Source organism: Pseudomonas sp. BF-RE-25 (assembly GCF_019956105.1).
GTDB classification, from domain to species: Bacteria; Pseudomonadota; Gammaproteobacteria; order Pseudomonadales; family Pseudomonadaceae; genus Aquipseudomonas; species Aquipseudomonas migulae.
Map to the genome: position 1 here is coordinate 1 of NZ_JAHBDB010000004.1, position 57,671 is coordinate 57,671.

At 60.1% G+C, this 57,671-nt stretch carries 50 protein-coding genes and 1 pseudogene (1 of these 51 running past the window's edge); 29 read left to right on the plus strand and 22 right to left on the minus strand.

Annotated elements, in window-relative coordinates; all coding sequences use genetic code 11:
• Positions 1-29 precede the first annotated feature (29 nt).
• The 5 genes from KGB24_RS01885 to KGB24_RS01905 all read right to left on the minus strand — a co-directional run bounded on the left by KGB24_RS01885 (position 30) and on the right by KGB24_RS01905 (position 3,513).
• Positions 30-521, minus strand: a complete 492-nt coding sequence (locus KGB24_RS01885; RefSeq protein ID WP_223416223.1) for a GNAT family N-acetyltransferase — start codon at positions 519-521, stop codon at positions 30-32.
• Between the two features lie 132 nt (positions 522-653).
• A complete protein-coding gene (locus KGB24_RS01890; RefSeq protein WP_008029928.1) occupies positions 654-1,235 on the minus strand; it encodes a DinB family protein in 582 nt (193 codons plus the stop codon).
• An 18-nt stretch (positions 1,236-1,253) separates the two neighbouring features.
• Positions 1,254-2,372, minus strand: coding sequence for a cell division protein ZapE (gene zapE / locus KGB24_RS01895; RefSeq protein ID WP_223416224.1), 1,119 nt, complete (start codon positions 2,370-2,372; stop codon positions 1,254-1,256).
• A gap of 30 nt (positions 2,373-2,402) precedes the next feature.
• Positions 2,403-2,744 (minus strand): nuclear transport factor 2 family protein, encoded by a 342-nt coding sequence (locus KGB24_RS01900; RefSeq protein WP_008029932.1) that lies wholly within the window; start codon positions 2,742-2,744, stop codon positions 2,403-2,405.
• A gap of 52 nt (positions 2,745-2,796) precedes the next feature.
• A complete protein-coding gene (locus KGB24_RS01905) occupies positions 2,797-3,513 on the minus strand; it encodes a helix-turn-helix transcriptional regulator (protein ID WP_008029933.1) in 717 nt (238 codons plus the stop codon).
• Between the two features lie 191 nt (positions 3,514-3,704).
• Between KGB24_RS01905 and KGB24_RS01910 the strand changes: the two genes are divergently transcribed.
• Positions 3,705-4,757: an aldo/keto reductase gene (locus KGB24_RS01910; protein ID WP_223416225.1), complete on the plus strand. Its 1,053-nt coding sequence runs from the start codon at positions 3,705-3,707 to the stop codon at positions 4,755-4,757.
• Between the two features lie 114 nt (positions 4,758-4,871).
• Here the strand turns inward: KGB24_RS01910 and speB are convergent, their stop codons facing one another.
• Together speB and KGB24_RS01920 are read right to left on the minus strand one after the other, a co-directional pair.
• Entirely contained in the window at positions 4,872-5,831 is a 960-nt protein-coding gene (speB, locus tag KGB24_RS01915; protein WP_223416226.1) for an agmatinase, read from the minus strand.
• 21 nt (positions 5,832-5,852) lie between these two features.
• Complete coding sequence (locus tag KGB24_RS01920) at positions 5,853-6,944, minus strand: polyamine ABC transporter substrate-binding protein (RefSeq protein ID WP_223416227.1); 1,092 nt, start codon at positions 6,942-6,944, stop codon at positions 5,853-5,855.
• Positions 6,945-7,045: 101 nt separating this feature from the next.
• On the opposite strand from KGB24_RS01920, the gene KGB24_RS01925 reads away from it, so the two are divergent.
• Both KGB24_RS01925 and KGB24_RS01930 read left to right on the plus strand, forming a co-directional pair.
• Positions 7,046-7,939, plus strand: coding sequence for a LysR family transcriptional regulator (locus tag KGB24_RS01925; protein WP_223416228.1), 894 nt, complete (start codon positions 7,046-7,048; stop codon positions 7,937-7,939).
• 207 nt (positions 7,940-8,146) lie between these two features.
• A complete protein-coding gene (locus KGB24_RS01930; protein ID WP_223416229.1) occupies positions 8,147-9,580 on the plus strand; it encodes a nucleobase:cation symporter-2 family protein in 1,434 nt (477 codons plus the stop codon).
• A gap of 102 nt (positions 9,581-9,682) precedes the next feature.
• Here the strand turns inward: KGB24_RS01930 and KGB24_RS01935 are convergent, their stop codons facing one another.
• Positions 9,683-10,603: a carbon-nitrogen hydrolase family protein gene (locus tag KGB24_RS01935; protein ID WP_223416230.1), complete on the minus strand. Its 921-nt coding sequence runs from the start codon at positions 10,601-10,603 to the stop codon at positions 9,683-9,685.
• A gap of 84 nt (positions 10,604-10,687) precedes the next feature.
• Between KGB24_RS01935 and KGB24_RS01940 the strand changes: the two genes are divergently transcribed.
• A complete protein-coding gene (locus KGB24_RS01940) occupies positions 10,688-11,596 on the plus strand; it encodes a LysR family transcriptional regulator (protein ID WP_223416231.1) in 909 nt (302 codons plus the stop codon).
• Positions 11,597-11,604: 8 nt separating this feature from the next.
• Here the strand turns inward: KGB24_RS01940 and KGB24_RS01945 are convergent, their stop codons facing one another.
• Positions 11,605-11,856 carry a hypothetical protein gene (locus KGB24_RS01945; RefSeq protein WP_007937833.1) on the minus strand — a complete coding sequence of 84 codons (252 nt, stop codon included), beginning with the start codon at positions 11,854-11,856 and terminating at the stop codon, positions 11,605-11,607.
• 165 nt (positions 11,857-12,021) lie between these two features.
• Here KGB24_RS01945 and KGB24_RS01950 point away from each other — a divergent pair, with 165 nt between their 5' ends.
• Positions 12,022-12,339, plus strand: coding sequence for a YqjD family protein (locus KGB24_RS01950; RefSeq protein ID WP_008029950.1), 318 nt, complete (start codon positions 12,022-12,024; stop codon positions 12,337-12,339).
• Positions 12,340-12,478: 139 nt separating this feature from the next.
• Here KGB24_RS01950 and KGB24_RS01955 read toward each other — a convergent pair whose 3' ends face one another.
• On the minus strand, positions 12,479-13,519 hold the full coding sequence (locus KGB24_RS01955; protein WP_192416258.1) for an Ldh family oxidoreductase: 1,041 nt from the start codon (positions 13,517-13,519) through the stop codon (positions 12,479-12,481).
• 183 nt (positions 13,520-13,702) lie between these two features.
• Here KGB24_RS01955 and KGB24_RS01960 point away from each other — a divergent pair, with 183 nt between their 5' ends.
• Positions 13,703-18,559 carry a dermonecrotic toxin domain-containing protein gene (locus tag KGB24_RS01960; RefSeq protein ID WP_223416232.1) on the plus strand — a complete coding sequence of 1,619 codons (4,857 nt, stop codon included), beginning with the start codon at positions 13,703-13,705 and terminating at the stop codon, positions 18,557-18,559.
• Positions 18,560-18,656: 97 nt separating this feature from the next.
• Positions 18,657-19,658: a FecR family protein gene (locus tag KGB24_RS01965; protein ID WP_223416233.1), complete on the plus strand. Its 1,002-nt coding sequence runs from the start codon at positions 18,657-18,659 to the stop codon at positions 19,656-19,658.
• A gap of 55 nt (positions 19,659-19,713) precedes the next feature.
• Here the strand turns inward: KGB24_RS01965 and KGB24_RS01970 are convergent, their stop codons facing one another.
• Positions 19,714-22,062 (minus strand): acylase, encoded by a 2,349-nt coding sequence (locus KGB24_RS01970; RefSeq protein WP_223416234.1) that lies wholly within the window; start codon positions 22,060-22,062, stop codon positions 19,714-19,716.
• 199 nt (positions 22,063-22,261) lie between these two features.
• Here KGB24_RS01970 and KGB24_RS01975 point away from each other — a divergent pair, with 199 nt between their 5' ends.
• The gene (locus KGB24_RS01975; RefSeq protein ID WP_192227081.1) at positions 22,262-22,633 is read left to right on the plus strand and encodes a fe2+ zn2+ uptake regulation protein; all 372 of its coding nucleotides are present in this window, start codon (positions 22,262-22,264) and stop codon (positions 22,631-22,633) included.
• Positions 22,634-22,652: 19 nt separating this feature from the next.
• Here the strand turns inward: KGB24_RS01975 and KGB24_RS01980 are convergent, their stop codons facing one another.
• Complete coding sequence (locus KGB24_RS01980; protein WP_008024801.1) at positions 22,653-22,841, minus strand: hypothetical protein; 189 nt, start codon at positions 22,839-22,841, stop codon at positions 22,653-22,655.
• Between the two features lie 182 nt (positions 22,842-23,023).
• On the opposite strand from KGB24_RS01980, the gene KGB24_RS01985 reads away from it, so the two are divergent.
• Positions 23,024-23,164: a hypothetical protein gene (locus KGB24_RS01985; protein WP_008024803.1), complete on the plus strand. Its 141-nt coding sequence runs from the start codon at positions 23,024-23,026 to the stop codon at positions 23,162-23,164.
• 6 nt (positions 23,165-23,170) lie between these two features.
• Here KGB24_RS01985 and KGB24_RS01990 read toward each other — a convergent pair whose 3' ends face one another.
• Positions 23,171-24,097: a LysR family transcriptional regulator gene (locus tag KGB24_RS01990; protein WP_223416235.1), complete on the minus strand. Its 927-nt coding sequence runs from the start codon at positions 24,095-24,097 to the stop codon at positions 23,171-23,173.
• A 118-nt stretch (positions 24,098-24,215) separates the two neighbouring features.
• Here KGB24_RS01990 and KGB24_RS01995 point away from each other — a divergent pair, with 118 nt between their 5' ends.
• The 6 genes from KGB24_RS01995 (at position 24,216) to KGB24_RS02020 (ending at position 31,376) form a co-directional block, all read left to right on the plus strand.
• Positions 24,216-25,211 carry an aldo/keto reductase gene (locus KGB24_RS01995; RefSeq protein WP_223416236.1) on the plus strand — a complete coding sequence of 332 codons (996 nt, stop codon included), beginning with the start codon at positions 24,216-24,218 and terminating at the stop codon, positions 25,209-25,211.
• Positions 25,212-25,390: 179 nt separating this feature from the next.
• Positions 25,391-27,382 (plus strand): methyl-accepting chemotaxis protein, encoded by a 1,992-nt coding sequence (locus tag KGB24_RS02000; RefSeq protein WP_223416237.1) that lies wholly within the window; start codon positions 25,391-25,393, stop codon positions 27,380-27,382.
• 1,036 nt (positions 27,383-28,418) lie between these two features.
• Positions 28,419-28,868, plus strand: coding sequence for a DUF411 domain-containing protein (locus tag KGB24_RS02005; RefSeq protein ID WP_008031144.1), 450 nt, complete (start codon positions 28,419-28,421; stop codon positions 28,866-28,868).
• Positions 28,868-29,302 carry a YqaA family protein gene (locus KGB24_RS02010; RefSeq protein WP_223416057.1) on the plus strand — a complete coding sequence of 145 codons (435 nt, stop codon included), beginning with the start codon at positions 28,868-28,870 and terminating at the stop codon, positions 29,300-29,302. Before KGB24_RS02005 ends, KGB24_RS02010 begins: the two co-directional genes overlap by 1 nt.
• A gap of 84 nt (positions 29,303-29,386) precedes the next feature.
• The gene (locus tag KGB24_RS02015; protein ID WP_223416058.1) at positions 29,387-30,409 is read left to right on the plus strand and encodes an alpha/beta fold hydrolase; all 1,023 of its coding nucleotides are present in this window, start codon (positions 29,387-29,389) and stop codon (positions 30,407-30,409) included.
• Between the two features lie 13 nt (positions 30,410-30,422).
• Entirely contained in the window at positions 30,423-31,376 is a 954-nt protein-coding gene (locus tag KGB24_RS02020; RefSeq protein WP_223416059.1) for a D-2-hydroxyacid dehydrogenase family protein, read from the plus strand.
• 51 nt (positions 31,377-31,427) lie between these two features.
• Here the strand turns inward: KGB24_RS02020 and KGB24_RS02025 are convergent.
• Positions 31,428-31,583 (minus strand): annotated as a pseudogene (locus KGB24_RS02025) (SAM-dependent methyltransferase); the annotation flags it as partial.
• Between the two features lie 187 nt (positions 31,584-31,770).
• Between KGB24_RS02025 and KGB24_RS02030 the strand changes: the two are divergent.
• From KGB24_RS02030 to KGB24_RS02040, 3 genes are read left to right on the plus strand one after another with little or no spacing between them, the layout of a single operon-like run.
• The gene (locus KGB24_RS02030) at positions 31,771-32,301 is read left to right on the plus strand and encodes a tetratricopeptide repeat protein (RefSeq protein WP_192227075.1); all 531 of its coding nucleotides are present in this window, start codon (positions 31,771-31,773) and stop codon (positions 32,299-32,301) included.
• 46 nt (positions 32,302-32,347) lie between these two features.
• Positions 32,348-32,845, plus strand: a complete 498-nt coding sequence (locus KGB24_RS02035) for an RNA polymerase sigma factor (protein WP_202949142.1) — start codon at positions 32,348-32,350, stop codon at positions 32,843-32,845.
• The gene (locus KGB24_RS02040) at positions 32,842-33,609 is read left to right on the plus strand and encodes an anti-sigma factor family protein (protein WP_223416060.1); all 768 of its coding nucleotides are present in this window, start codon (positions 32,842-32,844) and stop codon (positions 33,607-33,609) included. The genes KGB24_RS02035 and KGB24_RS02040 overlap by 4 nt, the downstream gene beginning before the upstream one ends.
• Before the next feature lie 104 nt (positions 33,610-33,713).
• Here KGB24_RS02040 and KGB24_RS02045 read toward each other — a convergent pair whose 3' ends face one another.
• Both KGB24_RS02045 and KGB24_RS02050 read right to left on the minus strand, forming a co-directional pair.
• On the minus strand, positions 33,714-35,015 hold the full coding sequence (locus tag KGB24_RS02045; protein ID WP_008031131.1) for an ATP-binding protein: 1,302 nt from the start codon (positions 35,013-35,015) through the stop codon (positions 33,714-33,716).
• Positions 35,016-35,019: 4 nt separating this feature from the next.
• Positions 35,020-35,721, minus strand: coding sequence for a response regulator transcription factor (locus tag KGB24_RS02050; RefSeq protein WP_008031130.1), 702 nt, complete (start codon positions 35,719-35,721; stop codon positions 35,020-35,022).
• A 309-nt stretch (positions 35,722-36,030) separates the two neighbouring features.
• Here KGB24_RS02050 and KGB24_RS02055 point away from each other — a divergent pair, with 309 nt between their 5' ends.
• The 3 genes from KGB24_RS02055 (at position 36,031) to KGB24_RS02065 (ending at position 41,120) form a co-directional block, all read left to right on the plus strand.
• The gene (locus KGB24_RS02055; RefSeq protein ID WP_223416061.1) at positions 36,031-37,188 is read left to right on the plus strand and encodes an efflux RND transporter periplasmic adaptor subunit; all 1,158 of its coding nucleotides are present in this window, start codon (positions 36,031-36,033) and stop codon (positions 37,186-37,188) included.
• 15 nt (positions 37,189-37,203) lie between these two features.
• Positions 37,204-40,302: an efflux RND transporter permease subunit gene (locus KGB24_RS02060; RefSeq protein WP_223416062.1), complete on the plus strand. Its 3,099-nt coding sequence runs from the start codon at positions 37,204-37,206 to the stop codon at positions 40,300-40,302.
• Between the two features lie 176 nt (positions 40,303-40,478).
• On the plus strand, positions 40,479-41,120 hold the full coding sequence (locus KGB24_RS02065) for a DUF1345 domain-containing protein (protein ID WP_223416063.1): 642 nt from the start codon (positions 40,479-40,481) through the stop codon (positions 41,118-41,120).
• Positions 41,121-41,157: 37 nt separating this feature from the next.
• On the opposite strand, the gene KGB24_RS02070 is transcribed toward KGB24_RS02065, so the two are convergent.
• Positions 41,158-43,092: a fibronectin type III domain-containing protein gene (locus tag KGB24_RS02070; RefSeq protein WP_223416064.1), complete on the minus strand. Its 1,935-nt coding sequence runs from the start codon at positions 43,090-43,092 to the stop codon at positions 41,158-41,160.
• A gap of 212 nt (positions 43,093-43,304) precedes the next feature.
• On the opposite strand from KGB24_RS02070, the gene KGB24_RS02075 reads away from it, so the two are divergent.
• The 7 genes from KGB24_RS02075 (at position 43,305) to KGB24_RS02105 (ending at position 50,285) form a co-directional block, all read left to right on the plus strand.
• Positions 43,305-44,144, plus strand: a complete 840-nt coding sequence (locus tag KGB24_RS02075) for an AraC family transcriptional regulator (RefSeq protein WP_223416065.1) — start codon at positions 43,305-43,307, stop codon at positions 44,142-44,144.
• Between the two features lie 52 nt (positions 44,145-44,196).
• Positions 44,197-44,805 (plus strand): LysE family translocator, encoded by a 609-nt coding sequence (locus KGB24_RS02080; RefSeq protein ID WP_223416066.1) that lies wholly within the window; start codon positions 44,197-44,199, stop codon positions 44,803-44,805.
• Positions 44,806-44,943: 138 nt separating this feature from the next.
• Positions 44,944-45,969, plus strand: a complete 1,026-nt coding sequence (locus tag KGB24_RS02085) for a LacI family DNA-binding transcriptional regulator (RefSeq protein WP_310650436.1) — start codon at positions 44,944-44,946, stop codon at positions 45,967-45,969.
• A gap of 154 nt (positions 45,970-46,123) precedes the next feature.
• Positions 46,124-46,906 (plus strand): sugar phosphate isomerase/epimerase family protein, encoded by a 783-nt coding sequence (locus KGB24_RS02090; RefSeq protein ID WP_223416067.1) that lies wholly within the window; start codon positions 46,124-46,126, stop codon positions 46,904-46,906.
• Complete coding sequence (locus tag KGB24_RS02095) at positions 46,899-47,873, plus strand: sugar kinase (protein ID WP_223416068.1); 975 nt, start codon at positions 46,899-46,901, stop codon at positions 47,871-47,873. Before KGB24_RS02090 ends, KGB24_RS02095 begins: the two co-directional genes overlap by 8 nt.
• A gap of 114 nt (positions 47,874-47,987) precedes the next feature.
• Entirely contained in the window at positions 47,988-49,286 is a 1,299-nt protein-coding gene (locus KGB24_RS02100; RefSeq protein WP_223416069.1) for an MFS transporter, read from the plus strand.
• Between the two features lie 21 nt (positions 49,287-49,307).
• A complete protein-coding gene (locus tag KGB24_RS02105) occupies positions 49,308-50,285 on the plus strand; it encodes an NAD(P)-dependent oxidoreductase (protein WP_223416109.1) in 978 nt (325 codons plus the stop codon).
• 99 nt (positions 50,286-50,384) lie between these two features.
• Here KGB24_RS02105 and KGB24_RS02110 read toward each other — a convergent pair whose 3' ends face one another.
• Positions 50,385-51,572, minus strand: coding sequence for a pyridoxal phosphate-dependent aminotransferase (locus KGB24_RS02110; RefSeq protein ID WP_223416070.1), 1,188 nt, complete (start codon positions 51,570-51,572; stop codon positions 50,385-50,387).
• Positions 51,573-51,897: 325 nt separating this feature from the next.
• Here KGB24_RS02110 and KGB24_RS29260 point away from each other — a divergent pair, with 325 nt between their 5' ends.
• Positions 51,898-52,155 (plus strand): LuxR C-terminal-related transcriptional regulator, encoded by a 258-nt coding sequence (locus KGB24_RS29260; protein ID WP_274517650.1) that lies wholly within the window; start codon positions 51,898-51,900, stop codon positions 52,153-52,155.
• Here KGB24_RS29260 and KGB24_RS02120 read toward each other — a convergent pair.
• The 4 genes from KGB24_RS02120 to KGB24_RS02135 all read right to left on the minus strand — a co-directional run.
• Complete coding sequence (locus KGB24_RS02120) at positions 52,107-52,481, minus strand: hypothetical protein (RefSeq protein WP_223416071.1); 375 nt, start codon at positions 52,479-52,481, stop codon at positions 52,107-52,109. The two genes, KGB24_RS29260 and KGB24_RS02120, sit on opposite strands and share 49 nt — an antisense overlap.
• A 137-nt stretch (positions 52,482-52,618) precedes the next feature.
• Entirely contained in the window at positions 52,619-54,820 is a 2,202-nt protein-coding gene (locus KGB24_RS02125) for an autotransporter outer membrane beta-barrel domain-containing protein (protein WP_223416072.1), read from the minus strand.
• Between the two features lie 176 nt (positions 54,821-54,996).
• Positions 54,997-56,949, minus strand: a complete 1,953-nt coding sequence (locus KGB24_RS02130) for a hypothetical protein (protein WP_223416073.1) — start codon at positions 56,947-56,949, stop codon at positions 54,997-54,999.
• Positions 56,950-57,163: 214 nt separating this feature from the next.
• Positions 57,164-57,671, minus strand: the final stretch of a protein-coding gene (locus tag KGB24_RS02135; RefSeq protein ID WP_223416074.1) for a methyl-accepting chemotaxis protein. 1,118 nt of this gene lie beyond the right edge of the window; only the last 508 of its 1,626 coding nucleotides appear in the window; its start codon lies off the right edge, out of view; its stop codon occupies positions 57,164-57,166.

Below are 57,671 nucleotides of genomic sequence, written 5' to 3' on the forward strand. Positions count from 1 at the left end.
GGCTCCTACAGTGCGCGGTGCATAGAGGGTTAAAGGGGTTTGGTCCAGAACAGCATCCGGCCATGCTCCGGATCGAACATGCCGGCGCTGAAGCCGAATTTAGCGTAGGACGACTGCGCCACGGCATTGCCTTCCAGCACTTCCAGCGTGATTTTGCAGCAGCCGCGCTGACGGGCGATATCCTCGACCTTTTGCAGCATCTTCTGGCTCAGGCCCAATCCGCGAAACTGTTTCACCACCACCACGTCATGCACGTTGACCAATGGCCGACAGGCAAACGTCGAAAAACCTTCAAAGCAATTGACCAGCCCTGCCGGTTCGCCCCCGACGAAAGCCAGCACGCTGAACGCATGGGGACGCTTGGCGAGTTCCCTCGGAAGGTGCTCCAGCACCTCGGCCGGCAAAGAATGACCGATACCCATCGGGTCCTCGGCGTAATGATTCAACACCTGACCTATCGCCTCGGCATGCACCGGATTGGTGTAACTGGCCTGAAGCACTAGAATTTCTGCGGATTCCATTTCCATCCTCGATTGTGGGAGCGTGACCGACTTGCCGGCGATGAGCCTGAGAGCGCCGCGTTTAAAAAGCAAGCCCGCGTTATCGTTGACATCCATCGCGAGCAGGCTCGCTCCCACAGGGAAAATCCGCTTTCAATACCCCCAGATCAATGCTTCGGTCCACCCCAGTTCGGCGAAATCCGCCGCCCTCAGGCCCGACTCCCCGGCGCAGAAAAACTCGTCCAGTTGTGGTGGCGCAACCGACGTGCCGCTGAGCATGGCGTGTACCTGCCCGCGATGATGGATCTGATGCTCGAACAGATGAGACAGCAGGCGCAAACGACTGTCGAATTGCGGCGTGTCTCGGGCGATTGTCACGATCTTGCCCAGGTCGGCGTCGCGCATTTGCTCGCAATAGGCGATCAAGCGGCGGTCAACCTGGGCCTGTTCGCGCTGCAGGTCAGCGGCAGCGGTGAACGGCTCGTCTTTGTTGAAGAACACCGTGCATTCAGGATGCGGAACATCGCCCCGCAACTCCCGTTCCAGCGCATCCATGTAAAACCAGTCGCAGGTCAGGATGTGGTTGAGGGTCGCACGCAGGCTGGGGAAGAAACTGACGCGCGGCGCCGCCAGCTCCTCTGCGCTCAACTGGCTCCAGGCCTTGGCCAGTCGATGATTGGCCCAGGCGTTCTGATAAGCCATGGTCAGCAAATGGTGGGACAAGGGCTGATTCATGTTCGCGGCTCCTTGGGTTCAAGCGTCGGCGAAACGTTGCAGCTGCATTTCCTGTAGGCGACTGAGTGTGCGGCGGAACGGGAATTCCAGATAGCCTTCGGTGTAGAGCGATTCCATCGGCACCTGGGCTTCGAGGTACAGCGGCACTTTGCGGTCATAGCATTCGTCCACCAACGCGATGAAGCGCCGCACACCGTCGTCGTGCACCGACAATTGCGGCAACTCGCGATCACCCGCCACCACCCGCTCGACCCCGTCTTCGGTGCCACGGGCGATGCGGCCGGCGCGTTTTTGCGCGCTGAGGTTGGGCACGTCACTCAACAGAATAGCCCTGAAGGTGTCGCACAGGGCCATGAAATCCATGGCGGCAAAGGGTTGCTCACAAAGGTCTGCGTAACGGCTCCAGAGCACGGTTTCACTGACCTGCACCACATTCAGCGAACGGTAACCGACCTTGATCGGTTCGCTGGAGACTGACTGGCCGGCGGTCAGCGCCTTGAACACATCCTCCAACGCGCCGGGTTGCCCGGGCGCGGCGACCCAATAGCGTTGCAAACCAGCGCCGGGATGCAGGCGATGATCTTCGCCGCCATCCACCGCGATCACCTGCATGTGCTGCTTGATCGCCTCGATCGCGGGCACGAAGCGGTCGCGGTTGAAGCCATCGGCGTACAGCATGTCCGGCGGCTGATTGGACGTGCAAACCACCACCACGCCCTCCTCGAACATCACCTGAAACAAGCGCCCGAGAATGATTGCGTCGCCAATGTCGTTGACGAACAGCTCATCGAAACACAGCACGCGGACTTCTTCGCTCAGCTCGCGAGCCAGGGCCTTGAGCGGATCGGCGGTGCCGGTCAGCTGAAACGAGCGTTGATGCACCCACCCCATAAAATGGTGAAAGTGCTGGCGCCGGGCCGGGACCTGCAGGCTTTGGTAAAACTGATCCATCAGCCAGGTCTTGCCACGCCCGACGGGGCCCCACAGGTATACGCCCGTGACCGGCGTCTGACCTTCATGCAACGCTTCATGGCATTTTTGCAACGCCCAGACGGCATGCTCCTGGGCTTCGTCCTGGACGAAGCCCTTCTGTTCGATGGCGTGTTGCCAGGCGCTTAACGGGGAGTCGGCATTCATGCGCGGCAGTATGCCATCGTGACGCGACATCTACAGTGAAATGTCCAGCCGGGCGATCTTGCCCTGCTCGTTCAGGCGAAACATGTAGCGCAGCTCCAGCGGACTGCCGGGAAACGTGCCGGAGATCAGGTTGTGCACCAACACCTTGCCGGTGCGCTGTTGCACGTCGAGCACTTCGACCCTTGGCTGGTAACGCCGGGCGGTGTCTTGCATCCATTGGGCGATGGCCTGGGTGCCAATCCGGTGTTGACCTTCATCGAACACATTGGCGTCCTCAGCGAAAAAACTGGCGACCGTCGAGGTGTCGCGGGCATTGGCGGCAGCAATGTAAGCGGCGATGGCGGGCGCCAGTGCAGAGGCAGGATGGGACATGGTGACAGCTCCTTGTTGGTTGATTCTGACGCCATGCTAGAACACGCCTGTGTCAGTTCTTGTCAGGAGTGAAACGCCCCGCTTCATCCAGTTGCATCTGCTTGCGCCAGGTGCGCAGCAGGTCGCTGCGCCGCCCCGGATAACGCTCGCCCTGCTCGCTCGCCGCCGAAATCCGGTCGGTACGAAAAGTCCGATAGGCGCCGCGCAACTCACACCAGGCGACGATGATCCGCACTTCATTGAGAAACCCCAGCGCCAGCGGCCAGATCAGCCGCTGACTCGGCACTTGCTGTGCGTCCGCATAGTCGATGTGCAGCTTGGCCTGTTCGCGAATCGCCTGGCGAAACGCATTCAGCGGCACGGCATTTGGCGCGAAGCCATAACCGGGCGGGCCCGGCATTACCGTCGGGTTGCGCAGCGCGTCCAGCGCTTCGGGCGCCAGTACCGCAGCAATCTTGGCCAGCGCATCGGCCGCCGCTTTGCTCAACACCTCATCGCCGCGCTGATCCACGTAACGCAGCCCCAGCACGATGGCTTCGGTTTCATCGGCATTGAGCATCAACGGCGGCAGGAACAAACCGCTGCGCAACACGTAACCGATCCCCGCCTCACCGTAGATCGGCGCGCCCAGTGCGGTGAGTTCCGCGATGTCGCGATAGAGCGTACGCTCGGAAATCTCAAGCTCGCTGGCGAGTGTCGCCGCCGTGACCGGACGACTTTTACCGCGCAGCACTTGCAACAGGGTCAGTAAACGCGTGGTGCGAGACACGATCGGCAGGCTCTTTTCGGAAAGGATGTCGCAGATTAGCAGAGCCCCCTGTCAGAAAGTGGCAGTAACCACGGGCCCGTTTTGCCACTCATGAAAAAGCACCTTGACTGAATACATGACCGGCATCATCTTAAATACATGTCTTGCGACATCTATATTAATCCGCAGCGTCTTCCTTCAGGAGTCATCCCATGCATTACAAAGTGTTCGGCCGAAAAACCGGCTTGCGCGTTGCGGAACTGGCGCTGGGTGCCGGTAACTTTGGTACCGGTTGGGGTCATGGTGCCGAGCGCGATGAAGCCAAGCGCATCTTTGATGGCTACCTGGAGGCCGGCGGTAATTTCATCGACACCGCCAATGGCTATCAGGGTGGTCAGTCGGAAGCCATGCTCAGCGAGTTTATCGCCACAGAGCGCGATCGCCTGGTCATCGCCACCAAATACACGTTGGGGACTACACCGGCCGCAGGCATTTCCCACACCGGCAACAACCGCAAGAACATGGTCCGCGCCGTGGAAGAAAGCCTGACACGGCTCAAGACCGACCACATCGACCTGTTCTGGGCGCACATGAGCGACGGTGTCACGCCCACGGAAGAAATCCTCCGTGGTTTTGATGATCTGGTGCGCGCCGGCAAGATTCATTATGCCGGGCTGTCGAACTTCCCGGCCTGGCGTATCGCCCGTGCCGATCTGCTGGCTGAAGTTCACGGTTTTGCGCCGATTGCCGCCATTCAGGTCGAGTACAGCCTCGCCGAGCGCACCGCTGAACGTGAACAACTGCCGATGGCCGAAGCGTTGGGGCTGGCCGCGACCTTATGGTCGCCGCTGGGTGGCGGGTTCCTGACCGGCAAATACCGCTCCAGTGACGAGAACAGCCGAGCCGCCAAACTGGGCATGCTGGTACACGCCGAGAAAAGTGCCCGCGAAACCGCCCTGCTCGACACCTTGCTCGCGGTCGCGGCGGAGCTGGACGCCAGCCCGACGCACGTGGCCATTGCCTGGCTGCGGGAAAAAGCCAAACGCTCGACCACGGCGCTGATTCCGATTCTGGGTTCGCGTACGCGTGAGCAGCTGGACGCGACATTGGGCGCGTTGGATGTGCAGTTGAGTGCCGATCAGTTGTCGCGGCTGGATGGCATCAGCGAAGTGGCGAAAGGTGTGCCGCATGAGTCCATTGCCGGTTCTTTTGCACGGTTCAGCGGGGGCGAAACCCTGGATCAGCCAATAATCCCGGTTGCCTGACACCGATAAAATTGTGGGAGCGAGCCTGCTCGCGATGGGGCCCAGTCAGTCAACATAAATGTTGAATGTCAGTCCGCTATCGCGAGCAGGCTCGCTCCCACATTGGCCCGCGTACTACCGATCGACCTTATGCTTCGCCGCATAAAGACACAGCATCTCCATCGCCAATGTCGCCGCCGCCAGTGAGGTAATGTCCGCACTGTCGTAGGCCGGCGCCACTTCCACCACGTCCATTCCCACCAGATTGATCCCGCGCAAGCCGCCGAGGATTTCCAGCGCCTGCACCGTGCTCAAACCGCCACACACCGGTGTGCCGGTGCCGGGTGCGAAGGCCGGGTCGAGGCAATCGATGTCGAACGTCAGGTACACCGGGTTGTCGCCGACCCGTGCGCGAATCGCTTCAACAATCGCGTCCACCCCACGCCGATGCACTTGCCGCGCGTCCAGCACCTGAAAGCCCTGAGGATCGTCATTGGTGGTACGCAAACCGATCTGCACCGAGCGCGACGGGTCCACCAGACCTTCCTTGGCCGCGTGCCAGAACATCGTGCCGTGATCGACGCGCTTGCCCTCTTCATCCGGCCAGGTGTCGCTGTGCGCGTCGAAGTGAATCAACGACAGCGGCCCATGTTTACGGGCATGCGCCTTGAGCAATGGATAACTGATGAAGTGATCGCCGCCGAACGTCAGCATCGCGCAACCGGCATTCAGAATGTGCTCGGCGTGGGCTTCAATGCTTTCCGGCACCGAATGCGGCGAGCCGTAATCGAAGTCGCAATCACCGTAGTCGATCACCGCCAGATGATCGAACGGGTCGAACGTCCATGGCCAATGGCGCTCCCAGGCGATCCCGGTGGACGCCGCACGAATGCCGCGCGGTCCGAAACGCGCGCCGGGACGGTTGCTGGTGGCGGTATCGAACGGCACGCCGCTGACGGCCACGTCGACACCGCGCAAGTCGCGGCTGTACCGGCGACGCATGAAACTGGTGATACCGGCGTAGGTACTTTCGGCGGCAGTCCCGTACAGACTGTCGCGGGTCATGGCCTGATCGTTTTGCACTGGGACGTCCATCAGGTGCTCCTTCTTGTTTATTTATTGGCGGCTACGGAAAGTGGTCCACAAGCGGGTGCGCTGACGCATGTCCTTGAGGCTCATGCTGCGGTCGGCGTACAACCGTTCGCGCACATCGGCGAGGGGGTAAATGTCGGGATCGCTGCGTACCGCCTCATCCACCAGCGGTGTGGCGGCCTGATTGGCGGTGGCAAAGAACAGCGTGTTGGTCAGCGCCGCCACGGATTCGGGACGCAACATGAACTCGATGAAGACGCGGGCGGCTTCGGGGTGCGGCGCGTCCTTCGGGATGGCCAGGTTGTCCTGCCACACCAGCGTGCCTTCCTTGGGAATCCGGTACGCCACTTCATACGGTTTGTTGGCCTTGCGCGCCTGATCGGCGGCCATGCTCGCGTCACCGTTGTAAGTCAACGCCAGGCAGACGCTGCCGTTGGCCAGGTCGTTGATTTGCCGACCACTGGCGACGTACAGCACATTCGGCTGCAACTGATGCAATAACGCCTCGGCGGCTGACAGATCGGACTTGTCGGTGCTGTAGGGATCTTTACCGAGGTAGTGCAGCGCCAGGCCGATCACTTCCTGCGGCGAATCGATGATCGCCACGCCGCAATCTTTCAGCTTGCTGGCGTATTCGGGTTTGAACAGCAAGTCGAGGCTGTTGAGCGGCACATCCGGCAAGCGCTTTTTCACCGCCTCCACATTCATCCCGAGTCCGAGCGTGCCCCAGGTATAAGGCACTCCGTAGCGGTTGCCGGGATCGACCGCGGCGAGTTTTTCCAGCAAGTCCGGATCGAGGTTGGCGTAGCCCTTGAGGCCTTCGTGGGGAATCGCCTTCAAGGCACCCGCCGCCAATCCGCGCGCCAGCACGCTGGACGACGGCACGACCACGTCATAGCCGCTGCCGCCGGTGAGCAACTTGGTTTCCAGGACTTCCGAGGAATCGAACGTGTCGTAGCGCACGTGAATGCCGGTTTCCTGCTCGAAGCGCTGCAAGGTTTCCGGGGCCACGTAATCGGCCCAACTGTAAAGATTGACGACCTTCTCCTCGGCATGGGCCGACACAGAGGCGGCAAGGAACAGCGCGGGTAAACACAGCTTGAATAGAGGAGCCATGACGAACACCTGACCAGAGGAAGTGGCCCCAGCATGCGTCGTCGGATACATTGGAAAAATACCAAGTCAGTTACCCTGACTTTATTGCGGAGTAATGTTTGATGCTCGGCCAGCTTCACGATGTGGATCTGCAATTGCTGCGCCTGTTCGTCAGCGTGGTGGAATGCGGCGGTTTCAGCGCAGCCCAGGGTGAATTGGGCCTGAGCCAGTCGAGCATCAGCCAGCAAATGGCCAGGCTTGAAACCCGGCTCGGCTATCGGCTGTGCAGTCGCGGCAAGGGCGGATTCAGGATCACCCCCAAAGGCGAACAACTGTTGACCGCGACCCGCGGACTGTTCGAATCCATTGAAGCGTTCCGTCATCAATCCAATGGCGTGGCCGGCCGGTTGATCGGCGAGGTGCGCCTGGGGCTATCCGAAGCCGTGGATCAATCGGTGCTGCAACGGGTGGCCGAGGCGATCCGGCGCTTTCGCGAACGCGATGAGTCGGTGCGCATCGAGTTGATCAGCGCCATGCCCGGCGAGATGGAGCGCTTGCTGCTGCAACAACGGCTGGACCTGGCGATCGGCTATTTCTCACAGGTACAAAGCGCGTTTGACTACCGCGAACTGTTCAGCGAAACCCAGCACTTGTATTGCGCCGCCGGCCATCCGCTGTTCACCGACGAGGCACCGGACGATCAAGCGTTGCAGGCGTGCGACCGGGTGGATCACCCTTACCGCTTTTTGCGCAGCGACGAGCCCTTTCAGGGCAAAGGGTGCTCGGCGCGCTCGGAACAGGTCGAAGGCACCCTCGCCTTTATTTTGTCCGGCAAGCATGTCGGTTACCTGCCCAGCCACTTTGCCCGCAGCTGGGAAGACAAAGGATTGCTCAGGGCCGTGCGCCGCAGCGATATGAGTTTCGACGTGGCGTTCCATCTGGCCCGCCACCGTGCGCAGGTGCCGGGGGATGCGCAGAAAGCCTTTGAAGAAGACCTGCTCGCAGCATTCGCCTGAACTACACCACAAATCCCCTGTGGGAGCGGGCTTGCTCGCGAAGGCGGAGTGTCAGTCGATGTAAATGTCGCCTGACACTCCGCCTTCGCGAGCAAGTCGAATCGTCGCACCGCCGCTCCCACAAGGGTTTTGTGTAAGTCGATGAATTTTCTGGCATCCTGCGCCTCCATTTTCTGACCCGGCCCGCCTTTCGGCACGCAAACCACCATGACCGCCTCTGAAAAAGCCCCTGCCCCGCGCCACAACGACCTGATCTACGGCCTCGACGACCGCCCTCATTTGACCGCCACCGTCTTCGCCGCCCTGCAACACGTACTCGCCAGTTTCGTCGGCATCATCACCCCGACCCTGATCATGGGCAGCGCCCTCGGTCTGCAAAGCGAAATCCCCTATCTGATCAGCATGGCGCTGTTTGTTTCGGGGCTGGGCACCTTCGTCCAGGCGCGGAAGTTCGGCCCGATCGGTTCCGGTTTGCTGTGTCTGCAAGGCACCAGTTTCTCGTTCATCAGCGTGATCCTCAGCGCCGGTTTCATGGTCAAGGCTCGCGGTGGTGGCACTGATGAGATCCTTTCGACAATCTTTGGCGTGTGCTTTTTCGCCGCGTTCATCGAAGTGGTGTTGAGCCAGTTCATCGGCAAACTGCGGATGCTGATCACGCCGGTGGTAACCGGGACGATCATCACGCTGATGGGGTTGTCGTTGATCAAAGTCGCCATGACCGACATCGCCGGCGGCTTCGGCGCGACGGATCTCGGCGCCGCCAGTCACCTCGCGTTGGCTGCGTTGGTGCTGGGCACCATCGTTGTGCTGAACCGTGTTGATGTGCCGTTCCTGCGCCTCGGCGCCATCGTGATCGGCCTGACCCTCGGTTACCTCGTGGCGTGGCTCATGGGCCACGTGGATTTCGGCAGCATGCCCGACGTACCGCTGATGAGCGTGCCGGTGCCGTTCAAGTACGGTTTCAACTTCGACTGGGTGGCGTTCGTGCCGGTGGCGGTGATTTTCCTCGTGTCGCCGCTGGAGGCGGCCGGTGACCTGACGGCCAACTCGATGATTTCCCGGCAGCCGGTCAGAGGCCCGATCTACATTCGCCGGATCAAATCCGGCCTGCTCGCCGACGGCCTCAATTCGGCCATGGCGGCGGTGTTCAACAGCATGCCGATGGTGACCTTCGCGCAGAACAACGGCGTGATTCAACTGACCGGCGTGGCCAGCCGCTACGTGGCGTTTTTCATTGCCGGCCTGCTGGTGGTGCTGGGGCTGTTCCCGATGATCGGCGCGGTGCTGCAACTGATGCCGAAACCGGTGCTCGGCGGCGCTGAACTGGTGATGTTCGGCACCGTTGCAGTGGCCGGGATCAAGATCCTCGCCGAAGCCGGCCTGCATCGTCGCAACATGCTGATCGTGGCGATTTCCCTCGGCATGGGCCTGGGTGTGGCGGCCGTACCGGAGGTGTTGCGCGAGTTGCCCAAGGCGCTGCATAACATCTTCGAATCGCCGATTACCGTCGGCGCGTTGTGCGCTATCGTGCTGAACATCTTCCTGCCCGAGGAATTCATCGAGCTGGAAGAAGACGATTTCGATCCGGAAGCCTCGATCCTCCAGGTCATGGAAAACCCGGATGTTCCGGTCAAAGGCTAACTCGCCGTTCTGTAGGAGCCGGCTTGCTGGCGAAAGCGGCCTAATAATCAACGCAAGTCTCAAGGCCGCCATCGCCAGCAAGCCGGCTCCTACAGGGGGGTGTCAGAGGAATCTGACGCCCGGTTTGGCCCGTTCATCCACGGTCAACTCAAACACATCCGGGCGCGCGTAGTGGCCGACGACGTCGTAGTCGTAACGCGCGCGGATCAGGTCGTCGGTGTCGATTTCGGCGGTGAGCAGTCCGCGCTCGCCGCGCAGCGGCCCGGCCAGAATGTCGCCCATCGGCCCGACGATCACACTGCCGCCGGCAATCAACGGCCGGTCCGCCGGCCAGTTGGCGATCTCTACGCCCAGGGCTTGCGGCGAGTCCTGAACCTGACAGGCACTGACCACAAAGCAGCGCCCTTCATGGGCGATGTGGCGCATGCTCACCTGCCACATCTCCCGCTCGTCCACCGTGGGTGCGCACCACACCTCCACACCTTTGGCGTACATGGCGGTGCGCAGCAGCGGCATCATGTTTTCCCAGCACACCACCGCGCCGATCCGCCCGACCTGGCTGTCGATCACCGGTAACGTCGAGCCATCGCCCTTGCCCCAGATGAGCCGTTCGGTGCCCGTGGGCATCAGTTTTCGGTGTTTGGCGACCAGTCCGGCCTGCGGATCGAAATACAACGCGGTGCAATACAAGGTGCTGCCGGCGCGTTCGATGACGCCAATCACCAGATTGGCCCCGGTGCGCGCCGACAACCCGGCCAGCGCTTCGGTTTCTACGCCTGGCACGTCGATGGCATTGGCGAAATACCGGGCAAATGCTTCTCGACCCTCCGACAGGCGATAACCCAGTTGCGTGCCGAACCCCTCGCCTTTCGGATAACCACCGAGCAACGCTTCGGGCATAACCACCAGCGCCGCGCCGGCTTCAAGGATGGCGTTTTCGTACGAGAGAATTTGTTCCAGGGTCTCGGCCTTGCCGCCGGGCAGTGCACCGATTTGCAGTGCAGCAACGATTGACTTGGGCATTGCAGTAACTCCATTGGAATCGGGTGTTGCTCATTCTCAGGCGCTACCGGATCATGAATAAAGCCCCGTTCGCTGCTGAATGATATGAACACTATGAATATCGCCACCGTCGATCTCAACCTGCTCAAAGTCTTCGAAGCCTTGCATGAAGAGTCCAGCGCCAGCCGTGCAGCGCTGCGTCTGGGCGTCACGCAGTCGGCGGTCAGCGCGGCGTTGCGTCGACTGCGCGAGGTGTATGGCGATCAATTGTTTGTGCGCACCGGCCGAGGCCTGGCGCCGACGCTCAAGGCCAATCAGTTGAAACCGGTGGTCAGCGACGCGCTGAACAAATGCCGACAAAGCCTGGCGATGGTCGATCCGGCCGCCCATCACTACGAAGGCCGTTCGGTCACGGTGGGCATGTCGGATGATTTCGAAATTGCCTACGGCCGCCGCTTGATCGAAGAGATCGCCCGTTGCGCGCCGAAGTTACGGCTGATCTTTCGCCAGACCCACAGCCAGATCGTCGCCCACGCGTTGATGGAACGCAGCATCGACCTGGCGATCACGGCCGGCGGGTTTGCCGAACGGTTGCTGAGTCGTCAGGTATTGGGGGAAGGCGATTATCTGTGTCTGGTTGACCCGACGAGTCTGGCCGCGGGACAGCAAACCATCGACCTTGAGGAGTTCGTCACCCGTGAACATATTCTGGTGTCATCGGGTGGTTTTATCGGGATCACCGACGAAGGGTTGGCCGCGCTGGGCCTGAGCCGGCGGGTATGCGCTTCGACCACGCATTTCGCAGCGTTGCCGCATCTGCTCAAGGGCAGTCAGGCGGTGGCGACCATCCCGGCACATGCCGCCCGAAGCATCGCCGCACTCAGCGGGTTGACGCTGCTGCCCTGCCCGTTGGCATTGCCGCGTTACCCGATCGAGCTGGGCTGGCGTACCAGCACGCAGCTCGATCCGGTGGTGTTGAAAGTACGTGAGGCGATTGTCGCGATTTTTGCGTGAAGCCGGCCTTATTTGGCCGCCATCAACCGATTGACTTCACTGCGCACCATGTTGGCGAATTCCGGAGGCGACATGCCGTCGAGTTCGGAACGGACCCACTCGGCCCATTTGCCTTTGCGCTTGGCGCGTTCGCCAAACAAGCGTGCGGCCTCGCCTTTGGCTTTGCCCAGGTTGTTCTGCCAGAGTTCGAACAGACGGGATTTCTCGTCTTCAAGCGCTGCGCGCTCGGCAAGGGGTTTGTCGGCCAGATTGAAGCTCATGGGGAGTTACCTGCTGCGTAAATAGGCGACATCTTACACTGTAGGAAGAAATGTCCTGCGCAGGATTTTTCTACAGGAGGGCCTGCGCAGGTAAAATCGCTGCAACTTTTTCAATCGCCGCAGACTCCATTGTTCACTGCCCACTCACCTGCAAGGAGTATCCCAATGGCTCGGAAAACCGCCGCACAAGCCGCCGAAGACCAAATCAAGGATCAAGCGTTCAGCGAGCTCCAGGCACTGATCGAAGAGTCGGAAAAATTGTTGAAAAGCAGTGCCTCGCTGGTCGGTGAGGAAGCGGATACGCTCCGTGGGCAAATCGCCCAGAAACTCCAGCAGGCGCGGGACTCGGTTACCCGTGTTCGTGACCGGACTTTGCCCGCAGTCGAAGCGACAGAAACCTATATCGGTGGTCATCCGTGGCAAACCGTGGCGATTTCCGCCGGTTTCGGTTTGGTTGTCGGGTTGTTGCTGGGCCGACGCTAAGCCCGCGATAACACGCATTGAAATACGGTCACTGTAGGAGCCGGCTTGCCGGCGATAGCGGTCGATCAGCCAACATCTATATCGGCTGATCCGCCGCCATCGCCGGCAAGCCGGCTCCTACAAAGTCCGTGTTTTGACGTTAGATTCCGGCTAGTTCGCGCAAATTCGCCAGCGTATCCGCATCCAGCTGTATACCATCAGCGTTGGACTTGGCGCGCTGATGATGGCGGCGATCACCCGGCAACCGTTTGAGCCCCACACCGTGCATCTGCCGCACCAGTTCCTGGCTGCGCTCGGCAAAACTCTGCCCGGCGGCCTTGCTCGGATCGATCACGATCAACAGTTGCCCGGTCCATGGCGTCTTGGCACCAGGGTGGTTTTTCCAGTCGAATTCGAAGGAAAAATTACCGCCGGTCAACGCCGCCGCCAACAGCTCCACCATCATCGACAACGCCGAACCTTTGTGCCCGCCAAACGGCAGCAACGCCCCACCCTCCAGAATCGCTTTCGGGTCCTGGGTCGGCTGACCGAGGCCGTCCACGCCCATGCCCGCGGGCAAGCGCTCACCCTTGCGTGCGGCGATCTGCACATCGCCATGGGCGATGGCGCTGGTGGCCAGATCGAAGACAATCGGATCGCCGTCTGCGCGCGGAGCGGCGAAGGCAATCGGGTTGGTACCGAACAGCGGGCGATCGGCACCGTGCGGCACCACGCAAGTCATGCTGTTGACCACGCTCAACGCCACCAGTCCTTCATAGGCGAACGGCTCGACGTCCGGCCACAACGCCGCGAAGTGATGGGAATTGCGAATCGCCAACACCGCGATCCCGGCGCTGCGGGCCTTCTCTACCAGCAAGGCGCGTGCGGCGGCGAGCGCCGGTTGGGCGAAGCCATTGCCAGCGTCGACCCGGACAAAACCCGACGCCACATCTTCAACCACCGGCACGGCCTGGCCATTGACCCAGCCGCTTTTCAGCGTTGATACGTAACCGGGAATGCGGAACACGCCATGACTGTGGGCGCCATCACGTTCGGCACCGGCGCAGTTGAGGGCCAGTGCCCTGGCGACTTCGGCGGAGGTGCCGTGACGAACGAAAATGCGTTCGAGCAAAAGGACGAGAGAATCAAAATCCAGGGTTGAGTTGGCCGAACTGACTGCCATTTCAGGCGAAGCGGTCATCTGAAGCTCCAGTGTTATTTTTAGAGGCGGGCGACAGGTCGATTAAGCGCTTTTTTACCGGCTTCCTGTCAAGTCTCTCGCGCAAGCAATATGTACCGCACCCCGCCTTTTCCCGCCCCCTATTGTTGCCCCTCGACCCAACGAACTGCGCTGAACACCGCCGCAGTCCATCGAGGAAACATCATGACGACACCTGCACTTCCGTATTTTTTTGACGAAGCCTTGTCTGCGTCCACTGCCGGGCTACTTGGCGAACGGGAAACCGCGCTGGGCTTTACCCTGGACGATCTGAACTGGTTGAACACGGTTTACAAGCCGACCCAGTCAGCCCGCATAACCCATGAAAAACCGATGCAGGCCTTCCAGCTGCTGCTGTCTTTGCCCGGCAAGGCCGGCATTCCTTTGGCCGGCGCCTTTGCCATGAGCCGGCCCAATAATGGCGCGGTCACGCTCTTCACACCGTGCAAAGGCTTGATCAAATTCGCGGGCATGGCCGACCTCAAAAACAAACTCAAAGAATGGCTGGCGCAGGCCACTGAAAAAAGTGAACTGTTGCGCTTCCACTCCATCGAACAACGCCTGCCCTTGGCCGCCGCCGCTGCACTCGATATTTCCACTCAGGAAATCGAAGGCGCGGTATTCGAAGATCAGGAACTCACGCTCAAGCAGCAGCAGGAACAAAACATCAAGGCGATGGCGGACGAGTTGGTCAAGATGCCCACCTTGCAATCAATGCTGGACGACCTCCTCAAGCACGCGTTGTCCAAGCCATTCCCCAAACTGGACCAGCGTCTGACGCGGCTGAAAAATTTTGTCAGTACGGGTTCTGCGTTTGATCAACGTGGAACGCCCCATGGGATTGCAACGATGTCTCTGAGCGAGGCCCTCCTGCATTTTTACCTGACGAATCAGTGGCCGACGGGCGCCTCCAGGGTGTTTACCCATCCCGAGCACGCCACCAGCAGCAATGCCGATAACCAGACCTGGGAAAGCGCCGTAAAAAAAATCGCGCAAGGTTTTACGCCTCACCTGCATAGCCTGCTTGAGACGTTCTGGGACTCACTCATGAGCAATGGCTTGTCGCGCCGGGCTTTTTTCACCGAGGGCCTGCAAGACACTTTTCACGCGAGGCTGTTAAACCAGCACCAGCAGGGCACTTTGACGACAGAGCAATACCTGCGACTGATGAATGTCAGCCTCGCACCGGCCGCGAACGATCCCCTGCGCATCGAGAAAGTGCGAGTCACCGCCCCCTTAAAACATGTCGCGGAACTGGCCTCGACCTTGATGATCGGCGGAGCAGACACGCTGAGTTTCTTGTACAACCCTTTCCGAGGCATCGTGGCCACAAGCAACTTGCCAGAGGTGAAGAAAATCGTCCTGCCTATGCTCGACAGCGAAGGGCATGAACACGCGCTGCTCAATTTCATGTCATTGGACGAACGCAATACGTTTCTTGGACTGGAAGCAAACGATCGGGTGATCGTCGGTGAACCTGTCGTCGGTTCGGTGTTTGCCCGCTTGATGACTGACATCATTGATAAACAACGGCAAAACCTCAGCCATGCCTTGAGCCGTTACCGTGAAAGCGAAGGCACGCTGGAGCTTCACGCCTTGCTCGACAGCGCCCTGGACGTCCGGGGATTGATCGATCACCGTTTGCTGCGGGCTGAAGCCGCAGGACGTTGGAGCACGCGGCCAGACCGGGACGTGTACATGCAACCGGCCACCGTGCGCGCCGAGTCGGCCAAACGGGAGCTGTCGCTGCTGAGCTCGGTCGAACAGGCGCTCGATCAAGTCCTGGAAAAACACCCGGCCATTCCCCCGGCAACCCGCACGTTCACCGATGCGCAAAGCCTGGTCAACCTATCACTGGCAAGTTTGCAATCGAGTTTTACCCATACGCTGTCAACGGCACTGCACAGTGAATTGAAGCTTCGCGCCGTCTCACGCTCCCTGAGTGCGGCAGAACAGGCGATCATCAAAACCGTTCTCGATACGCCGACACGCGCGGACCGAGCGGCATTGAACGGTTTTTTGCCGGAGGTCTTTTCCCTGGCGTTGAAGGCCGGCACCGCGGCAACCCCACTGAAACTGGCCAGCTGTTTTGTCCTGACAGAACGCGGCGGCCTGGATCCGCTGCACTCGGGCAAGGCCATTCTGTGGACGCCGGCACTGGGCTTTGAAGCCTTCAAGGCACTGACGCCGCTAAAGGAAGAGCTCGAACGACGCCTTAAAGACGAGAATCATCGTTCCATGCTTCTGGAAAACCTCGGCCGTAGCGAGCGAGCGCCAGGCAGGGTCTACACTCTGGCGCCCCTGCAACAGGTCCATGGGCATTTTCTCGACAATTTGCAAAGGCCCTTTGTTGATATGGACCAGACCTCCGTCACCCGCGCGCTGACTACCCCGCTCTCCCCCATGCCGCTGGCCAGTCTGCTGAATCTGGTGGCCCTGCGTGAGCCGATGACCGGGCTGAATCGTGCGACCGACATCGCCCAGTCCCTGATCACCCAGCAAAAACTGCCGGCCTGGCTGGCCAAGGCGCCGATCAAAGAGCTGATCTTGCATGGCGAACTGCTTCAGCAGTACCTGAACAACGTCAAAGATGACGAGGATTACCTCACCGGCATCCGCTCATTGCAACGCACCGCCCACCATGAACTGGAAAAACAACTCAAGGCCGACGATTTCAACATTGATCCGGACAAGGTCCAGGTCGAGATCAGCGCCAGCCCCTGGTCTGCGTCCAGCAAACAGACCCTGACCGATTTTGCGCTGGCGCACCTCAAGGACCTGGACACTGTCTTGCTCAAACTGACGTCGCTGGACACCACGGTCATTCCAGAGGGCATGGACGAACGCTACATCAAAGACCTGATACGTAACCTGAAACCGGGTGAGCATCAGCAGAAAATACTCAGCGCGGCCCTCGCAGACACCGAGGCAAACGCGGATCGCAGGCAGCGTTTTTACACGCAACTGTCCTGGCAACTGATGCACCACGCTCACGTTGAAAAACTGCAGGAACGCTTGAGCGAAACCGGGTTCGATCTGATCCGCCAGGTCATGGACATGCCAGACGCCATCGCCCGTGCAGCCGTCGATGGCGCCCACGCGATCATCCGGCCCCTGGAGTTCCTCGGTGTCAGGAGCGGACAAACCGTCAAAGTGCCGGGTGTCTATCTGATCGGTTCATCGGCCGACCGCACGGCGCCGCAGGTGCTTGTCGCCCCTCACAGTCCACGGCACGGGATCAAGGAATACCAAAGCGAAACCCAGCTGCTGGCAGAACTGAAGACCCGCGGCGCACTGCTCGATTGGGTGCTCATGAACCTGCCGCAACCCGAACGGATCTTGCTCGAAACCCGAATGGCAACGCGCAGCAAACGGGCTACAAGAGCCGCACCTGTGGCAACGGACAATACCGATGCCGACGTCAAGCTGGCGTCCAACCCGATCAAGGGGCACCTGTTCGGGCACTTGTTCAATGACAATGCCGCGTTGTTGGGCCGGTTGCTCGGTTGCCAGTCCGATAACCAAAAGCAGAGTGCATGGGCAACCATCAAGCACGTTCTGGGCGAGGACCTGCACGAGGCGTATTCATTTTTCATGGGCAAGCTCGCCTACCCTGTCACGGTGTACCACAGCTACCTTGACATCAAACAATCCGCCGAAGATCTGCAAACGCACAAATGGGGCGCGGCCCTCAGGGAATTCATCAGCGGCATTGCTCAACTCGCTTCGTTGCGACAATCGCTGGACACTCACGCACCGCCGACTTCCACGCCAGCCGCACCGACACCGGAAAAACCCGATGCACGCTGCAAATGGCAGGACATCAAGGTGACCGCCCCCGAGCGCACAGGCTTGAAGCGTCATGAAAGCCTCCACGTCGACCTGGGTTCGCTCAAGCCCGACTCAACACCCGGGCTCTACGCACATCTGACGACCAAGCAACTTTACGGGCCGGTAGAAGGCAAAGTGTTTCCGGTGACCAAACGCGGCACCCGCTGGCGCATCGCCGACACACAGACGCTCGGCCCTTATCTGCGGCAAAACGAATCGAAACAATGGGTGCTCGACCGGGATACACCGACGCCGCAATTCGGCCTTATCCGTCGGCTCGATGCTTTGTACGCGGCTTGGGACGGCATGAACATCGACGCCCAGGGAATGCCGAAGATACGACGGGTTTTCCCGCAAAAGGCTCGTCAGATCGACGAAGCGCTGGACCAGGCAACGACCTATGCCTGGAACAGCTTTCGTAACCTGCAATTGCTGAAGACATCCGACGACAAAGCCACCCCCGTGCATCAACTCATCAAGCGTTTCATTGATGTGTCAGAGGTGTTGCCCGCGCATGTCGAGAAACTGGAAAAGGCCGTGGGAGACATGTTTACCGCCTTGCTGGACCCAACACTCAGAAAGACCAAGTCCAATCGGTTTGTTGTCGGCAAGGTAGTCGAAGGCGCAGACAGTACATTCGGTTTTATCGTTCCCATCGATGCACAGAAAAAAATCTATCTGGCAGAAAAATTCTTCTATCCCGGTTTCGACAACTACCGTAAACATCTTTCCGACACGGCCTTCCCGATCGACACGCATGCCCGGGCGGTGACCCTTCTGCATGAGCTTTCGCATATTGCGTGTAAAACCGAGGACATTGCTTATCTGGACCCTGTCAGACCCTTCGCCGAGCTGATCGGCACAGCTAGCGTGACCGCCACTGATCTCAAGAATGCACTGACCACCCTTCAGGACACTGCACTGTCGCTCAAGACTCCTTACACACAACTGTTCATGGCCCAGGATCCCGACACCGGCGAGTGGGAGGACCCGGGAAGTTCTACTTTGGAAAATACCGATCGGGTAAAAACGCATATCCTTTCGTTGACCGGTGCAGACAACCTGAGCGGTGCTCGCGAGACCTTCAAAAGGAACTCACTGACCCGGCTGGCGGTACAACTTGGAAATGCCGACAGCGTGGCTTGGTTAATCAGTCATCTCGGCCGCGAGTTACACGTCAATACACCTTGAGTCCAGAAAATAAACAGCCGTTTGATGGGTAAATGCCATGACGGCTGTTCTCGCAGACTGCCCTCAAGGTTAGAATGCAGGAAATCAGGATGAGTCAATGACCGACACCCCTCTCTCGCAAGCCCAATATGACGCCATCACCGATGCCGCTGCGCACTGGTGCATGCGTTTGCACGCCACCGACTGCACGGCCGAGGAACGGCAAGCATTCGAACAGTGGCTTGACGCTGATCCACTGCATGCGTTCGAGTACGAGGCCATGCTGGAGATTTGGGATGTCGCGGGAGATTTGCCTCATCCCGAAGCCGTCGTGCCCGTCGCTCGCCGCCAACCCACAACGCCCTGGCGCACGTTCGGCATCGCTGCCGCCGTGTGTGCCCTGGCGCTGCCACTGGCGGCTTTTAGCGGGTGGAACCTGGGCTGGATTCCCAACTCGTACCAGCATTTCGAAGCCAGCAATACGGTCCGTCAGGTCACACTGAGCGATGGCACCCAGGTCGAACTGAACCTTGGCACCGAGCTGACCTACAGCAATTACAAGGATCAGCGTCGCGTCAGTCTGGAAAAAGGCGAAGCCTTCTTCAAAGTCAGCCACGACGCGAACCACCCTTTTATCGTTCGGGCGGCGGAAGGCAGAATTCGGGTCACCGGCACCCAGTTCAATGTCTGGATGTACGAGGATCAGGTGCGCGTCAACCTGATTGAAGGCTCGGTATTGGTCAGCAGCAACAATGACCTGCCGGGTGATGGCCTGCGGCTTGAGCCATCGATGCAGGCGCGCTACAAACACGGCGACTTCACGCCGCAAATCAGCCAGACCTACGCCAACGACAGCTCGCTGGCCTGGCGTCACGGCAAACTGGTGCTCGATAACCTGGCGCTGTCCGAAGCCCTGCCATTGATCAATCGTTACCTGAACACCCCGGTGATGGTCGCCGACAGCAACACCGGCTCAATCCGCCTCGGTGGCATCTACAACATCAAGGAACTCAACAGCCTTGTGGCGACGCTGCCCAAGGTGTTGCCGGTCTACCTGACCCGCAACAAGGAAGGCAATCCGGTCCTCAATTCCATGCCGCAGCAACCGCCTAAAAGCTGAAGGCCGCAACCCTTGCGGGGTGCGGCCTTCTTTCTGAACGCAAACACTGTTCGATTTACTGTTTGGCCACCTTTGCGGCTTTTTCATCCTGCTCGCGAATTGTCTGTGCCTGGTATTGCGGGTCCGAAGTGATCTGCTGTTCGGTGAACGGCAACACACTCAACTGTTTCTTCGAGAAGGCCAGCGTCTGGTCGTTGGCGTGCTTGGAGGCCGGGTCGCTGGACAACGAGAACGCCAACAGCCCTTTGGCCTGCGGTCCCTTGTCGTCGAACGTCACCACTTGCAAATAGCTGGTGCCACTGACCACTTCGCGTTTGCCGTCGGTTCTCGGCACGCTCTGAATCGCGTTATACACGCCCAGGGTGCCCGGTCCGCCGTGAATCGGCGTCTGCTGGCCGCCACTGCTGACCACCTGGATATCGCCCCAGCGGCTGTCCGTCTTGAGCCCCGATGTGTTGACCGATTCCACCGACGCCAGCATCGCCTCGCGCACAGCCTTGGCAACTTCCGGGCGCTCGACCGCCAGGCCGCGCGGTGTGTGTTGCGGGTCTTTCGGGTCAAACACCACACGCCAGACATCAGGCGATTCCTGCAGCGCTTCCATGACATTCTGGAAATGTACAAACCCCACGCCGCTGTCCAGATTCGCGCTGCGGTCCCAGGCTTTCAGGCTGGCACACAACGGTGTGAGCGTCGGCGCGTCGGCGCCCAGGTCTTCAGCGCAGAACTTCAACAAATCCGGCATCACTTGAGTCGCCTGGTACACCTGATCGTCCATCACCATCTGTTGCAGATCAGCGGCAGCAATCGGGCCAGCCTTGTTCAGTGTGGCCAGGCGATCCAGCGCAAAACGTGAGCGCAGGCCCAACGGCTGGCTGTCCTGGCTGATCAGTGGCGAGAAACCGGTGAGCGGTTGTGCCGGGTTGGCCATCCACGCAGAATCGTTGGAGTGCTGCACAAAGTCCTTGCGCAACAGCTGCGGTAATGTGTCCGACGCATAAATGCCTTTTTGCGCCGCCGCCGGGTCGATGTCCCAGGCACAAGCGCTGTTGGAACCGTCGAGCACGATCATCTGCAACCCGGCCCGTGGATCGCTGCACGCGGCCAGTTTGTCGGCGCTGACGTTCGGCACCACCGACAGGTTCATGTACAGCGTCTGCCCCTGATCGTCCGCCGCCAGGGTGTTGACCCACGGGATGCCCTGGATCTTGTGAACCGATGCCTGCAATTCCTTGAGGCTGACCGCACAATTCATCGCGTACCACTGCTGCAACACCCGGTCGTTATCGAGGTTGGCATCGCGCAGGCTGTAGGCGAACTGATTATCCCAGTCCAGTTTTCCCGGCCATTGCACGATCGGGCCGAATTGCGAGCTGTAGACCACACGAGAGACCGCACGGGTCTGCCCGTCAGGCTGTTTCACCTTAAAGGTCACGGTCTGCTGCTTCATCGGCAGCGACTTGCCGTCGAGCAAATAGCGGGTCGAGTCCTTCGGATCGAGTTGCAGGCGATACAGGGTGAAATGCTTGGACGAGTCCACGGTGTGGGTCCAGGCCAGGTGTTGATTGAAGCCGATGTTGATCATCGGCAGACCGGGCAGCGCGGCGCCCATCACATCGAGTTTACCGGGGATGGTCAGGTGCATCTGATAGAAGCGCATCCCGCCGACCCACGGAAAATGCGGGTTGGCCAACAACATGCCACGGCCATTGAAGGAACGCTCACTGCCCACCGCGACTGCGTTGCTGCCGCGATCCAGCGCGAAGCGTTGAATGCGCGCGGTGGCTAGCTGGAACTGCGCCGAGGCCTGCGTATTCTGCGCGACCGCTTTGGGCGGCGTGGCACCGGCCAGCGCTTCGGCAAACTGCCCGACGCCACCTTCGACCAACAGCCGCCGGGTCAACTTGACCAGGTCCTGCGCGGTGATGTCCCGCACCCATTCGCCCTGGCATTGCTGCGGCAAACCTTGTGCGCGACGTTCCGCCAGCGAGCGGTTGTAACCCGCCACATACCCTTCAATGAGGTCGCGGACTTCCGGCGTTTGCGCCTGCCAGAACGCAGCGACCGCTTGCGGCGTATTCAACCAGTTGAAAAACACGTCGCTGACCTGGTTTTCACGCTCTTCGACCGTGAACTGCTCCGGGCCGAAATAACGTGAACGCTCGCCGTTCACCGTGGTGATCTCATTGGCCAGCAGGCACAGATTGTCCTGCGCGTACGCGTAGCCGATGCCGTAGCCGAGGCCACGTTCGTTGTCGGCACGAATATGCGGCACGCCGAAGCTGGTCCGGCGGATATCGGCCGTCGCCGAAGCATCCGGCTGGCTGCGCGCGTGTGCCGCAAGACTCAAGCCCACCAACACGGCGGCAAGGCTCAATCGGGTTAACTGCCTGGTAATAATCACACTCGCTCCTACAGGAACGAAATCCATGACAAAAATTTAGGCCGCCGGAGGGCGTTTCTGCGGGGGTTTACAAGCTTCTGACGTGATGGCAACAAAATTTCTACATCTGATCCTTCATGATTTGGGTGGCTCGTACGTCTTATTGAGTAAGAGCACCCAACACATCTTTCCGGTTCAGGCTCTGAAAAGGAGATATTGCATGTACAACTCGCAACTGCCAACGGACGGTAGCACTGCGCCAATGGGCACTTCCATGGGCTCGGGCCTGTTCAATCCGCGTACTGAACGACACAGCAACGAACGGATCCGGGTACTGCTCAAGAGCTTCGGCCTGCGCACCAGCCTGATCCGCCTGAAAGTCATCGACGCCTTGCTGACCGCCGCCGAAAGCGATCGCAGCCTGGGTGTGCGCGGCGTCCACAGTCACCTGCTGGACCTGGATATTCCGCTGTCCTTTCTCAGTGTGCGCGAAGTATTGAAACGCTTGTGCAGCGAAGGCGTGATCACCCTGAACCCGGACAAAAGCTACAGCTTGCACCCGCAGGCGTTCGCCGCATTGCACGGCGAATAACCTGCCCGTGGTGCGTCGCTCAGGGCTTGACCTTGCGACGCATCACGCCATTGATCACCACCACGATCACCGCCACGCCAATAGCGATGTACTGGAACAGTTTTTCGCTGATGACCCCGGCATTCTGCAAATACGAAAGGCCAAACATGATTCCCAGCACCACCAGGGAAATCAGAATCGAGTATTTCAAACGTTGCGACTGGGTCATTGCCCTTTTCCTTAAACAAAAAGCTAAAACGTAAGGCGAACCTGAAAATGTATCGGGTTTGTATCCGAATGCATGCCAAGCCACTACCGTTTTCCGGGGATGGGGCGCTGCAAACGGGGTCTCATGTTACAGCCGATGAAGCCTTTTGGCTGCATAGCGGCGATAACCATGAGGATTTTGAAATGTTCCGTCGAATCACACTGCTGATTCCCCTGCTGGCCATACTTTCCCTGAGCGGCTGCATTATTTTCCCCCACGGCGGATGGCACGGCGGCCACCATTACGACGGCCGTGGCGGACCGGGTTACTACCAACACCGTTAGGATTTTTCAGCGGCCTGAATGTTCTTTGACAAAGCCATTTCCCGGCTGCGCGCAAAGCTCAACCATCCAGTCGACAAACACCCGTACCCGCCGCGACAGCTGACGGTGAGGAGGATAGAGCGCCGCCAACGGCATCCCCGGTGGCGGCACCTCTCTCAGCACCTCGACCAGATTGCCCTCCTTCAATTGCCTGGCCACGTGATAGTACGGGGTCTGGACCAAACCATACCCCGCCTCACACGCTGCCAGATAACCGTCGGCGCTGTTGACCGCCACATGCTTGGCCAGATTGATCGGTTGTATCTGGCCATCGACCACAAACTCCAGCCCGAAACGTTTGCCGCTGTGACTGGAAACGTACTCCACCATTTCATGCCCCTCCAGATCGGCCAGGCACTGCGGCGTCCCGTGGCGTTGCAGATAACCGGGGCTGGCGCAGGTGACCTGATCCAGCATGACCAGCGGTCGCGCCACCAGAGAGTCGTCCAGTGACGAGCCGCCCCGGAGCACGCAATCGACGCCCTCGCGAATCAGGTCCACAGGCCGGTCATTCAAACCGATTTCCAGCTCGATCAAGGGATAGCGCGCCGTGAACTGCGGTAAGGCCGGAATCACGATCAGGCGCCCTACCCCCGCCGGCATGTCCACGCGCAACAAACCCTTGGGGTTTTGACGCGCGGCGGAGAACACCGCTTCGGTTTCTTCCAGATCCGCCAGCAAACGCACGCAACGCGGGTAATACGCAGCCCCATCCAGCGTCAGGCTGATCTGCCGCGTGGTGCGTTGCAGCAACTGCACGCCCAGATGCGCCTCCAGCTGTTTGATCAGAATGGTCACCGAGGCGCGGGGCAATTGCAGGCTGTCTGCCGCTTTGGCAAAGCCTCCCAGCTCGACGATCCGGGTGAATACGCGCATGGCGTTGAATCGATCCATTGTGCTGTCTTACCGACTGATTATTTAGAATTTACTAATAGTGATAGCAGTTTTAGCTGGTTTATCTGGATTCTGTCGAGGTTAACAATGGGATCCACATTCACAGGGAGCTGATTTCATGCAAACACGTCAATTGGGTAAAAACGGTCCGCGGGTCAGCGCGATCGGTCTGGGCTGCATGGGCATGACCGATTTCTACACCACCGGCACGGACACCCGGGAAGCCACGGCGACCCTGCATCGCGCGCTGGAGCTGGGCATCAACCTGCTCGACACCGCCGACATGTACGGCCCGCACACCAACGAAGAACTGATCGGCAAAGCCATCGCCGGCAAACGTGATCAAGTGTTTCTGGCGAGCAAGTTCGGCATCGTCCGTGATCCGGCAAACCCGTCCGCCCGAGGGGTCGACGGACGCCCGGAATACATCCGCGCTTCTATCGATGGCACCCTCAAGCGGCTCGGGGTCGAAACCCTCGACTTGTACTACCAGCACCGCATCGACCCGCAAGTGGCCATCGAGGAAACCGTCGGCGCCATGGCCGAACTGGTCAAGGCCGGCAAGGTGCGTTACCTGGGCTTGAGCGAAGCCTCGGCCGCAACGCTGGAGCGGGCGCACCAGGTTCATCCGATCAGCGCGCTGCAAAGCGAATATTCGTTATGGAGCCGGGATCAGGAAGACAACGGCTGCCTGGCCGCGTGCCAGCGACTGGGCATTGCCTTTGTCCCTTACAGCCCGCTGGGTCGGGGCTTTCTGACGGGCGCACTGAAAAGCCCGGACGATTTTGCGGCGGACGACTACCGTCGGTTCAGCCCGCGTTTTCAGGGTGACAACTTCGCGAAAAACCTGTTGCTGGTGCGGCAAGTACAGGACCTGGCGGCGGAAAAAGGCGTGACGGCGGGGCAACTCGCGTTGGCGTGGGTGCTGGCCCAGGGTGATTACGTGATCCCGATCCCCGGGACCAAACAGCGTAAATACCTGGAAGAAAACGTGGCAGCGCTGGAAATCAAACTTGGCCGCGAAGAGTTGCACGCGCTGGAAGCGATCTTCCCGGCAAATGCCACCGCCGGCTTGCGTTACCCCGAAGAAATCCTGAAGTTGCTCGACCGTTAACCTGCGTCCGGCCCGTTCAATTGCCTGAACGGGCCGGCGCAATCCCGCCGTCCGTCACCTCCCTCCGTTCTAGTACGATCGTACCTAAAGCTCGACTTGAGCCAGCCGATAGCCCTTTGAAGCGTCCAGTTTCATACCGATACCCACAATAAGATCGCTGCTCAAAAGGACCCGGCCCCATGCCCGCATTCCGCACTATTCAGGCTCGCTACACGCTGTTTCTGGTCCTGTTCATTCTGCTGCTGTCCATTCTCACCGTGGTTGGCATCAGCCAACTGGTCGCGCCGAAGCTGCGCCACACCGAAGAACAAGTCGCGCTCAATCGCATCGCCGAAGTCGCCGAACAAATCCAGGGCGAACTGAACAAGGTTCAGGCGCAACAGCGCAGCATCACCCAGACCATCCCCCTGCTCGACAGCGCCGCCATCGACACAGTCCTGCCGGGCCTGGTCGATCAGTACGGCGAACTGAAAGTCTTCGGTGGCGGCATCTGGCCCCTGCCCGGCCAGCGTGAAGCGGGACGCAACAAGTTCAGCACGTTCTGGCATCGCGATGCCTCGGGCAAACTGGCGGTCAATACCTTCTGGAACAGCGACGCCGCGCCTAACTATTATGACCAGAGCTGGTACAAGGGCGGCATGCAAACCCCGCGCGGGCAATGCGCCTGGGCAGCGGCCTATAAAGATGACGCCAGCGCCGAGCCGCGCACCAACTGCGCCATGGCGATCCAGAAAAACGGCGCAGCCTACGGCGTGTCGACCATCGACGTGACCCTGGGCTTCTTCAACGACCTGGTGGCGCGCAAGGAAAAAGACCTCGGTGCCGAAATGCTCATCGTCGAGGCCGACGGCAAGATCATCAGCAACAGCTCGCGCATCAGCGGACCGATCGTACTGAAGAACATCAGCGAACTGGCCGGCAACTCACCCTTCGCCAGCCAAGTGAAGGCCGGCCTGCAAAACCGTGATCAGGCGCAGCGCGTCGAGTTCGACAACAAAGGCGAAGCCAGCACCTTCTTCATGCGCCCTATCGAAGGCACGCCGTGGTTCCTTGCCACTGCCCTGCCGACCAAACTGATCACCGCCCAGCGCGACGACGTGCTCAGCACGCTGAGCCTGCTGCAAATTCCGATGGTGATCCTGCTGGTGCTGCTGCAAATCTATGCGATCCGCCAACTGATCCAGCGCATGAAAGCCTTGAAGGCGAATATCGACGCGCTGTCCGCCGGTGACGCCGACCTGACCAAACGCATCACCATTCGTGCCGAAGACGAGCTGGGCGCCATTGGCCACTCGGTCAACGCGTTCATCGCTTACCTGCAAAACATGATCGGCGAAGTCACCCAGGCCACGGGCGCCATGGCGTCCAGCCTCGACAACCTGCAACGCACCTCTGCGCATACCAGCCAGATTCTGGTGCGCCACGCTTCGGAAACCGATCAGACCGTCACCGCCATTACCGAAATGAGTTCGACCGCCGAAAGCGTGGCGCAGAACGCCGCTGAAACCGCTGCTTTCACTCAACGCGCCAACGAAAACGCCGACCGTTCACGGGTCGTGGTGGGTGAAGCGTCCAGCAGTGTGATTGCATTGATCGACGAAGTGGCCAGCGCCACCCATAAAGTCGAAAGCATGCAGCAGGACGCCCAGCGCATCACCGAAATCCTCGGGGTGATCGGCGCCATCGCCGGCCAGACCAACCTGCTGGCCCTTAACGCGGCGATTGAAGCGGCGCGTGCCGGTGAGCAAGGTCGCGGTTTTGCGGTGGTGGCCGACGAAGTCCGCGCCCTCGCCGCCCGCACCCAGGCCAGCACCTCGGAAATCAACGAGATGCTCACCCGCCTGACCCAAGGCGTCAGTTCGTCGGTCAGCGCCATGGAGAACACCCAGGCCAGCTGCCAGTCAGCGGCCGATGCCACGGCACGGGTCAACACCGGGCTGGACGAAATGGCCGGTTCCGTCAGCCACATCAACAGCCTGAGCACTCAGATCGCCACTGCCGCCGAACAACAAAGTGCGGTGACGGAGGAGATCAACCGCAGCATGGTGCAGATCCGCCTCATGGTGGATGAACTGGTGAAAAGCGGTCAGGCCAGTGAGCTCAATACCCGGCAGTTGCTGGAAGCCAATAGCCGCGTGAGTGCGATTATGGGGCGGTTCAAAGTCCGCTGATTGGCTGTAAGGCTTTTGTGTGCATATCCATTGTTTTGGTGATGGCGGATATGGGTTTCGCCCTTACGGCGAGTCACTTGGAAAAGCCCCAAGTAACCAAGGGCTCTTGCCCCTGTCGTTCGGTGCCTCGCTGTGGCTCGGCATACCCTCGCTCCGGTCCTGCTCCGTGGGCCCGCCGCCATCGGCCATCCATGGCCGGGGGCGGCTAACCCGGCATCCATGCCGGGTTGCCCACTGCGCAGAACCTCCACTCGGCCTCTCGAGGGGGCGCTCAGATCAAAAGCGGAAGGCGAGCTAACGCTCGGCCTGATGAGTGGTGAAAATCAAAAGCGCACGCCGATCCCCTGTAGGAGCCGGCTTGCCGGCGAAAATCGTCTGGACAACGCGTTCATTCAGACACCCCGCGTTATCGTTGGCGTCCATCGCCAGCAAGCTGGCTCCTACAAAGGAAGTGCAGATGCGTTTGGATAAATACGATCAACTGTAGGAGCCGGCTTGCTGGCGATAGCGTCTGTCCAGCCAATACATACGTTGACAGACCCACCGCTATCGCCAGCAAGCCGGCTCCTACAGGGGGCGGCGTGCGCTTTTGATCTTCACCACTCATCAGGCCGAGCGTTAGCTCGCCTTCCGCTTTTGATCTTGAGGTGCACGCCCCCTCGAGAGGCCGAGCGCAGGTTCTGCGCAGTGGGCAACCCGGCATGGATGCCGGGTTAGCCGCGCACGGCCAGGGATGGCCGATCGCGGCGGGCCCACGGAGCAGGACCGGAGCGAGGGTATGCCGAGCCTAGGCGAGGCACCGAACGACAGGGGCAAGAGCCCTTGGTTACTTGGGGCTCTTCCAAGTGACTCGCCGTAAGGGCGAAACCAATAGCCGCCATTACCGCAGCAATGGATATGTACACCAACCAAAACCCGTGCAACCCAGAATCCCCCACAACCCCAGCATTAATTCGAAACAATCTCGCCGCTCTTTACCGGCTAAAGTAGTCAAAATGCCTCTTTTTTTGACCGCCATCCGAGTCGAGATCCCTCCATGCGAACCCATCTGCGTCTGGTCGCCCTGAGCGCCCTGTTCATTTCTTCCCTGGCCCAGGCCGCCGACCTCATCCCCATCGAGGTCCACCGCGACGCCAACTGCGGCTGCTGCAAAAAGTGGATCAGCCACCTGGAGGCCAATGGCTTCAAGGTCGAGGATCACGTCGAAGCTAACATGAGCGAATTCAAGCAACAGCACGGCGTGCCGCCACGTCTCGCTTCCTGCCACACCGGTTTGATCAATGGCAAATTCGTCGAAGGCCATGTCCCGGCCGATCAGGTGCTGGCCTTGAGCAAGCGTGACGATCTATTGGGCGTGGCCGCACCCGGCATGCCGATGGGTTCGCCCGGCATGGAAATGGACGGCATGAGCGACGCCTATCAGGTGATCGGCCTGAAAAAGGACGGCGCTGACGTGGTGGTGGCGGACTACCCCGCCGCCCATTGATGTCTGCGGCGTACATCGGGCTGTTTTTTGCCGCATTCGGTGCGGCGACCCTGCTGCCGTTGCAGTCCGAAGCGGTCCTGGTGGGGCTGTTGCTCAGCGAGCAGTACTGGCTCTGGTCGCTGCTGGCAATTGCGACGCTGGGCAATGTGCTCGGCTCGCTGCTGAACTGGTGGCTGGGTCGCGGTATCGAGCGGTTTCGCGACCGGCGCTGGTTTCCGGTCAGCCCACGCCATCTGGACAAGGCCCGCATTCATTATCAGCGCTACGGTCATTGGTCGTTGCTGTTGAGTTGGGTGCCTGTCATCGGTGACCCACTGACGCTGGTCGCCGGCGTCATGCGCGAACCGCTGGGGCGCTTCCTGCTGATCGTGACGCTCGCCAAAGGCGCCCGTTACGGCGTGCTGGCCCTGGCGACTTTGGGCTGGATCGGTTGAACCATCACCCGCCGCGATTGCCTGTGCTTAATGCCGCCCTAATCATGCCGATCCAGCATCGCCGATTTCCTCTGGAGTCCACCCATGCCCCTCGCACGCTTCCGCTGGCTACCGAGCCTGCTGCTGACCGCCGCACTGCCGGCCATCGCGGCCGAAGGTCCGGAATATGGCCCCGAACTGCAAGGCTTCGAATACCCCTATACGCTCAAGCATTTCGCCTTTGAGTCCCAGGGCCAGTCCCTGCAAATGGGCTACATGGACGTCGCCGCGCACGGCAAGGCCAACGGGCGCAGCATCGTGCTGATGCACGGCAAGAATTTCTGCGGCGCAACCTGGGACACGTCGATCAAGGCCTTGAGCGACGCCGGTTACCGGGTCATCGCGCCGGACCAGATCGGTTTCTGCACCTCCAGCAAACCGGACAATTATCAGTACAGCTTCCAGCAACTGGCGGCAAACACCCAACAACTGCTCAAAGCCCTCGGCATCCAGAAAGCCAGCCTGCTCGGGCATTCCACGGGCGGCATGCTCGCCACCCGCTATGCGCTGCAATATCCCGAGCAGGTCGAACAACTGGCGATGGTCAACCCAATCGGTCTTGAAGACTGGAAAGCCCTCGGCGTGCCGTATCGCACGGTGGATCAATGGTACGAGCGTGAGCTCAAGGTGACGGCGCAAGGCATTCACGACTATCAGCGCAACACTTATTACGACGGCCGCTGGAAACCCGAATTCGACCGCTGGGTAGACATGTACGCAGGCATGGCCAAAGGCCCGGGCAAAACCCGGGTGGCGTGGAACTCGGCACTGATTTACGACATGATCTTCACCCAGCCGGTGTACTACGAATTCAAGGACCTGAAGGTGCCGACGCTGTTGCTGATCGGCACTGCCGACTCCACGGCCATCAACAAGGACATCGCCTCACCCGAGGTCAAAGCGAAAATCGGTCACTACGACGTACTCGGCAAACAGGTGGCGAAACTGATTCCTCACTCGACGCTGGTCGAATTCCCCGGCATGGGCCACGCGCCGCAAATGGAAGAACCGGCAAAATTCCACCAGGCCCTGCTCGCCTGGCTGAACAATTCCAACCCCGTTCATTGATGAGGTAAGGCGGATGGCTGTGCAGATTGCGGTACTCGATGACTGGCAGGATGTGGCGCGGCAGGTGGTTGACTGGTCGGCGCTGGACGCCATCGGCCAGGTGAGTTTCATCCATGACTACCCGGCGGATAACGAAACGCTGGCAGCACGGCTGGCCGGGTTTGAAGTGATCTGCGTAATGCGCGAGCGCACACGGTTCGATGAAGACCTGCTGCGTCGGCTACCGACCCTCAAACTGCTGGTCACCGGCGGCATGCGCAACGCTGCCCTCGACCTGAAAGCCGCTGCCGCGCTTGGCATTCAGGTCAGCGGCACCGACAGTTACAAGCATGCCGCGCCGGAACTGACCTGGGCGCTGATCATGGCCGCCACCCGCAACCTGGTCGTGGAAGCCAACGCCCTGCGTGCAGGCAAATGGCAACAAGGGCTGGGTGGCGACCTGCACGGCAAGACCCTGGCGATTCTCGGTTTGGGCAGCATTGGCCAGCGAGTCGCCCAGTTTGGCCAGGTGTTCGGCATGCGGGTAATCGCCTGGAGCGAAAACCTCACAGCCGAACGCGCCGCCGAAGTCGGTGTGACCTACGTCAGCAAGCAGGCGTTGTTCGAACAGGCCGACGTGTTGTCGGTGCATCTGGTGCTCAGCGACCGCAGCCGCGGCTTGGTCAACGCGCAAGCGCTGGACTGGATGAAACCCACCGCACTGCTGGTCAACACGGCTCGCGGGCCGATTGTCGATGAGGCGGCGCTGATCAAGGCGTTGCAAAAACGTCGCCTGGCCGGTGCGGCGCTGGACGTGTTCGAGCAGGAACCCTTGCCCGCTCATCACCCGTTCAGGACGCTGGAGAATGTGCTGGCGACGCCGCATGTCGGGTACGTCAGCCAGCAGAATTACCATCTGTTCTTTTCGCAGATGATCGAGGACATTCAGGCCTGGTCAGCTGGAGAGCCGATCCGGTTGCTCAGCTGATACCCGGTCATCGTTCATCGCCGGCAAGCCGGCGATGAACGCACCACAAATCTAACTGGCCTTCACCGCGACAAACGCCGCCGTCACATAAAGCACCGTCACCACGTCCTTGCCCCGCAATTCGTGCTCAGCGGCGATCAGCCCGCGAATTTGCCCATCCACCTTCGCCCGTTCCTGCGCGGATAAAGCCGCGACAAAACTAGTGGACACCCAGATCGACCACGGACCTGTGCGCGCGTGCCTCGAAAAGACTGCCCGAAAGAAATGAATAATTGTTCACCCTGCGGTGTTCATGACAGCGAAGACTCATCATTTCGGCCTGCGGGATAACACCTTGCGTGCATGCTGCCGGGGCGTGGTTGAACTGAAACGAATAAACCAGTGGAGATCATCCATGAATACCCGTCTTACTGTTTTTACCGTTCAGCTACTGCTCGCCTTTGCGTTGTCCGCTACCCTTGCATTGGCCAATGGGGAAGATGACGCACCGGCCAGGCCCAACTGCCCGAAAGGCCAGGTCTTCGACTCCAGGTCGCAAAAATGCGTAAGGCAGACCAGCGGCGAGGTATCCGATGCCGACCGCACCGATTACGCCTATCGGCTGGCAAAGGACGGTCGCTACGAGGAAGCCCTGGCACTGCTCGACACGCTGAAAGAACCCGACACCGCCAAGGCGCTCAACTATCGCGGCTACGCTACGCGTAAACTGGGGCGCACCGACGAGGGCATCGGTTACTACCTGCAATCGGTCAAACTCGATCCGCAGTACGCGCAAGTCCGCGAGTACCTCGGCGAGGCTTATGTGATCAAGGGTCGGCTGGATCTCGCCCAGGAGCAGTTGCAGCAGATAAAATCGATCTGCGGCAGCACCTGCGAAGAATACCGGGACCTGGCTGAAGCCATTAACGATTCATCGAAAACCTGACAGGACGGAGGTCGCCATCGCCAGCGATCAGGCAATACGGGCAGAGCTGGGCCAGCACCTGGCGCGCTTATGGCGCTACGGCCTGCTGCTGTCCCGACAGCGGCATGTCGCCGAAGACCTGGTGCAGGCCACCTGCGTGCGGGCGCTGGAGTGTGCCGGGCAATTTGTCCCCGGCAGCCGCCTGGACCGCTGGCTGCTGAGCATTCTGCATTCGATCTGGCTCAACGAAGTGCGTTCGCGCCGAGTGCGTCAGGGCCAGGGGCTGGTGGATGCCGACAACGCCTTGTCGTTCGACGGTGAATACGCCGCGCAAACCCACGTGCTCGCCACGCAGGTGATTCGGCGCGTCGATGCGCTGCCTGAAGCGCAACGCGAAACGGTATTTCTGGCCTACGTGGAGGGCCTGTCCTATCGCGAAGTCGCCGAAGTCCTGGACGTGCCCATCGGCACGGTCATGAGCCGCCTGGCCGCGGCGCGGGCGAAACTGGCCGAGTACCCGCCCTTGCACGCGGTGTCGAACCCTTCCACAGGAGAACGTCGATGAACGATCACACGATGCCTACGGACGAGCAACTGGTGGCCTACCTCGACGACCAACTCGATAGCGATCAGCGCAGCCGCATCGACGCAGTCATCGCCGAAGACTCGATGCTCAACCTGCGCCTTCAATGGCTGGCCCGCAGCAGCCTGCCGTTCAAGGCCGCCTACGACGAACTGGCGCAACAGGCGCCCGTGGACCGCCTGCAAGCGATGCTCGACACCTTGCCCTCGCCTGCCCGGCCCGCGATGAATCGGCGCCGGTTCCTCGCGGCGGCAGCCGGCCTGGTGTTGAGCGGCGTGCTCGCGGACCGGTTGTTCCTTGGCTGGCAGGCGAGCCAGCACAAATCCAGCTGGCGAGGGCTGGTGGCGGACTACATGTCGATGTACGTGCCGCAAACCCTGGAACACTTGCCCAGCGACGAAGCCACTCAGCGCGCGCAATTGCACACCATCGACGCACGCCTGGGGTTGCGCCTTTTGCCGGCTCAACTGAGCCTGCCACGCGTTGAGCTCAAACGCGCACAAATCCTCGAATACGACGGCATGCCCATCGCCCAGATTACGTATCTGGACCCGGCGCACGGCCCCATGGCGTTGTGCGTCACCCGCTCAAACAGCGGCAGTCGCCACTTCGCCCACGAGCGTCGGCACGGAATGAACGTGGTGTATTGGGCGGACATGGAACATGCGTGGATGCTGATCGGGCACAACCCGGCGTCGGAGCTGGAGGAGATGGCGAAGGTGTTGCGCAGTCGGCTAAGCGCGTGACCTGTAGGAGCCGGCTTGCTGGCGATGGGGCCATCAGACATTGCGTTGAATTCAAGGACGCCATCGCCGGCAAACTGGCTCCTACACAGGTTTTGCGGCGGTCATCAGGCCGGGATCGGTAACCACAAACGGAACCGTGCACCGCCCAGCGGAGACGGTTCGACAGTGAGCGTGCCGCCCTGTGCCTCCAGCGCCCGCCGACTGATCGCCAATCCCAGGCCAAAGCCACCTGTCGCCCGATCGCGACTGCGATCCAGTCGATAAAACGGCTCGAAAATCCGCTCGCGCTCGTCATCGGGAATGCCGATCCCGTCGTCATCGACCCAGATTTCACACCCCTTGGCACAGACCTGAACCCCGATCTGAATACGCTTCTCGCAGTAGCGCATCGCGTTGCGCAGCAGGTTCTGAATCGCCCGGGCAGTCAGCCGAGGATCGAGTGTGAAGCGTTCGAGCTGGCCGTGAAGCAGCACGTCGATCACGATTTCAGGGGATTCCAGCTCCTCGTCGACGCTGCCCAGAATGCTGTCGATGAACTCATCCAGCGACACTTCCACCTGTTCCGGTAGCCGGGCCGGGTTTTGCAAACGGCTATAGGACAGCAGCTCCAGCACCAACTCATCCAGTTCACGAATGTGCGCGACCAGCCCTTGCAGGCGCTCCCGACTGGCCGCCGGCAAATCGTCGGACAGTGCCAGCGCGAGGCCAAAATCCAGGCGGGTCAGCGGTGTGCGCAGCTCGTGAGAAACCGCGTTGAGCAAATCCCGTTGCTGGTTCAGCAGGTTTTCGATATCGCCGGCCATGGTGTCGAAAACGTTGGCCAGGCTACCGATGTTGGAGTGCGTGGGGATCTGGGTTCGCTCGCTCAAATGCCCCTTGCCGAAGCGTTCAGCCGTGCCTTTGAGCCGCTCCAGGTCGCGCCAGTGCGGGCGCAGCCACAGCAACAGGCACGCGAGCATGGTCGCGCCGATCAGCACGTTGATGCTCCAGTACAGCAAGTTCACGTCCAGCGGGTCCGGCGGCACAACCATTTGCACGACGGTTTGCGAGTTCAACGGTGCCACCGCCAGCGTGCGCCAGCCCCAGTCGCCGATGCGCACGACATTCTCGCCACGCTGCAAACGTTTCTGTTCCGCCAGGGTCAGGCCGTCATCGTCATTGCGGCTGAGGACGATGTGCAGCGGGTTGAATTCCTTGTCCATCTCGGCCGCCAACGCTGGCCACTGCGTTTCGGGCACGGCGTGAAACTGTTTGACGATCAACGACTGCAACCCGCGCGAGTAATCGAGGTTGTAGGTGACAAAGCGCTCCTGGAAGACCTTGATCACCACGTCCGGCACCAGATAGATCGCCGCGCTGTACGAAATGATCGTCACTAGGTACAGGCGAAAGAGGATTCTGAACATCGCCTCAGCATTCCCACTCGGAACGGCTGAACAGGTAACCCTTGCCCCACACGGTCTTGATCTTGCGCGCCTCGCCGGCATGGTCGTCGAATTTGCGCCGCAGTTTGGAAATCGCCACGTCCACCGAGCGGTCGGTGCCGTTGAATTCGATACCGCGCAGGCGTTGCAGAATCTGGTCGCGGCTCAACACTTCGCCGGCATGCCGGGCCAGCACCACCAACAAGTTGTATTCGCCGCTGGACAGCTCGACCAGTTGTTCACGCCAGGTCACGGTGCGTTCAGACAGGTCGATGCACAAATTGCCCATGAGGATGCGGTCATTGGCCGTCTGCGGTTCGCTGAGGCTGCTGCGGCGCAACAGCGTACGTACACGGGCCAGCAGCACGCGGGGTTCGCAGGGTTTGGTGACGTAGTCATCGGCGCCCATTTCCAGGCCCAGCACCTGATCGTGGCTGTCGTCGCGGGCAGTGAGCATCAGTATCGGCAGCGTGGCCGAATCCGCGCGCAACAAGCGACAGACTTGCAGGCCGTCGAGGCCCGGCAACATCAGGTCGAGGATCACCAGGTCCGGCGGATTGACCCGCGCACGCTCGCGCACGTGGTCACCGCGGCTGATCACGCTGACGGAGTAGCCGTTGCGTTCCAGGTAGCTGGAAATCAACTCGGAGAGCGCGGTGTCGTCTTCGACCAGGAGGATGTTGGGCATGGGTGTTTCCAGAGAGTGCAGTGGCGGCTGTTCGGGCCTCTTCGCGGGCAAGCCTCGCTCCTACAGGGATTGTTGTCGGCCATGGATTTCGCGGACGACACAAATCCTGTAGGAGCGAGCGGTGCGACGATTCGACTTGCCCGCGAAGGCTGCCTGACAGGCGCAATAAATTTCAAGCCATGAAGGATATACGCCCTCACCCGCGCCTGAGCAAAACCATTACACAATTTCACACAGCACCAACAAAGCTTCACCGCTACCCTCGTCGCCTCCCCGTAGGATGCGGGAGTTCATTATTGGGGTATTTACATGTCAAAGAACCTGCTTGCCAAGCTCAGCCTGCTTGCCCTGGCGTTGACGCTGAGCGCGTGTGACAAATCCACGAACGCTGAAGAGCAGGCGCCGCTGGCCACCGTGCGCATTGAGACGATCAAACCCCGGCCCCTGTCGATCACCAGCGAATTGAGCGGACGAATCGCCGCGCCACGGATTGCCGAAGTGCGCGCCCGTGTCGCCGGCGTGGTGTTGCAACGCGCCTTCCACGAAGGCAGCGACGTGAAAAAAGGCGACGTGCTGTTCCGCATCGATCCGGCACCGTTCAAGGCTGACCTGGACAGCGCCGAAGCCTCGCTGCGCAAGGCCGAGGCCAACGCCTTCCAGGCCAGGCTGCAAGAACAGCGCTACGCCCAGTTGATCGAAGGCAATGCCATCAGCGGCCAGGATTACGACAACGCCCGGGCCGCCGTACGGCAAACCGCCGCTGAAGTCGCGGCCAATAAAGCCGCCGTGGATCGAGCGAAATTGAATCTCGGGTACGCCACCGTCACCGCCCCCATTTCCGGGCGCATCGGCCGCGCACTGGTCACCGAAGGCGCATTGGTCGGGCAGAACGAAACCACGCCGCTGGCGCTGATTCAGCAGTTGAACCCGATTCATGCCGACCTCACCCAGTCGACCCGCGAACTCAACGACCTGCGCCGCGCCTTCCGTTCCGGCCAGTTGCAGGAAGTGGGTCAGGGTCAGGCCAAAGCCACGCTGATTCAAGACGACGGCAGCCTCTATCCGCTGCCGGGCAAGCTGCTGTTCACCGACATCACCGTCGATCCGGGCACCGGCCAGATCATCCTGCGCAGCGAGTTTCCCAACCCGGACCTCGACTTGCTGCCGGGCAGCTTCGTGCGGGTGCGCCTGGAACAAGCGGTGAACCAGCAAGGCATCAGCGTGCCGCAACGCGCCATTCAACGCGACAGCGCGGGTGTTGCGCAGGTGCTGGTGCTCGATGCGGAACTGCGCGTCGGCCAGCAAACCGTAGAGCTGGGCGCCGTGCAAAACGATCGCTGGATCGTCACCGCAGGCCTCAAGTCTGGCGACCGCATCGTCATCGAAGGCCTGCAACACGCCAAGCCCGGCGAGAAAGTACAGATCGACGATTCCCCTCTTCCACTTGCCCAGGTTTCTGGTCAGTAAGCAGGACGCTTTTCTATGCCGCAGTTCTTTATCGACCGCCCGGTGTTCGCCTGGGTGGTTGCCCTGTTCATCCTGCTGGCCGGTGCCCTGTCCATTCCGCAATTGCCGGTGGCGCAGTACCCCGATGTCGCGCCGCCACAGATCGAAATCTACGCCGTGTACCCGGGCGCCTCGGCGCAAACCGTGGACGAAAGCGTGGTCAGCCTGATCGAGGAAGAGCTCAACGGCGCTGATCACCTGTTGTATTTCGAATCGCAAAGCAGCCTCGGCAGCGCCACGATCAAGGCGACGTTTCAACCGGGCACTAACCCGGAGATGGCTCAGGTGGATGTGCAAAACCGCCTGAAAGTCATCGAGTCGCGCCTGCCGCAAGCGGTCAACCAGCAAGGTTTGCAGGTGGAGAAAGTCTCCGCCGGTTTCCTGCTGCTGATCACCCTGACCTCCACTGACGGCAAACTCGACGACGTGGCGCTCAGCGATTACCTGGCGCGCAACGTGATGAACGAGATCAAGCGCCTGGACGGTGTCGGCAAGGCCCAGCTGTACGGCGCCGAGCGGGCGATGCGGATCTGGATCGACCCGCAGAAACTGATCGGTTTCAACCTGACACCGGCCGACGTCAACGCCGCCATCGTTGCGCAGAACGCCCAGGTTTCGGCCGGCAGCATCGGCGACCTGCCGACCCGCACCACCCAGGAAATCACCGCAACCGTTCTGGTCAAAGGCCAGCTGTCGACCCCGGAAGAATTCGCTGACATCGTGCTCAAGGCCAATCCGGACGGTTCCACCGTGCGCATCGGTGATGTGGCGCGGGTCGAGATCGGCAGCCAGGAATACCAGTTTGGCACGCGTCTGAACGGCAAGCCGTCCACCGCTGTCGGCGTGCAATTGTCGCCCGGCGCCAACGCCCTCAGCACTGCGACGCTGGTGCGGGCGAAGATGGATGAACTGGCGCGCTACTTCCCGGCCAATGTGGAATACAAGATCCCGTACGACACCTCGCCTTTCGTCAAAGTCTCGATCACCAAAGTGGTTTACACCCTGATCGAAGCGATGGTGCTGGTGTTCGCGGTGATGTTCCTGTTCCTGCAAAACTTCCGCTACACGCTGATTCCGACCCTCGTGGTGCCAGTGGCGCTGATGGGCACCTTTGCGACCATGCTCGCGCTGGGGTTCTCGATCAACGTACTGACCATGTTCGGCATGGTGCTGGCCATCGGCATTCTGGTGGACGACGCCATCGTGGTGGTGGAAAACGTCGAACGGATCATGGCCACCGAAGGCCTGTCGCCCAAAGAGGCGACGCGCAAAGCGATGAAGCAGATCACCGGGGCGATCATCGGCATCACTCTGGTGCTGGTCGCCGTGTTTATTCCAATGGCGTTCATGCAGGGTTCGGTCGGAGTGATCTACCGGCAATTCTCGCTGTCGATGGCCACCTCGATTCTGTTTTCGGCCTTCCTCGCCCTGACCTTGACCCCGGCGCTCTGCGCAACGCTGCTCAAGCCGATTGCCAAGGGCGAGCATCACGCCAAGGGCGGATTCTTCGGCTGGTTCAACCGACGCTTCGAGCAACTGACCGAGCGCTATCAGGGCTGGGTCGCTTATGCGCTGAAACGCAGCGGTCGTTACCTGCTGATCTACGGCGTGCTGCTGATCGGTCTGGGGCTGTGCTTCAGTCGCCTGCCCTCTTCGTTTCTGCCAGTGGAGGATCAGGGTTACACCATCACTGACATTCAACTGCCACCCGGCGCGAGCAAAAATCGCACGGTGCAGGTGGTCGAGCAGATCGAAGCGCACAACGCCACCGAACCGGGCGTCGGCGACAGCACGGTGATTCTGGGTTTCAGCTTCTCCGGCAGCGGGCAGAACGCGGCGCTGGCGTTTACCACGTTGAAAGACTGGTCGGATCGCGGCAGCGACGACTCGGCGAGTTCGATTGCCGACCGCGCCAACATCGCGCTGAGCCAGATCAAGGACGCCATGGCGTTCTCGGTCCTGCCGCCGCCGGTGGACGGCCTCGGCACCTCCAGCGGTTTCGAGTTCCGCTTGCAGGACCGTGGCGGCCTCGGCCATGCCACGCTGATGCAGGCGCGTACCGCGTTGCTGGCGGCCGCCGAGAAAAGCCCGATCCTGATGAACGTGCGCGAAAGCGCGCTGGCCGAAGCGCCGCAAGTGCAACTGATCGTCGACCGTAAACAGGCGAATGCGCTGGGGGTTTCGTTTGCCGACATCGGCAGCGTGCTGTCCACCGCTGTGGGTTCGGCTTACATCAACGACTTCCCCAATCAGGGGCGGATGCAGCGAGTCGTGGTCCAGGCTGAAGGCGATCAACGCAGTCAGGTCGCCGACCTGCTGAAGATCCACGTGCGCAACAGCAGCGGGAAAATGGTGCCGCTGTCCGCCTTCGTCCAGGCCAAGTGGACTCAGGGCCCAGCCCAATTGACCCGTTACAACGGCTATCCGGCCATCAGTATTTCCGGCGAGCCAAAACCGGGGCACAGCACCGGTGAAGCCATGGCGGAAATCGAGCGACTGGTCGCGCAAGGGCCAGCGGGCCTGGGCCAGGAATGGACCGGGTTATCGCTGCAGGAACGGCTGTCCGGCAGCCAGGCGCCGATCCTGCTCGGGTTGTCGCTGTTGATCGTGTTCCTGTGCCTGGCGGCGTTGTATGAGAGCTGGTCGATTCCGACTTCGGTGCTGCTGGTGGTGCCGCTCGGCGTGCTCGGCGCGGTGTTGGCCGTGACCTTGCGCGGGATGCCCAACGACGTGTTCTTCAAGGTCGGGCTGATCACCATCATCGGCCTGTCGGCGAAGAACGCGATCCTGATCATCGAGTTCGCCAAGAGCCTGTACGACGAAGGCCACGACCTGATCGACGCCACCCTGCAAGCCGCGCGCCTGCGCCTGCGGCCAATCGTCATGACGTCCCTGGCGTTCATCCTCGGCGTCGTGCCGCTGGCGATCGCCACTGGCGCGAGCTCGGCAAGCCAGCAAGCCATCGGCACCGGGGTGATTGGCGGGATGATCACCGCGACACTGGCGGTGGTGTTTGTGCCGGTGTTTTTTGTGGTAGTGATGAAGCTGGTGCGTAAACGCCACAAAAACAGCTAACCGCACACATCCCCTTGTAGGAGCCGGCTTGCTGGCGATGACGTCTTTTCAGGCGATAAATATATCGACTGACACACCGCTATCGCCAGCAAGCCGGCTCCTACACGGGATCGTCGTTGGTCAGAGGGGGCCACGCTGGGCTAAGGTGTTTGCATACCCTGGCCCATCGAGTTCACATGCCCTTCCTCGCCCGCACCCACCCTCGCCTGTCCGCCGCTGCGACTCTCGGTGTCGCGGTGGGCATTCTGGCTCCTTCCGATTCGATCATCAGCAAAATCCTCTACGGCTGGAACGCCGGAGTCTGGACGTATCTGGTGTTAATGCTCTGGCTTACCACGCGCTCCAAAGCGCCTGATGTGAAACGCATTGCCGAAGTCGAAGACGAGAACGCCGGGTTGGTGCTGTTCGTAGTGTGCATCGCCGCAATCGCCAGCCTGGCGACCATCACCTTCGAGCTGGCCGGCAGCAAGGACCTGGAAACCACACGTAAGCTGCTGCGTTACGGGTTTACCGCGTTGACCGTGATCGGTTCATGGCTGCTGATCGGGGTGATTTTCAGCGTGCACTACGCGCGCCTGTACTACACTTGGAACGGCAAGGACCCGGCACTGCGTTTTGCCGAAGGTCTGACTACCCCCAACTATTGGGACTTCCTGTATTTCTCGTTCACCATCAGCGTGGCGGTGCAAACCTCCGATGTCGGCGTGGCCACTCGGGATTTGCGCAAAATTGTGCTGGCGCAGTCGTTGATCGGTTTTCTGTTCAACACGGCGATTCTCGGGTTTTCGATCAACATTGCTGCGGGGTTGTTTGGATGAAAGTGCCATGAACCCTCGACAACCTTGAGTCCACTTTTTACCGAGTGGTGAACTCTGCAAGCAACGGCAATGAACCTCCCAGGGCATTCCTGGCTGTGATGTTGACCTTGTAATGGGTGAGTGGAAGCAAGACAGGTTTCAAGACGGTGTTGAATGACTCGTGCTGGAGGTCGTTTCCCTGGGGGCCGGTCAAGACGATCTTGTAGCGGCTCACCTCCTCCATATCATCCGGCGCATCCCATTCCAACGTGGGAAACAAACCGGGCTGGGTAAACCGGAAGTTGGTAGGTGGGTTCGATGGCGGTCTTTCGATGACGACAGATACTGCGGCAGTCTCAGAGACATTGCCGGACAAATCCATTGCGCAGACCTCAAATGAGTACGTGCCGGGAAGCAAGTCGACGGCGGTATAGCGAGTCAGCGGCGTGCGATCAAAGTATTCGTGGTTGTTGTAAATCACATAATCATGAATGCCAAAATCGTCTGTTGATTCCTCCCATGTCAGCGTGACGGTATCGGTGGCTACTTCGGTCGCGCTCAGATTTCCCGGCTTGCCGGGTGGGGTCACGTCCTTTGGTATATGGACCAGAATGGTCGGTTCGGATAGCTGTCCGTAAACGTCGAAGGCCGCAACGCTGATTGAATATTCGACATTGGGGATCAGGTTCTGCAGGTGATAAAAATCAAAGAGGAGTACGTCCTTCAAGTGCTCGTCATTCAGCAGGATTCTTACGCCACTGACAGGATTCTCCACTGGGTAAATCCACTTCAGCATTACCGAGGTGGCGTTCGCCTCAGTGAGACTTACCTGCGGAGCGGAAGGCCGCGGTGCAGGTGCCTGCCCCGTCGTTTTGAACACAGCAGCGGGGCTGCATGCGGACAGGTTTCCATCCTTGTCTTGTGCGCGCACGAACACCCAGTGAAAGGCACCGCTGGTTAACTGTGTAAACGTGAGATGAGTGTCCGGAGTGTGGAAAAGAAGCAATCCATTGAGGACCACTCGATAGCGGACCACGCCGATATTGTCACTTGAGGGTTCCCAGTTCAGGGTCACCGAGTTGTCGGTGATATCGCTGGCGACTGGCGTCCCGGGTTGATCCGGAGGAACGTCGTCCACCACGGTTTTCTCGAGCAGCCCCACCTCGGAAACTTCGCCATCCAGTTGAGCATGGACCGCGAACCTGAGGTGGTGCGGAACAGGGCCGGGCGAAACATCCGACATCTTGAAGTGATGCCAACAAACCCCTGGGTCAGCAGTGAAAGTCTGGCCATTGATGGAGAGCTCATGACTTGGGAATGTTTTGAAAGCCGGGTCCCATAGCAGTCGGCAGTTGCCATTGCTTTGGCTGAACCTCAGGTTTGAGGGCGGACGCAGCCTGGTTTTGAAGGTAGCGAAGCTCGGTTCGGACACCCCGGCACTGTTGACTGCTCGTACCTCAACGCGATAGACGGTATGACTTTGCAGGTGCGTGAGTTTGACTTCAGGATGGCTGACCCGTTTAACGAGTGTTCCATTCAAATAAACCCTGTAGCTATTGTTACCCCACTCAGGAGCTGAAGGCGTCCAAGACAAAGTCATCGAGGCATGGGTCAAGTCGCGTAATTCCGGCTTGCCCGGCTTGGTAGGCGCAGTAAGTTTGGAAAAGCGAACAGCGCTGGGTGTTGAAATATTATTCCCGGCTGCTTTGGCCGTGACATAAAGCAAATATTCGACGCCTGCATTCAATCCACTGAGTTCGCAAGGCGGCCGAACCACAGTTTGCGGGGTGATGCCCTCTCCGTAAACATCGTAGCCAATGGCATCCGGGCATAAGTGGCACGTTGCGTAGGGCTCGTCCCAAGTCAACTGGGCGGTGTTGAGCGAGGTGCGCCGTCCTCGTACATTACCGGGGGAGCAAATTCGCACTCCAGAGTCAGAAACAGATTCAATCAGCGCTTCGGTTTGGCCGCCGGGTGCATCGTAATTGCTCATGGTGTGCCTGCTCGTGCAAGTAAATTCAACTCAGTAAAACTGATGCCTGTCGCTTGCACCACTATCAACCCTGATAGTGGCGCGACAGCTTTGCTTGTGCTAAAGCCGACCTGTTCGAGGTGTCAACGTTTGGCGCTTCGTGCACAAACGTTCTAGGCACCGCCCGCGCCACGAGCGTTAAATAACCCGGCAATCCGTCTCGCAGGTGCAGCATGACCACTCACAACTGGATCGACCTGGCCCAGGACGCCGACACCGGCATCGAGACGCTGCGCGCGCATTTCGAGGGGCACGCCTACGATCCGCACTGGCATGACAGCTATCTGGTGGGCGTCACCGAGCAAGGGGTGCAGCAATTCAACTGCCGGCGGGCCCGGCACCAGAGCACGCCGGGCAAGGTGTTTTTGCTCGAACCGGGTGACATCCATGATGGCGAAGCACCGACGGTCGACGGTTTCACCTACCGCATGCTGTACCTCGACCCGCAATGGTTGAAGCGCGAGCTCAGTGCCGTGTTCGACAACGCGCCGGACAACAGTCAATTGAGCTTCGCCAATACCCTGGCCACCGACGTGCGCCTGGCCCACGCCACCAGCCTGGCGTTTCAGGCCCTGCACAACGGCGAGCTGAAAATCGTCCGCCAGACTGCCCTCGACGGTTTGCTCGAACGCCTCACCACTCACCTGCACTGGCGTGCCCGTTATGGCGAAGACCCGCGATTGCCGTTGGTGGCGCAGAAGGCTCGGGAGTATCTGCACGCCCATGCCCACGAGGACATCGGCCTCGACCAACTGGCCGCGGCAACGGGCGTCGATCGCTTTCGCCTGACCCGCGCGTTCAAGGCTGCTTACGGCATCGCCCCGCACGCCTATCTGGTGCAATTGCGCCTGGCCACGGCCCGCAGAATGCTGGCCCGAGGCGAACAACCGGCCACGGTGGCCATGACGCTGGGGTTCGCCGACCAGAGTCATCTGGGCCGTTGGTTCGTGCGGGCCTACGGCCTGACGCCCGCGTTGTATCGCAAGCGCTGCTCAAATCTTCCAGACAGTTGACCGTGGGATTGTGAAGATCGACTTCAAAGATCTTCACCGGAGTTTGCCCGCGATGCTGTCCACTTTCCCGACGTTACTGCCCTTCCTGTTGTTTGCGTTCGTGGCGTCGATCACGCCCGGCCCGACCAACATCCTGGTGTTGAGCAACAGTGCCCGATACGGCTTGGTGGCCGCCGTGCCGATCATCTTCGGCGCTTGTGCCAGCGCCGCGACAATTGTGTTGTTGGTCGGCAGCGGTGCCGGGGCGTCGTTGACCGCTTGGCCCTTCGTGCAAACCGCGATGCAGTGGATCGGCGTGGCCTGGCTGAGTTACCTCGCCTGGCAGATTTTCAACGCCCCGGCAGAGGCCGTCACCACCCAGAATGCCGACGCCCGACTCGGTCTTTTGGGCGCTGCCGGCCTGCAACTGATCAACCCGAAAACCTGGATGATGGCGCTGGCGGTTGTCAGTGTATTTGCCGGGGCCGGCGAACAGCGCCTGGCCCATGTGATGGTTTTGTCGCTGGCGTTCTTTCTGATTTCCCTGCCCTGCCTTGGGGTCTGGGCATTGCTCGGCGCGGGCTCCACGCGCTGGTTGCGTTCACCTCGCTCAATGCAACGCTTCAATCGCTGCATGGCCCTGTTGCTGTTGGGGTCGGCCTGGTTGAGTCTTTGGGCCTGAATCCCATTCGTCGGCCATTGTCGGACAATCGACGATGCGGGGCTTGACGGCGTATTTGCTTTTGGTGTCTTCTGAAACCGGTTTCAGTGCGATCTCAAACGCACGGACCTTATAACTCCAATAAGAAGGTTTCAGACCGTGAACGATTTCTCCGCCGCCCAGCGCAGCCGCGTGACCATGCTTGATGTCGCCGAACATGCCAAGGTCTCCAAGGCCAGCGTGTCACGGTTTATCGGCGAGGATCGCGCCTTGCTGTCCGATGCGATTGCGTTGCGCATCGAACAGTCGATTGCCGAACTGGGCTATCGCCCGAACCAGATGGCTCGCGGTCTGAAACGTGGACGAACCCGCCTGATCGGCATGCTGGTCGCCGACATCCGCAACCCTTATTCGATTGCCGTGATGCACGGGGTGGAAACCGCCTGCCGTCAACACGGCTACAGCCTGGTGGTGTGCAACACCGACCGCGATGACGAGCAGGAATGCCAGCATCTGGCCCTGCTGCGCTCGTACAACATCGAAGGGCTGATCGTGAACACCCTCGGCCACCACCGCGACGAATTGCAGGAACTGCATCGAGAGATGCCGCTGGTGCTGGTGGACCGCAAGGTCGAGCACCTCGAAAGTGACATGGTCGGGTTGGACAACCCAGCAGCGGTCGAGATCGCCATCGCCCACCTTGAAGAACGCGGTTATCGCGATGTGCTGCTGGTCACCGAACCGTTTGACGGCACCAGTTCGCGGATCGAACGGGTCAGCAGTTTCAAGGCGCAGATCGCCCGACGTTCGGCGCTGCGCGGAACGATGATCGAAACCGGCAGTGACCTCACGGCAAACCTCAAAACCTTTCTCGATACACCCGGCCCCGGCCCGAAGGCGCTGTTCTGCGCAAACGGGATTGCGGCGCTGGCCGCGACCCATGCGTTGCGCGAATTGCAGTGCACGTTGTTCGAGGATGTCGGCTTGATCGCCCTCGATGATCTGGATTGGTACCCGCTGGTGGGCAGCGGCATCACCGCCCTCGCCCAACCGACGACCGAGATGGGCGCGAGTGCGTTTGAATGCTTGCTCAAGCGCTTGCGCGGGGATGACGGGCCGGTGCGGACGATGGATTTTTCGGCGCGGTTGATTGTGCGGGGGTCGACCCTTGGAAATTCTCGGTGAATGTTCCGGCCCCTTCGCGGGCAAGCCTCGCTCCTACAGGACACCGATAACCCGTAGGAGCGAGGCTTGCCCGCGAAGGGGCCCGAAAGATCGCCACAAAAACCTCCTGCTTTTTTTTGAAAAAAAATGAAACCGGTTTCAGAGGTCCATGACAATGCATAAACCACCCGTTTCCATCAGCCTCTCCAGCTACGGCGCCGACCTCGTCCGCCAGCGCGGTCAAGGCAGTTTCATCAATATCCTCGCCGCTGCGGGCGCCAGCCACATCGAATGGCGCGAAGAACTGCTGACCGTCGAAGACCCCGCCCAACTGGCTGATGCCACCCAGGCGCAAGGCCTCGAAAGCGTGTATTCCTCGCCGATGGAATTGTGGCTGGCCGGCCAGTCCAAACCCAATCCGCAACTGATCACCGCCCTGCAACGCGCCCAGGCCTTCGGCGCCAAATGGCTGAAGGTGTCCCTCGGTTACTTCACCGACACCAGCGACCTGCAAACCCTCGCCCGGATCCTGGGCAAAAGCGCCGTGCAACTGCTGGTGGAAAACGATCAGACCCTACACGGTGGCCGCATCGAACCGTTCCAGCGTTTTTTCGCCGCGGTCGAGCAACACAATCTGCCGATCAAAATGACCTTCGACATCGGCAACTGGCACTGGCAGGACCAGTCCGCCAGCAGCGCCGCGCGCTTGCTCGGGCGCCACGTCGGTTACGTGCACTGCAAAGCCGTGTCACGCCGGGCCGACGGCAAACTGGTGGCCATTCCACCTGCTGCCAGCGACCTGCATTCGTGGGAACAACTGCTGCGGCACATGGCCCAAGGCGTGATGCGGGCCGCGGAATATCCGCTGCAAGCCGATGACCTGGTGCAGCTCACCACCGAGCATGTCGCCGCCCTCGCCCACTTGGGGCAAGCACGCCTGGAGAGCGCTCATGTCTGAGATCGATATCCTGTCGTTCGGCGAAACCATGGCGATGTTTGTCGCCGATCAAAACGGCGACCTCGCCAACGTCGACCACTTCCACAAACGCATTGCCGGGGCCGACAGCAACGTCGCCATCGGCTTGTCGCGACTGGGGTTCAAGGTGGCGTGGCTGAGCCGGGTCGGTGACGACTCTCTGGGGCGTTTCGTGATCGACACCTTGAAAAAGGAAGGCCTGGATTGCAGTAACGTTGCCCTCGATACCGCACACCCGACCGGGTTTCAGCTCAAGTCGCGCACCGACGATGGCGACGATCCCAAGGTCGAGTACTTTCGGCGCGGCTCGGCGGCGAGTCATCTGTCGCCCCAGTCGATCATCCCCGAACTGCTCAAGGCGCGGCATTTGCACGCCACCGGCATTCCTCCTGCGCTGTCGGAAACGGCGCGACAGATGTCTTTCGAACTGATGACGCGCATGCGCGAAGCCGGGCGCAGTGTGTCCTTCGACCCGAACCTGCGCCCGAGCCTGTGGGCCAGCACGCAACAGATGATCAGCGAAATCAACCGCCTTGCCGCCCTCGCCGACTGGGTGCTGCCGGGTTTGAGTGAAGGTCGTTTGCTGACCGGCTATGAAGACCCGGCTGACATCGCCGCGTTTTACCTCGACCAGGGAGCCGAAGCGGTGGCGATCAAGCTCGGCCCGCACGGCGCGTATTACCGCACGCATCTGGATGAAGGTTTCGTGGCGGGTGTGCCCGTGGAAACAGTGGTCGACACGGTCGGTGCCGGCGACGGGTTTGCCGTCGGCATGATCAGCGCGCTGCTGGAAAACTACAGCGTTGCCGACGCCGTGAAACGCGCCAACTGGATTGGCAGCCGTGCGGTGCAGAGTCGTGGGGATATGGAGGGGTTGCCGACCCGATCCGAAATGTCCGCCGAATTCGAGACCGCTGTTCGCGGGCAAGCCTCGCTCCTACAGGTTTAGCGCGAACCTGTAGGAGCGAAGCTTGCTCGCGAAGAGGCCATCACTACCACTGCAAAAGCTTGATCTGACCCGTTACCTGCTGCGACAAAAACAACAAGCTCAGGAGCACCACTCATGAAAACCGCAACGCTCGCCACCCGCCGCTGGTGGTACATCATGCCCATCGTGTTCATCACCTACAGCCTGGCGTACCTGGACCGCGCCAACTACGGATTCGCCGCCGCCTCCGGGATGGCCGCCGACCTGATGATCACGCCAGGCCTGTCGTCGATGCTCGGCGCACTGTTCTTCCTCGGCTACTTTTTTTTCCAGGTGCCGGGCGCGATCTACGCGCAAAAACACAGCGTGAAGAAACTGATTTTCGTCAGCCTGATCCTCTGGGGCAGCCTGGCGACGCTCACCGGGATCGTCTCCAACGCCTACTGGCTGATCGTCATTCGCTTCATGCTCGGCGTGGTCGAAGCGGCGGTGATGCCGGCGATGCTGATCTACCTGTGCCACTGGTTCACCCGTGCCGAACGCTCGCGGGCCAACACCTTCCTGATCCTCGGCAACCCGGTGACCATGCTCTGGATGTCGGTGGTGTCGGGCTATCTGGTGCAGCATTACAGCTGGCGCTGGATGTTTATCATCGAAGGTTTGCCGGCAGTGCTCTGGGCGTTTATCTGGTGGCGTCTGGCGGATGACCGTCCGGCCCAGGCCAAGTGGCTCAGCGACGCCGAAAAGCACGATCTGGAAAGCGCCCTCGCCGCCGAACAGGTGGGCATCAAGGCAGTGAAGAACTACGCCGAAGCCTTCCGTTCGCCGAAAGTGATCATCCTGGCCCTGCAATTTTTCTGCTGGAGCATCGGCGTCTACGGCTTCGTGCTGTGGCTGCCGTCGATCCTCAAGGCCGGCGCGCAAATGGACATGGTCGAAGCCGGCTGGCTGTCGGCGCTGCCGTATCTGGCGGCGGTGATCGGGATGCTGCTGGTGTCCTGGGGCTCGGACAAACTGCAAAAGCGCAAACGCTTTGTCTGGCCGCCGCTGCTGATCGCCTCGATTGCGTTCTACGGATCGTACGCGCTGGGCGCCGAACACTTCTGGTGGTCGTACACCCTGCTGGTGATTGCCGGGGCCTGCATGTACGCGCCTTACGGACCGTTCTTCGCGATCATTCCGGAAATCCTCCCGGCCAACGTCGCCGGTGGCGCCATGGCGTTGATCAACAGCATGGGCGCGCTCGGCTCGTTTGGCGGCTCTTGGCTGGTCGGTTACCTGAACAGCTCCACCGGTTCGCCGGGCGCGTCGTACCTGCTGATGAGCGGCGCGCTGATGTTTTCGGTGGTGCTGACAATTTTCCTCAAGCCCGGCGCCAGCGACCGGGAACGTCCTGCGGTTGCGCAAACACGCCCGACCGCCGCCCATCCTTGAATTGATGCAGAGATGAATACGATGAAAAAGCAGGTCGTGCTGTACAAGAAACTCTCGCCGTTGCTGATGGCTCGCCTGCATGAGCAGACCGACGTGACGCTGATCGACAACCTCGACGCCGATGGTCTGGCGCAACTGCGCGAGGCCCTGCCCCGCGCTCACGGGTTGCTCGGTGCCAGTCTGAAACTGGACGCGGGCCTGCTGGATCTGGCGCCGAATCTACGCGCCATCGCCAGCGTTTCGGTGGGCGTCGACAACTACGACATCGACTACCTGACCGAGCGGCGAATCCTGCTCAGCAACACCCCGGACGTGCTCACCGAAACCACCGCCGACACCGGTTTTGCGCTGATCCTCGCGACGGCCCGGCGCGTGGTGGAACTGGCGAACATGGTTCGTGCCGGCCAGTGGAACCGCAACATCGGCCCCGTGCATTTCGGCAGCGATGTGCACGGCAAAACCCTGGGCATCATTGGCATGGGGCGAATCGGCGAAGCGTTGGCCCAACGCGGGCATTTCGGTTTCGGCATGCCGGTGATCTATCACAGCCACTCGCCGAAACCGGCGGTGGAACAGCGCTTCAATGCGCAATACCGCAGCCTGCCGGAGCTGTTGCAGCAGGCCGATTTCGTTTGCCTGACATTGCCGCTGACAGTGGAAACCGAGGGGCTGATCGGTGCTGAACAGTTTGCGTTGATGCGTCCAGAGACGATCTTCATCAACATTTCACGGGGCAAAGTGGTGGACGAAACGGCGCTGATCGAAGCGTTGCGTTCCGGGCAGATTCGCGCAGCGGGGCTGGATGTGTTCGAACGCGAACCGCTGAACCCGGACTCGCCGCTGTTGCAACTGAACAACGTGGTGGCGACGCCGCACATTGGCTCGGCGACCCATGAAACGCGCGAAGCGATGGCGACGTGTGCGGTGGACAATCTGCTGGCAGCGTTGGCGGGTGAGCGGCCGAAGAATCTGGTGAACACGCGGGCGTGGATGGATTAAGAGATGTAGCGCCTGTCAGTCAGTCTTCGCGGGCAAGCCTCGCTCCTACAGAAGTTAGCGATTCCTCTGTAGGAGCGAGGCTTGCCCGCGAAGAGGCCCTCAGGCGCGCCGAGCTTCCAAAAGATCCGCCGCACACAACGCAATCCGCCGACACGCATCCGCCAGTTTCTGCTGATTCACCACCAGCCCGATCCGGATGTGCCCCGCCGCGCTCGGCCCGAACGCTTCGCCGGCCAGCACCGACACGCCATAGCCCTCCAGCAACCGCTCGGCAAATCGCTGGGCGCACACCCCGGTCTGGCGCACATCGACCATAACAAACATCCCGCCATCGGGCCGAACCGCCCGCAAACCCGGGCATAAGTTCAGATTCGCGCACACCAGGTCACGGCGTTGACGGTATTCCTCGCGCATCATCGCCACTTCCGGCAGATCACCCTCCAGCGCAACCTGCGCCGCCTTCTGCACAAAATCCGGAATGCCGAACAGCATGCACAATGACAGATGTTCCAGATGGTCAATCAAGGGTTTGGGCCCGATCACCCAACCGACCCGCCAGCCGCTCATGGCGTGGGATTTCGACAGGCTGTTGAGCGTCGCGGTGCGCTCGGCCATGCCGGGCAGGCTGGCCGGGCTGATGTGCTCGCCCTCGTACAACAGATCGCTGTAAACCTCGTCACTGATCAACCACAGATTGTGCCGAATACACAGCGATGCCAGTTCCTGCCAGATCCTGAGTGACAGACTGGCGCCGGAAGGGTTGTTCGGACTGTTGAGCAAAAGAGCGCGGGTTTTCGGCGTGATCCGTGCCGCGACATCCACCGGATCGACGCGAAAGCCGTTCTCCGGACGCACCGCCACCGGCACCACTTTCGCCCCGCAGGCGCCGAACACGCCTTCATAAGTCACGTACATCGGTTCGGCGACGATCACTTCATCGCCCGGATCGAGCAGGCACTGCACGACCGAATACACCCCGCACTGGGCGCCGGGCGTCACAATCACCTGATCAGCATCGACCTCTTGACCGCTGCAACGCCGGTGACGGCTGACGATGCTGTCGCGTAGCCCGCGACTGCCGCGCACTTGCGAGTAATGCGTGTCGCCAGCCAGCAGGCTGTCAATGCACGCCTGGACGATGGGGCGCGGCGTATCGAAGTCCGGATCGCCCACCGACAACAGCAACACATCGACGCCCTGCTCTCGTAATTCCAATGCTCGGTAATGAATCTGCCAGGCCGCAGCGCCGTCTCCGGCAATTCGTTGGGTCAAGGCTGAATAGCGCATGTATTTCTCCAATCGCGCGTGTTCCTAGTCTCAACCCTATCTCAAATCACGCAACGCGCCAGTACCGCAGTGAAATCGACGAACGGGTTAGCCGACAGAAATTCAGCGATATCTCCTACTGACTGGGGCTCCTTTGCTGACAGTCAATTCCGCTGAGTCCGATTAAAGTCCGCCACCTGTAATTTGTGACAGGTTCCAAGTGGGGTGATTCGCGCTATAAGGAAACCGAGCCTCCAGCTCTCAAACCAGGTGCCTGAAGGACGGCCGCGCGAACCATCCCATCAAGCTGTAGGAAGATTCCGCCGCGCCCACGCCGTCAATGATGATGAATGGGAGATTCAACTATGTACCGTGCCAATACCGTGTCGGTTCAATCATCGCCAGACCAGGCCAATTTCCAGCCGCAAGCGTGCCCCCCCCTAAAGCGATCAAGCTGACCGCTCGGGAAAAGGAGCTTTTGCAGTGGACGGCCATTGGTAAATCGTCCTGGGAAATCGCGCAGATCGTCCAATGCACCGAGGCTGGTGTGAATTATCAAGGAAATGATCGGTCCGGGACGCCACCCACGTTGGTCATGATGTAGCTGATCTGATGCTCGCCCGCAGGCAATTTGTCGGCGGTGATCTCGATGTAGTAATCGGCAGGATCCATGGGCGTGGTCCATGTTCGGGTGCCGATGACGTTGGACTCGTTGTCATCCAGGAACACATCCACCCTCTCAGTCCCCTGTGGCGGCGGCGCGTCATACCAAGGCTTGAACTCGACACGCAGCGGATTGGCCGGGTCAGCCCAGGCCGAACGGTGCAGCAGGTTGGTTTCCCCTCCGGGTTTATCGACAAGTGGTTCCGGATTTGTCCACGGTGGCGTCATCCTGGGAGGAAGTTGATGGATGGAGCTGGGTGCTGGCATGTCATGTTCTCCTTGCTGAAAATCGGACCTGCCGGAACAGCGAGCCGGGGTGTCCACAAATCCTGATGAACATTCAATGCCGTGTCGGGACGGGCACCGGACTTGTCCGGTGCCGTTAACCTCATGAGGCTGCGCGCTTACCAGTTATAACGCGCACCCAGGTTGAACCCCCACGGCTGGTCGATCTTGCTGCCGTTGCTGTAATCGACATCGGCATGAATGGAGACCTTGTCGCTCAGCGACAGGGCCACACCGGCCCCCAACTCCCCACGGGAGCCCGAGAGATCGTTGTTGAAAGTGTTGTCGTTGACCTGCACTTCATTGTTGTTGGCGAATTCGTGTACATACGCGGCGCGAATATAGGGCTGCACGACCTTGTCATCCCACTTGAAGTCGCGTCCGGCGGTGGCCCCGGCCTTGGCCAGCAGTGAACGGGTGCGACTGCCTTCAGCGGACAGGCCGTTATCCAGGTCGTAGTTTTTGCCCTGAATGATCACGCCCGACAGTTGGGTAAAGGGCTCAACAAAATAATCGTCAGCCAGCTTGATATGGCGGCCGAACTCAAGGGACGCACCGACGCCATGGCTGTCGTAATTGCCCTTGGTTTTTTTGCCATCGCTCAGGTGCACATCGGACTCGTTCTGGAAACGGTTGAGCTTGAGCACACCATCGAAGTAGTAGCCACTCGACTCATCCAGCCAGGTGGTATAGGCACCCAGGTAGTAGCTGTTGATCGTGCCGCTGGTGCCATGGCTCAAATCCAGATCAGACTTGCTGTAACCCCCCAGCAGACCCACCAGCCACTGCCCGTCCCCCATCGGCAACGGCGCATCGGCACCAAACGACAGGCCTTGCTGGACTTGCTGGTAAGCCACGCCCGAGCTGGCGTCGACGTTGAACTTGTTGCCATAGGCGCGAATCCAGCCGCCGGCCTTGCCGTGGTCCATGCGCACTTCGCCCATGCGCGTGCGCAGGGTGCTGAGCTCGCCATACCAGGCGGTCGGCGCGGCGTTGAACAGCGCGATCACCGATTGGGTGCCCGGGCTGGCGGTACGCGTGAGGGTATTGAGGTACCACTCGGTGCTGTTCAACTGGTCCAGGTTGTAGGAGAACGCGCCCAGATCCACGGCGCCACCGGCCAGGGTGAACGTTGCATCGCCGCTTCCGATCTGGATAACACGAATGGAGCCGCTGCCCGCCGGTTCCGTGCCACTGGCATCAATCGCCACGGTGTGATTGCCGGTGGCCGCGCCGGTCACCGTCAGGGTATCGACCTGACCGGTCGCGAAGTCGGTGTACATATGGAACGTACCGCCGGACCCCGACAACGTGCCCACGCTCAACTTGAAGAACTCGCCTGGATTGCCGAACTGGATGGCACCGCCGTTCATGGACAGGTTTTCCACTTCACCATCACCAACCATGATCCAGCGCGCATTGCTGTTGACCCCCAGGTTCTGCACGTTCAGCAGACGCCCGGTCAGGGTGGCGGAGTCTTCCAGCAGCACATTGGCCGTGCTGGTGCCGTCGGCGACGATATCGCCGATCAGGTGACTGCTACCAACCCGCAAATTGCCTTCGGCGCCGTTGCGCACATCCATCAGGATGCCGTTGCTGGCCGACAGCGTGGAGCCGTTGAGTACCGCAATATCAGCTTTGGCAGCCCCGACCCCCAAGGTGTCGACGACAATCGCCGAGCCGTTGAGGCCTTGAACGTTGGTGCGGTTCAACACCAGCGTGCTGGTCGCATCGAGCCCAATATCGGGAAGAATCTCGATCCCGTTTTTACTGCCGGTGATCGAACTGTCAATCAACTCGGCCGAGCCATTGAACAAACGCAGGCCGGCCGCGTTGGGGCCGGTGCCGGTCACGGTCGAGCCTGTCAGCGTCAGGTGGCTCAAAGCGTTGACCGTGACACCGCTGGTCACGCCGGTGATCACAATGTTGCTGACGGTTGCAGTGGAACCTTGATTGCCCGCCGCATCGCGACTGATCACCAGGCCGATGCGGTCGCTTGAAATGTTACTGCCGGCAATATTCGCGGTACCGGCATTCAAATGCACACCATTGGCGCCCGTGGCCTGTACGGTGCTGCCAGTCAGGTTCAGGGTGGAGTTGTTGACGGCGATATCTCGGGTCTGGGCGCCGTTGGCATTCAAGGTCGACGCACCATTCAACACGTAGTTGTCGGGGGCGGTGGTGACGTCAATGTCCAGGACCTCACCAGGGTTCAACACCCTGGCGTGCCCCATTTCACTGATCAGCAAAAAAGGCGTGATGGATAGCAATTTCAAAGCACGGGACAGCGGATGTGGCTTGAACAAGTGAACCGTGGACATATAGGCACCATGAATGGGTGAAGATGGACAGCGGCGCAGGCTATAGATCGTGAATCCAGCGGTATGTAGGACTTATCCGAAGGACAGTGCGAAAGATGGATGCTGGGCGTCAGGCGAAACGGGTGCCACCGTGGCACCCGCTCTTCCTGCTTAAGCGATTTTTTCCATGAGCCTGTTCAAGGCGCGGGCGGGATGTTGCAGCTACCCTCGCCCGCCGACCAGAAGACGCACGTATTGGTGGGCGTCGATGCGGCAGGTTTTCCCAAGACGGTGTATTTCACTTCACCCTTGGCCAACGGCAAAGGTTTAGACCAAATGGGCAGGAGCATAGTGGCGTAGGGGCCGATGTGGCAGACAATCCCTTCCCTCTCCTGAGCCTCGGAAATATCGGCAAACATAAGTGTCAGGTTGGTTTCAAGCACCGGATTGGCAAAATCCTTGTAACCCTTCCACTCCACTTCGACAGTGTCGCCTCGCTTCATATGAGGGTTTGGCGGGATCAAGTATTCGATGCCCAATACGGGGGTTGTATCAGCACTCCAGCGCAGTGAATTACAGGTCAGCCATCCACTCGCATTGGTGTGCCGGGGTTCAGCCTCAGGCATTGTGAGCACCAGGAAATCGATCTTCACGCCTGTACGAGGTTCGGGTTCCTGGTGGTTCTCGTGGACAGGGTTGCTCAGCTCGTACCAGACCGGCATGGCCGCACTGGGGCCATGGCTGCGAATATCGTCCCAATCGAGGGGGATCTTGATAGTCACACCCGCGGTGTCCCTGGTGACATCGATGACATAGGGAATACCAATGGGTGTTCCGTTCCACATGACCTGGTACGAATCGCCATTTTCCAACGGATCGACGAGCTCTATATGTGCGTTGATTTCCTTGTCTTCATCGGAAGCGATCAGTTCGTTATCGACGCCCGACTCACCTACAATCGCGACCTTTTTGAGGTTCGGGTTGCCCGGTTCCGGATCAGGGTTCTCCGGCCCCGTAGTTGAAAGGTTGCATTTGACGATCTCAATGTCTGAGGGGAAAGGTTCCACACCTCTCAGTACTTCGTACACCAACTCGACATCCACAACGCCTGTCCTGTCGCCGTACTCGTCCAAAATCATCTCCCAGGGCACAAAAATTTTGGTTCCGGTTGATGGATTTCCGCCAACAGGGGTGCCTGGTTCAAGCTTTAGATGGTGCCATGCGACAACAATTGTATCGGTGGACTTACCATTGGGAATGTGGGGAATATTGACCAGAACCCCACCATCCTCGATATCCGAACGAAGCAGCTCACCACCGGTGGCGTCCGTTACTGTGGCTTTGGTCAGCAATGGAACAGGCAAAGGACCGAGCGCTACCGACATGAGTTCATAGTAAGACAACGCGCTGATGTTGCCGGCCTTGTCGATGAGGACATAACCGCCACAGCACAGGCCGTCACCGGCATCGATGAACTTGTCTTTGGGAATTCTTACCGTCCCGCCTGGGGTAATGTCCTGCGGACCAATCAGGTCAATATCTTCTGGCTTCTCGGGTAGCTCACCTTTCAGCCAGCCAAAAGCAACTTTAACGTCGGCGCTATCGCCATCCCACCCCGGAATCGTTGCCTCAAGATAATCATCCGTACCAAACGATGCATCAGTGATGGGAGGAGTAACGGCAAACACCATTTGTTTTGGAGGAGTCGCCCCATTCGGCGGGATTTTGTCGATATAGATAGGAACGCGATTCGAATAGTCTATTGAGCCCCCCCCGTTTTCGTGTTTGTATCTGAGGTGAAAAGGACCTTCGTTGTTCGTATCCAGAAAAAACGAACTGGGAATAGTGAACACCAACGGGACCCATGGATCCGTTTCTCTAACTATATGTTCCTGGAGCCGTACCCACTCGTCACTGCCCGCACGCGTAATTTGCAGCTCAAAATACTCAGTTCTTACAATCGTGTTATCCCAAGTGGTAATCGTCGTCGTTTGATCTGCATCGAGCAGCCTTCTGGGGATCAACCCTTGCGGGACCCCAGGCAACACAAAATGAGATACGTTCGGGTCCTGCACCGCCAGTGGCGCTATCCCGCCAGAGGTGGATTCGCGTGACGCCAGCTTCTGCTCTTTTTTATCTGAACCAGCCATGCTGTCGCTCTCCGTATACGCAACCTGGCGCCATGGAGGTTCCATGGCGCGTCAGTTCGAAAAGCAGACCGAATACTGCGGGGCACTACCAAAACGCATCCCGTCGTTCTGCGCATAGGAGAAGTAAACCGTTTTTCAGAAGACTGCGTAACTGTCAAAGTTGACAGGTATCTGCTGTTTTTTTCTGCGTTGGAGGACGTTTTCATACCACCGATCAAATCACAAACCGCGCCACCATCGCATTCAAATCAACGGCCAGGCGCGACAGTTCGTGGGTGGCAGCACTGGTCTGATTGGCCCCGGCAGCGGACTGAGTTGCCAGGTCGCGGATGTTAACCAGGTTGCGGTCGACTTCGCGGGATACTTGCGCCTGCTCTTCGGACGCGCTGGCGATTACCAGGTTGCGTTCGTTGATCAGATGGATCGACTGAGTGATCTGCTCCAGCGCGACACCGGCGGCTCGGGCCATTTCCAGGGTGCTGTGGGTGCGCTGATTGCTTTGCTGCATCGACGACACCGCCTCCCCCGTACCGTTTTGGATGCCAGCGACCATCTTCTCGATTTCCTGAGTCGACTGCGCAGTGCGATGCGCCAGCGCCCGCACCTCGTCCGCCACCACCGCAAAACCACGCCCGGCTTCACCGGCACGGGCCGCTTCAATCGCGGCGTTCAGTGCCAGCAGGTTGGTCTGTTCGGCAATGGCGCGAATCACGTCCAGCACC

Coding starts and splice junctions, on each gene's coding strand:
- KGB24_RS01885 (WP_223416223.1), bottom strand. CDS start 521: ATGGAATCCGCAGAAATTCTAGTGCTTCAGGCCAGTTACACCAATCCG.
- KGB24_RS01890 (WP_008029928.1), bottom strand. CDS start 1,235: ATGAATCAGCCCTTGTCCCACCATTTGCTGACCATGGCTTATCAGAAC.
- zapE (WP_223416224.1), bottom strand. CDS start 2,372: ATGAATGCCGACTCCCCGTTAAGCGCCTGGCAACACGCCATCGAACAG.
- KGB24_RS01900 (WP_008029932.1), bottom strand. CDS start 2,744: ATGTCCCATCCTGCCTCTGCACTGGCGCCCGCCATCGCCGCTTACATT.
- KGB24_RS01910 (WP_223416225.1), top strand. CDS start 3,705: ATGCATTACAAAGTGTTCGGCCGAAAAACCGGCTTGCGCGTTGCGGAA.
- speB (WP_223416226.1), bottom strand. CDS start 5,831: ATGGACGTCCCAGTGCAAAACGATCAGGCCATGACCCGCGACAGTCTG.
- KGB24_RS01920 (WP_223416227.1), bottom strand. CDS start 6,944: ATGGCTCCTCTATTCAAGCTGTGTTTACCCGCGCTGTTCCTTGCCGCC.
- KGB24_RS01925 (WP_223416228.1), top strand. CDS start 7,046: ATGCTCGGCCAGCTTCACGATGTGGATCTGCAATTGCTGCGCCTGTTC.
- KGB24_RS01930 (WP_223416229.1), top strand. CDS start 8,147: ATGACCGCCTCTGAAAAAGCCCCTGCCCCGCGCCACAACGACCTGATC.
- KGB24_RS01935 (WP_223416230.1), bottom strand. CDS start 10,603: ATGCCCAAGTCAATCGTTGCTGCACTGCAAATCGGTGCACTGCCCGGC.
- KGB24_RS01940 (WP_223416231.1), top strand. CDS start 10,688: ATGAACACTATGAATATCGCCACCGTCGATCTCAACCTGCTCAAAGTC.
- KGB24_RS01945 (WP_007937833.1), bottom strand. CDS start 11,856: ATGAGCTTCAATCTGGCCGACAAACCCCTTGCCGAGCGCGCAGCGCTT.
- KGB24_RS01950 (WP_008029950.1), top strand. CDS start 12,022: ATGGCTCGGAAAACCGCCGCACAAGCCGCCGAAGACCAAATCAAGGAT.
- KGB24_RS01955 (WP_192416258.1), bottom strand. CDS start 13,519: ATGACCGCTTCGCCTGAAATGGCAGTCAGTTCGGCCAACTCAACCCTG.
- KGB24_RS01960 (WP_223416232.1), top strand. CDS start 13,703: ATGACGACACCTGCACTTCCGTATTTTTTTGACGAAGCCTTGTCTGCG.
- KGB24_RS01965 (WP_223416233.1), top strand. CDS start 18,657: ATGACCGACACCCCTCTCTCGCAAGCCCAATATGACGCCATCACCGAT.
- KGB24_RS01975 (WP_192227081.1), top strand. CDS start 22,262: ATGTACAACTCGCAACTGCCAACGGACGGTAGCACTGCGCCAATGGGC.
- KGB24_RS01980 (WP_008024801.1), bottom strand. CDS start 22,841: ATGACCCAGTCGCAACGTTTGAAATACTCGATTCTGATTTCCCTGGTG.
- KGB24_RS01985 (WP_008024803.1), top strand. CDS start 23,024: ATGTTCCGTCGAATCACACTGCTGATTCCCCTGCTGGCCATACTTTCC.
- KGB24_RS01990 (WP_223416235.1), bottom strand. CDS start 24,097: ATGGATCGATTCAACGCCATGCGCGTATTCACCCGGATCGTCGAGCTG.
- KGB24_RS01995 (WP_223416236.1), top strand. CDS start 24,216: ATGCAAACACGTCAATTGGGTAAAAACGGTCCGCGGGTCAGCGCGATC.
- KGB24_RS02000 (WP_223416237.1), top strand. CDS start 25,391: ATGCCCGCATTCCGCACTATTCAGGCTCGCTACACGCTGTTTCTGGTC.
- KGB24_RS02005 (WP_008031144.1), top strand. CDS start 28,419: ATGCGAACCCATCTGCGTCTGGTCGCCCTGAGCGCCCTGTTCATTTCT.
- KGB24_RS02010 (WP_223416057.1), top strand. CDS start 28,868: ATGTCTGCGGCGTACATCGGGCTGTTTTTTGCCGCATTCGGTGCGGCG.
- KGB24_RS02015 (WP_223416058.1), top strand. CDS start 29,387: ATGCCCCTCGCACGCTTCCGCTGGCTACCGAGCCTGCTGCTGACCGCC.
- KGB24_RS02020 (WP_223416059.1), top strand. CDS start 30,423: ATGGCTGTGCAGATTGCGGTACTCGATGACTGGCAGGATGTGGCGCGG.
- KGB24_RS02030 (WP_192227075.1), top strand. CDS start 31,771: ATGAATACCCGTCTTACTGTTTTTACCGTTCAGCTACTGCTCGCCTTT.
- KGB24_RS02040 (WP_223416060.1), top strand. CDS start 32,842: ATGAACGATCACACGATGCCTACGGACGAGCAACTGGTGGCCTACCTC.
- KGB24_RS02045 (WP_008031131.1), bottom strand. CDS start 35,015: ATGTTCAGAATCCTCTTTCGCCTGTACCTAGTGACGATCATTTCGTAC.
- KGB24_RS02050 (WP_008031130.1), bottom strand. CDS start 35,721: ATGCCCAACATCCTCCTGGTCGAAGACGACACCGCGCTCTCCGAGTTG.
- KGB24_RS02055 (WP_223416061.1), top strand. CDS start 36,031: ATGTCAAAGAACCTGCTTGCCAAGCTCAGCCTGCTTGCCCTGGCGTTG.
- KGB24_RS02060 (WP_223416062.1), top strand. CDS start 37,204: ATGCCGCAGTTCTTTATCGACCGCCCGGTGTTCGCCTGGGTGGTTGCC.
- KGB24_RS02065 (WP_223416063.1), top strand. CDS start 40,479: ATGCCCTTCCTCGCCCGCACCCACCCTCGCCTGTCCGCCGCTGCGACT.
- KGB24_RS02070 (WP_223416064.1), bottom strand. CDS start 43,092: ATGAGCAATTACGATGCACCCGGCGGCCAAACCGAAGCGCTGATTGAA.
- KGB24_RS02075 (WP_223416065.1), top strand. CDS start 43,305: ATGACCACTCACAACTGGATCGACCTGGCCCAGGACGCCGACACCGGC.
- KGB24_RS02080 (WP_223416066.1), top strand. CDS start 44,197: ATGCTGTCCACTTTCCCGACGTTACTGCCCTTCCTGTTGTTTGCGTTC.
- KGB24_RS02090 (WP_223416067.1), top strand. CDS start 46,124: ATGCATAAACCACCCGTTTCCATCAGCCTCTCCAGCTACGGCGCCGAC.
- KGB24_RS02095 (WP_223416068.1), top strand. CDS start 46,899: ATGTCTGAGATCGATATCCTGTCGTTCGGCGAAACCATGGCGATGTTT.
- KGB24_RS02100 (WP_223416069.1), top strand. CDS start 47,988: ATGAAAACCGCAACGCTCGCCACCCGCCGCTGGTGGTACATCATGCCC.
- KGB24_RS02105 (WP_223416109.1), top strand. CDS start 49,308: ATGAAAAAGCAGGTCGTGCTGTACAAGAAACTCTCGCCGTTGCTGATG.
- KGB24_RS02110 (WP_223416070.1), bottom strand. CDS start 51,572: ATGCGCTATTCAGCCTTGACCCAACGAATTGCCGGAGACGGCGCTGCG.
- KGB24_RS29260 (WP_274517650.1), top strand. CDS start 51,898: ATGAATGGGAGATTCAACTATGTACCGTGCCAATACCGTGTCGGTTCA.
- KGB24_RS02120 (WP_223416071.1), bottom strand. CDS start 52,481: ATGCCAGCACCCAGCTCCATCCATCAACTTCCTCCCAGGATGACGCCA.
- KGB24_RS02125 (WP_223416072.1), bottom strand. CDS start 54,820: ATGTCCACGGTTCACTTGTTCAAGCCACATCCGCTGTCCCGTGCTTTG.
- KGB24_RS02130 (WP_223416073.1), bottom strand. CDS start 56,949: ATGGCTGGTTCAGATAAAAAAGAGCAGAAGCTGGCGTCACGCGAATCC.